This is a genomic window from Paraburkholderia polaris, assembly GCF_012927345.1.
Lineage (GTDB): Bacteria > Pseudomonadota > Gammaproteobacteria > Burkholderiales > Burkholderiaceae > Paraburkholderia > Paraburkholderia polaris.
Genome location: NZ_JABBGJ010000032.1, coordinates 57672 through 115342, shown reverse-complemented (window position 1 = coordinate 115342; position 57671 = coordinate 57672). Strand labels below are relative to the sequence as shown.

Here is a 57671-nt window from a genome sequence, read left to right as displayed (position 1 = left end):
TCACCGCTTCAGCTCCCCTCGCCGTCAGGACGACTTCGGCCCGCATGGCATCACACCGGCGGATATTGCCCTTTGAACAAGAACTTCATTGCCAACGACATATTTCACCGCCTTCAGTAATCGCGCGGGTTATACGCTGGTATGAGATTCCTATCCACAGGCACCGGCGTTCGAATCGTTCGTAGAATGGTTTCATGTGCCTCGCGCCTGTACATTGTTTTCAAGGCCAATGTGCAAGCGCGATACGCCCGACATGGTCAGTTTTGTTCATCACCGGTTCGTTCGAACAATACGCGAACCTGAATCCGGTTTCTTGACGATTGATGTTCACCGTGCGCCTCGCGGCTTGGGCCGCAGACCTGCTGCGCAATCGTTGCCCTGGCTGTCAGCCGGAGGTGGCCGCCGCAATTGCGGCAATCTGAAGAAGGAGCAAACGATGCTGACCATCGTGCTTATTTACATGCTCGGGTTCCTTGTCGTCGTGGCGACTGTGCTTGCCGCGATGATTAAGACCGTAGCGCATCCAAATCGTTGAAACGAATAAATGTCGTATATGTTCGCGGCCGTCATTCGCATCCGCGGGATTTAACCACGTACATTTTCGATGTTGTGGAGGTTGTCATGTTCATCCCATCCGATCAGATAGCACTCCCCTCTTCCCGCGAACTGGACCTGTGCGCATGGGCAAACGCCGTGTACGAAAAAGCCTTCGAAGACGGCTTCATTCGCGCGCTCTGGGAACCGGACGATACGATCGTGCGCCGATTGCAGGCTTACTTCCACACTGGCCTCTCCCCTGCCGAAGCTGTGAGCGCGTGCTTCTGTCTGAACCACTGATACGAAACCGGCCGACTTCATCAGCAGGTGGCCGATCCGCGTGGACTGCGGCGCGCGCACAGCTTCGTTGGCGAACTGACGCGGCACGGCAATCCTGATTCCCTTCGTTGGCAATGCGCTAACGGAACTGTCCGGGCGCATGACGCTCGACGCGCCTCGTTATCCAAAAACAGCCCGGTTGATTACAACGCTGTTATCTAAGCACCCCTACCGCTGATCACCCCTCGCGCCGCTGGGCATCCACAAACGAACTATTGCCGCGGCGGATGGCGAAGTCCCGCACACGGCGATTTCATTTAAAAATGCACGTAAGCATCTGAAATATAAGAAGTTGTGTGCAAAAAATCCACTGTGTGAAAAGCCGCCTGAGCGGCGTTATTGACGCGATACCTTTGTTGCCAGCCGCGAAGCTCCATTGCTAACCGGCCTTACGGCCGGTATTTGCCGGCCATCGCGGGTGCGCACAGCGCACGCCAACACCATACTCAGCAACTCCGAGGAAAGCGAAATTGGATCAGCGTAAGTTAGGACATACAGGTATCAGCGTCGCGCCATTTGCTTTAGGCGGGAATGTTTTTGGATGGACTGCCGACGAAACTACCTCGTTCAGCATTCTGGACGCTTTTTCGTCGTCGGGTTTCAACCTCATCGATACGGCCGACGTCTATGCAAACTGGATTCCAGGGCTAAAGGGCGGCGAGTCCGAGACGATCCTCGGCAAATGGCTAGCCCGCAGCGGCAAGCGGGACAAGATCGTGCTTGCTACCAAGGTGGGCATGGAGATGGGGCCGGGCCAAAAGGGGTTGTCGAAACGATACATCATCGAGGCCGTTGAGGCGTCATTGCGGCGGCTGAACACGGACTACATCGATCTCTACCAGTCGCATGAAGACGATCGCGGGACACCGCTTGAAGAAACCCTCGACACGTACGATCTCCTGATCAAGCAAGGCAAAGTGCGAGCCATCGGTGCTTCCAACTATTCGGCGGCGCGACTCGAAGAGAGTCTCCAGGTCAGCAGCAGCAAAGGCCTGCCTGCATATCAGACGCTCCAACCGCATTACAACCTTTACGATCGGGCCGAATTCGAAAGTGCGGCTCGGGGTGTTTGCGAGAAGTACAACATCGGCGTGCTCTCGTACTTTTCATTGGCCAACGGCTTCCTGACGGGCAAGTACCGCACCTCCGGGGACCTGGCTAGCAGCGCGCGTAGCGATGCCGTCAAGCCCTACATGAACCCGCGAGGCATGCGCATTCTCGCGGCACTCGACGAAGTTGGACAGGGGCTGGGCAAGACACCCGCACAGATCGCGCTGGCCTGGTTGATCGCGCAGCCAACTGTTGCTGCACCGATTGCCAGCGCCACCTCGCTCCGTCAACTGGACGACCTGATGGCCGCCGCACATGTGCGCCTTCCTTCCGAGGCCATTGCGATACTCAGCAAGGCAAGCGACTAGTATGCAAAACCGTTCGAATCGAGCACACGGCGTGGAACTGTCGGGCATCCGTTCGGCACGGTTCGGGGCGGCTGCCCAGGATCGCGCAAAAAAACAATCCGGTCAGCATGGCCACGTTCCCGGTTCCGACCGAGACGGACTACGTGAAAGTCGGCGGCCATTTCGGGCCTCACAACATTCATGAGAATCGGCCAGTATCTTTTGTCAGCTCCGGTGATCTTATCTTCGCGACCTACCAGAGCGCCGGCGTACGAGCCTATGACATTCGTGATGAGCGTCGACCCGTAGAGGTCGATGCGATGGTGCCCTCGGTTTCGCCGCTTTAAAGCCGTCGTGAACACGTGGACATTTCGTATGTCACGTCGTTCCGACGGCCATCGACACTTATGATGATCACTGTATCGCGATGTGTTTTTCGCTAGTGAGCCTGGGTGGCGTGCCAGCGCGCATCAATGAACCAGGCTACGTCGGCAAGACATTTCCCGACCATTTCAAATACTTTACGAAAGTCGCAAAGAAGGCCTGAGCCGCGACCCACTCACCACGAGGTTCGCCGTGGTCGATTCCACACTTCCGCTACGCTCCGCATCACAAGAACCAGTCGGACTGTCAGCTCCGGGTTGTGTAGATGTTGACCCCAATACGCCGCTCGCCCGCACGCAGCATATACGACTTGTTACGGTGCACTCCTCGCTTGCAAATGGTGAGGTGCGCCGAAACCGTGCATCCTTGCCACACCGTATCAAGAGCGATCGGCCACGAACGGCGATCGCCCGGCTGTCTCCACCAAAGTAAACATTGGCATATAACTTGCAGCTCCAAGATCTCCCGAAGTATGCACATCATCGCGATGAGAGTACACGCTCCCTTCCGCGGACAGGAGGTCTTAAAAAAATGCAACGCGGATCACAGACTCGACGTAAGAGTGAGGTCAATGTACATAGCATCGTTCGTGAGGATAAAAGCTCCGTCCAGGTTTTGCTACGTGCCCTTTCGCTGCTTGAAATCCTCGCCGAAGATGATCAGGGTTACAGATTAATTGATCTGTCGGAACGAACCGGCCTGCCGGCATCGACCGTACACCGATTGTTGACCACGCTGGAGCAGAAGCGCTTTGTCTGCTTTCAACGCGACAGGGCGTTATGGTATATCGGTGCGCAGTGTTTCTCGGTCGGAGCTGTGTTCGGAGGGCGCCGCCAATTGACCGAACTGGCTACTCCAGCGATGCGCCGCCTGCGCGACGTCAGCGGTGAAACCGTCCAGCTGGGTTGTGTTGATGAACACGACATGCTGTTACTGTTGCAAATGCAAAGTCGCGAGATGATGCACGCGTCGTCCAGACCCGGAAATCGGACTCCGTTAGCATGCACGGCGATGGGCAAAGCCGTTCTCGCTGCGATGTCAGACACGGAAATTGCATCGTTCGTCCAGCGCGGTGGTCTACAACGGCTCACCCGCCAATCTATTGCCCGCCCGACAGCACTGCATAGCGAATTGCAAGAAGTACGCCGTATGGGTTATGCCGTAGATAATGAAGAGACCTCTTTGGGCGTGCGCTGCGTAGCTGCGCCCATTTTTGATGAATTGTCGATACCGGTAGCTGCCCTTAGCGTAGTGGGTTCGACGCTGCGTGTGACGATGCAGCGCATGGAAGAACTCGGCCACAGTACGATACTTGCGGCGCGAGAAATCACGGCCGCCTTCGGTGGCAGGCAGCCAGCCGACGACGTGTGGTCTTCGTCGGGGCTGCCCGCTATTGCGCGTTAAAACACGTGCTGTAGACCAGCACGCAGTGCGACCTGCCGATTCGTGCTGGAGGCGTTAAAGCCTGTGATCTGCGCCTGCTGGGCGTCGCCGACCGCAAGTTGATACACCGCCAGCGCATACACCGTGGTCCGCGGCGACAGAGCATAGCTCGAAAACAGATTGAACTGATGGTAGCGCGGATGCTGACCCGTGGCGTCCACCTTGCCCGTCACATAGCCATAGTCGGCAGCGACTAGCGTCGCGGGCGTGATCTGCCAGCCAGCGCCGGCTTCGGCCGTACCGAAGCTGACGTCCTGGCCGTCGTTGCCGTCCTTGAACACCACACCCGACACATTGCCAAGTATCTTGAGCTTGCCGATCGTGTAAGCAGCGCCAAGTGCCGCAATCTTTTGGCTCGTCGCCGCAGCAACGTAGTTACCGTAGATCACGTTGGTAAAGGTGGGTGTGTTCTGGTTGCCCTGCACCGCGGTCTCAGGATTGCGAATGTCGAGATAGGCGCCCCCAATATGCAGCGGACCGCCGTCATAGCCCGCAGCCATGCTCCAGACCTGGTTCTCGCCATACTGTCCCGGTACCCCGCCCAGGCTGTACATGCCAGAGAAGCGGAAGCCGCCGTAGTCGGTGCTCGCGAACTTGATGCTACGGTCGACCACGAAGCTATTGTTAATGTTGTCGACGTCCTCCGCGTGCGAAAAATATGCGCCGCCCCAAATCCCGTTGGCGGCCAACGGCTGCACATAGTCGACTACCAGGTCATACTGGCGGCCGAGAGTCAGGGTGCCGAATTTACCGGCCAGACCCATGAATGCTTGCCGTCCAAACTCTCTCCCGCCTTGACCCAGCTCGCCCGTGTTCAGGTCGAAGCCATTTTCCAGCGTAAAGATCGTCTTCAGACCTCCGCCGAGATCTTCCACACCGGTAAGTCCCCAGCGGCTGCCGGTAGGCATACCGCTGACGGCCTGAAGACTGCTTTTTCCGCCCTGATTGTTGGCGTAGGACAGTCCATCGTCCGCCGCCCCGTATAAGGTCACACTGCTTTGCGCGTGCGCAATGCCGGTGCTCAATCCCAGCAATGCGATCATGTGAAACGACGCTTTCGACAACAGATGCTTCATGATTAAGGCTCCAGGAGAGAAGTTTTGACGACTTTGAAGTCGTCCTAAGTTATCTCGCTAAAACTACTCCAATAGAGCAATTCTGCGCCGTGGAACAGCATCGATAAGGCGTTTAAAAACAGAATCATAAGAGAAAAATCCAGCGAAATTTCAGGTATTGGTGACAGGCTTTTCGGGTGTTCCACCTGGTATCCTTCGCGTTCTTACCGATCGTTCGATTCACTAGTAGAACAAAATAAAAAAAGCCGGGGATAACCCCGGCTCGTTCATCTTCACTCGCTGTGCTCTTTCAATCAAAGGCCTTCACTCTTCAAGACCTTTTGTTCGATGGGGCCGAAGATCGAATGCCCTCCACTGTCCAGCATCTCAATACGAATCGTCTCGCCAAACTGCAAGTAACGAGTATGCGGTGTCCCGGCATCTGCGGTTTCGAGCGCGCGCCTCTCGATGATCGTGGCCGAACCCGCATCCCGCTGCGAGTTCGAAAACGTGCCGGAGCCAACGATCGTGCCCGCTCTCAGATTGCGCCGGCGCGCCGCGTGCTCGATCAGCATCGGAAAAGTGAAGTGCATGGCTTCGCCACCCGGATGGCCGAACCACTCGCCGTTGCGCCATACCCGCATGGGCAATTCGATGCGCCCGTCGCGCCACGCGTTACCGAGTTCGTCCGGCGTGACCGCAACCGGCGCGAAACTGGTCACGCCCTTCGCATTGATGAAACCGAACCCGCCCGCACTTTCGCGAGGCGCATACGCACGCAAGCTGATGTCGTTGAGCAGCATCACCAGCTTGATATGCTTGAGCGCGTCCTGCGCGGGAATCCCCATTGGCACATCGTCGAGCACCACGGCGGCCTCGCCCTCGAAGTCGATTTCGTCGCTTTCGGCAGGCAGGTGTACCGGGTCATGCGCGCCAATGAAGTCATCTGATGCACCTTGATACATCAACGGAAATGCCGGCGGTGCGACTGGCGCCGACGCGTTGCCAGCACCGTTGATAACCCGCATGTGATTCGGAAAACCCGAGCCATCCAACCATTGATAGGCGCGGGGCAGCGGCGCAGCGCAAGCGTGTGCGTCGAAGGCAGCGGCATTGTCCAACTGCCCCTCGTTAAGCTGGCGGTACAGCAAATCAAGGACGGGGGCGACGTCACTCCATCGATCCAGAGCGGACTGCAGCGTCGGCGCGGCCGCCCCGGCTACCACCGCGCGTTGCAGATCGCGCGACACCACGAGCAGCGTGCCGTCTCGGCCGCCGGCCTTTAGCGAAGCGAGTTTCATACAGATCCCGGGAAGAGTCGGAGATTATCGAAGCTGACCATCACGCAGCCGGTCATTTATCATTGCCTGAACTGGTTGCAGCGCCTGCGGCTCGGGAGAAGCGACCAAGGACGTCAAAGCCCGCGGTGAACGCCGGCCGCTTCAGGTAACGCCCTGCCCCGGCCCTGGCTCGTAACTCGCCCTGCTTGAAGACAAGTTCGCCGCGGGATATCGTGTGGGTCGGAATGCCCGTTACCGTCCGCCCCTCGAATACATTGAAGTCGCTCTTGCCAAACTGCGTTTTCGCCGAGAGCGTTTTAGTGCCCTTCGGATCCCATACCACCAGGTCCGCGTCGGCGCCCACGGCAATCAGTCCCTTGCGCGGGTAGAGATTGAACATCTGTGCGGCATTGGTCGAAGTGATCTTGACGAACTCGCTCGGGCTCAGGCCGCGTTGGTTCACACCCTCGTCCCACACCGCCAGCATGCGCTCTTCGACACCGCCGCAGCCGTTTGGTATTTTCGTAAAATCGCCAAGACCAGCAGCCTTTTGCGCTGTGCAAAAGGAGCAATGGTCGGTGGCAGTGGTTTGCAATGTCCCGCTTTGCAGTGCTTTCCAAAGCGCCGTCTGGTGCTCCGGTGCACGAAACGGAGGGCTCATCACGTGACCCGCGGCAAATGTGAAGTCGGGATTGCGATAGGCCGCATCGTCCACGCACAAATGACCCGCCAGCGCTTCGCCAAACACTTTCTGCCCGCGAGCTCGGGCCCGCGCGATCGCATCCACACCGTCGCTGCTCGAGACGTGCACGATATACACCGGCACATCGAACACTTTCGCGATGGCAATGGCGCGCTCAGCGGCTTCTCCTTCAAGCACGGGCGGCCGCGATAGAGGATGACCCTCGGGGCCGGTGATGCCGCTTGCCAGCAGCTTTTGCTGCAGCACGAACACCATCTCGCCGAATTCCGCGTGCACGGTAGGCATTGCACCGAGTTCAAGGCAGCGCTGGAAGCTATTAGCAAGGACACCATCGTCAGCCATGATGCTGTCCTTGTAGGCCATGAAATGCTTGAAACTGTTGACGCCCTCGTCGCGTACGAGCGTACCCATATCGTCATGCACGCTCTGATCCCACCAGGTCACCGCCACGTGAAATGTGTAATCGCACGCGGCCTTGGTAGCCCAATCGCGCCAGGTGCGGTAAGCCTCCATCAGGGGTTGCTGCTGACTGGGTATGACGAAATCGATGATAGTGGTGGTGCCTCCCGCCAGGCCCGCTGCTGTGCCTGTGTAGAAGTCGTCCATGGTGACGAACCCCATGAACGGCATCTGCATGTGGGTGTGCGGGTCGATGCCGCCCGGCATCACGTACTGCCCGCCTGCGTCGACGATCTCGGCGCCGGCGGGCGCATCGAGGTCGGGCCCGACGGCGGCGATGATCCCATCGACGCACAGCACGTCGGACTTGAACGCGCGATCATGATTGATAACCGTGCCGCCACGGATGACTGTTGCTTGCATGACGCTCTCCAGTAGTGGTTACTGCCGCCCCGAGCCTGCCAATGGCAAATTCGTCGGGCGGAACTCTCTCGAACCGGCAACGGCAGGGCGTTCAGCGCCGACCGCTCTCCGGCATGTGCCAGAGAGCGAAAATAGCCGCTCATATGTGCAACGCGAAGGAAATTCCGGGCGTCGGAATGGACATAAAAAAACGTTTGTAAACCGTGCATTAGCGCTTCCAACAGGTGGAATCTCAAGCACCCCGCGCGGCCGGTTCGAAAGACGGACGGTGGCGACAGAAATGCAAAAAGGGGCCACGTGGCCCCTTTGACTCCTGTGTTGCATCCGCAGGCTTGCCGCAACACCCGGCTGCGATCACCGCAAACGTTAGTCGACAACCGCTGTGGCCATGATCTCCACGAGCGTCCCTTCTATCGCCAGCCGTGATTCCACGGTCGCCCGCGCCGGCGGACATTGCGGATCGATCCAACTCTCATAGACCTCGTTCATGGCGTCGAAGTCGCGCATGTCGTCGAGCCAGATGTTGATGCGAACCACTTTTGATTTTGACGTACCGGCTTTGGCCAGCAAGTCGTCGATTTGCGCCAGCACGTCGGCGGCCTGCGCCCGGACGTCGCCCGGGGTCACTACATTGGCAGTAAAGCCCGAGAGGAATGCAAATCCGTTGGCGATCACGACCTTGCTCAGGCGTTTGCCGGAATCGATGCGTTCAATCATGTCGTACCTTGAAGTAGCTGGGGGTTGAAAACGACGGCGTTAAGCGACGCGCCGGCGTGGCTGGGCTCCCGGGGTCCACACCAGCAACCTCGACGCCAGCCAGTTGAACAGCGCGTAACTGATCGATGCGTAGACAACGATCACGAGCGCGATCAGGAACATGCGATCCACATAGCCGAACTGGCTCGCATACTCGATTACGTAACCGATGCCGGACTGGGCGCCGAGATACTCGGCTCCAAGCACGGCCGCCCAGGCGGTGCCCAGGCTGAGCAGGATAGAAGAACGCAGTTCGGGCAGGATCGCGGGAATGATCACCGTGCCGTACAGGCGCAAGCGAGAGGCGCCGAGCGTGCGTGCATAGTCGATATACAACTGCGGCACATTGCCCACAGCGTTGACGACCCCCGCAAAGAAGATCACGCCGACTCCATAGGCGACGAAGAGAACTTTGCCGGCGAAGTAAGTACCGAACCACAATTCGAACAGCGGCACCATTGCGAGAAGAGGCAAGGTCCGCAAGAACTGCAAGGGCAAGTTGACCAGCCGGCGCGACCAGTTCGACCACGACACCGCGAGTCCAAGGGCCGCACCGCCCAACGCACCGCACGCGAACCCGGTATAGAGGCGCAGCATGGTGTCCCAGGAATGCAGCAGTACCGCGAGCGCAGCGGCTGTGTAGCTGCGCGGTGCACCTTCGGCCACCGACGGCACACCCAGCCCGCCGGGCCAGTAATCGGACAGCGACTGGAACGTGTGCGTGAATAGCACCTGCCAGCCAGGCACCAACGGCTCACCCGGTGCAGCCTCGGCTGTATAGATGAGTGACAGCACCTGCCAGCCGCCCGCCATGGCAAGCAGGACAAGTACGGAGACAGCCAGTTGCCCGCCACGCGAAAGTTGACGGTTCATGCGTGGCTCCGCTCGAGGCCGAGATGATTCAGCAAGGTATGCCGGGTATGCACGAGATCTGCCCGCAACAGGCTGTCGGTATTGCGCGGACGTGGCGCGGCAACCGCGAGGTCGTCCACCAGTCGGCCGCCACGCAACACCAGGATGCGGTCGGCCAGCAGCAATGCCTCATCGACGTCGTGGGTGACGAAAATCACCGTGCGGCGATGGCCGCTTCCGGTTGTCTCACCCCACAACGTGAGCAGCACCTCCTGCAACTGCCGACGCGTCACGTAGTCGAGTGCGCCGAAAGGTTCGTCGAGCATTAGCACATTCGCGCCGTTGGCGAAGACCGTCGCGATCGCCACCCGCTTGAGCATACCGCCCGACAGCTCACGTGGCCATGCACGGCTGACGTGGCTCAAGCCCACTCGTTCGAGGTAATGTTCGGCGATCTCGCGGCGCTTCCCCTTCGCAACACCAGCGCACTTCAGCCCGTACTCCACGTTGTCGATTACACGTAGCCACGGAAACACGCTGTCTTTCTGGAACACGACACCGCGCTCAGGTGCAGGCTGGGTCACGCGTTTATTGCCTACCTCCAACGTGCCGTCGGTGGCCGCCAGCAAGCCGGACATGACTTGCAGCAAGGTACTTTTGCCGCAGCCCGACGGGCCCACCAGACATACGAACTGGCCCTCCGGGATGGTGAAGCTGACCGAAGCAAGCGCATTCACAAGTTGCCCATCGGCACGCCTGAAGCGCTGCGACACATTGTTGGCCGTGATCGTCGGGCCATCGATAAGCGAAGACATTTCCTTACTCCTTATGCCGGGCTGCAGCAGGGCTCCACGGGGCCAGGCGCTCGATTACCCAGGCGGTCAATACATCACATGCGATCGCCACAATCGCCAACATCACCAACGCGGCAAAGATGCCTTCTATGTCGATCGACTGGGCGAGTACTGAAACAATCTTGCCGATTCCCTGTTGCGCACCAAGCAGTTCGACGATCGCTTCAATGCCCCATGCACCCGCCAGCGCGATGCGGATGCCCCCGAGAATCTGCGGCACCGTGCCTGGAATCAGCACATCGCGGATCACGCGCCGTGGGCTTGCGCCGAGCGTGCGCGCGTAATCCTCGAATACCGGGTCCAGGTTGTCGGCAGCGCGCTGGGCAAACACATAGAGGATCACGGCGCAATACACGAGGACCAGCAGGATCGAGCTACCCCGCCCCACGCCGAACCAGATCAGGAAGAACGGCGCGATTACCAGCGTTGGCACGGTGCCAACGGTCATCATCACCGGCTGCACCAGCGGGCCCAGCCATTTCGAGCGTGCCGCCAGCAAGCCTATCGTGATGCCGATAAGCGAGCCAGCGAAGACGGCCACGAGCACATTGACACCGGTAAACACCAGGCTGTCGAAGAGCCCTGTGTTACCCAGCCCGTAATAGGTCAGCTCCCGCGCGACCCAGAAGTCTGCAGCGATGCGTCTCGCGACGTTCAACGGCGAGGGCAAAATGGACCCCGCCACGAAGCGACTGGCGATATGCCAGGCAACGACCACGAGCACGATCCCGAGAAGTGCCAGTGGGTCGAAGCGTCGCCATAACGCGCGACTCAAGGCTCGCGGACGCGGGAGCTGCGTCCGGTTGCCTGCCCCTGTCACTTGTGATGCCGTACTACGAAACATCGCAATACTCCTTACGCCTTGCTGCTTGCGGCACTTGCGAATCGATAAGCGTCCAGGAAATCGAACCATGTGTAGTACTGATGTGCCTGCTTGAGAAGATTCGCCTTGTCAGCCGGCAGACTCTCGCCATCAAGCGTCTTCAAAAGGGCATCGGTCCTGGTTTGATAATCCTTCATCTGCTGCCAGATAGGCGCGGCCCAGACGATATCTTCCGGCGTGACTGAGCCCTTGTCGATGATCCCACTGGTGGCAATGTCGTCGATGATCGCTGACCACGCGTTCTTGTAGAAGTACACATTCTTTTCGTCGGTGAAATACGTGGCGTTGTAGTCATACGTCGAGAACGGATCGAGCCGGTCCACCGCGTTCTGTACGTCCTTCGCATTCAGCGACGTGCCCGCCACGCTGTTCAGATACGGCGCCTGCAGCGCGAACAGCGACGGATCCTTCTTGACCGCGTCCAGGGTACGCCACACCACCGACATGAAGCGCAGCATGGCGTTCGGGTGGCTATTGACAAAGTTTCCGTTGGCGCCAACTCCGACGACCGTCACCAGATGCTCGACCGGCGAGCCGGCTCCGGCAGGTGCGTACTTGTTCATGTCGCCCACGTCAAGGACATCGGTCCATCCTGCCTGCTCGAGCGAGTAGACGATCGGTGCCCCGTCGGGGTTGACGAAGTCTTCGCGACCGGCACGGGCGAGTACCACCGATTTCGAATCATCGAGCACCTGCAGGTTCCAGTTCACCTTGGACATGCTGGAGGCGAGGATTTCGAACGGCCGGTCGGTCACTTGCGGCGGACCTACCAGCGTCTTGCCCGCGAGGGGAGCCAGTGCCGCGTGGAGCGCGGCATCGAAGCTCATGCCCTGCGCGATATAGTCCTTAAATGATTTGAGGTGCAAGCGCGGATTGGCGAGGATCGCGTTGCCGAGGAAGTTGTCCGTGAAGCCAACGCATTTGAGCGTCCGTGCCGATTTGTAGGTCGGCAACATGTTGGGACAGTTTTCGCTGATCACATCCACCTGCCCGTTGAGCAGCAGCGCAGTGGCATTGGTGTCGTTGACCTTGAGCCCTTCGGGTGCGGGGTCGATCCCGATGCCGACATCCTTGAACCAGCCCTTCTGCATCGCAATGACGTAGAACGTGTTGTCGGCAAATGGACGCATTCCGAACTTCACCTGCTGCTGGGGGATGCTCGTCCCTGCTTCAGGCGGCGCGGGCACGAAGCGATCTGCGGCGAATGCCGCGATGCTCGTCACGAGTCCCAGACTGGCCAGCGCGATCGCCACGCCCGCCCGCTTGAAGGGATGGAAAAGATCTGATTTCGACATCGTCAACTTCCTTATAAGTGATGACATACCGTATGTGTGCGTTACGCGGGGAAAACGCTCGGCCGCCGTTACGTGACGCGTTTGCCGCACCATGACTCGCAATCAAGATATCGCGTCAATAATTGCCGCGAGACGCCGTTCCCGCACACTGGAAAGACAAAAAAATAGCTATATTTTTCATTGCCTTATCGTTTTTACGGGGTGAAATGGGTTCTGCCGCATCAAGCCACTCTGCCAGGGTGCGCGTCCCTGGACGAACGACCTTTCGATGATGCCGATCCATGTCGCGACGTATCGCTGCGCGAGTTCGGCATCCTCACTCGCTGTCTCTTCGGTCGGCGCACAACACCAGGTTGAGGTATCGGGGATGAGCTTCGGAAACCCATCGAATGCCAGCTTCCTGTGCATTGCTGCACCATTGGCGTGCTGTGACGCGAAGGAACACGCAAAGGAGTGCGCGAAGTGGTGCGCGCCGGGCGCTTACCTGGATCGTTCACGTGCCCTGTTCGCTTTGCGTGAAAGGTAAGCGATCCCACTTCCATCAGGGATTCCCAAGGATCGAAGAACAACACCCGTCAGGCATCGCGCAAACTGGCATAGCCGTTGCTTCATAAGCCACTGAGGTTCGCAGTACACGGCGAGCATCAAACAGTACTCCCGTTATCCGAGACAAAGGCGTCTCGGATAACACCGGCCAAAAAGGTCCGACATCAGCGCGTCTGATGCCGGACCTTTTTCGTTTTGCGGTCTCATTATTGTCGGAGTTGAAGCAATGAAAAGACGTACGTTCTCAGCAGACGGTTCGGGCTCTGCTAACAGTGTTGTGCCCCAGCTTGGGCGTGTCCTGCTCGCCACGCTCAGCGCTTTCGGGTTCGCTCACTCCGCTGTCGCGGCGTCGCTGCAACCCATCGAGTTTTCCGAGGCCGTACATAACCTCGGTTACATCGACCTCTACGTTGCAGAGCACGCGAAGCTGTTCGAGAAGCACGGGCTGACGATTCACCTGACCGCGGCCGGTGGGGACACGCAGGCATTCGCCGCGGTGCTCGGCAAGACCGCGCAGTTCGCCGTCGGCGATCCGACCATGGTGGAGATGTCTCGCGAGCGCGGCGGACCGGGCATGGTCGTCGGGACGCTGGTGCAGCGCGCACATTACTTTGGCGTATCGAAGACCGTGGCGCCCATCACCGATCCCAAGGCTTTCAAGGGGCTGACCTTGGTTACGTCGCCTGATCCGAATACCGAGTACAGCGTCACGAAGAAACTGCTGCAGGACAATGGCCTGAAAGTCGGCACGGACGCGAAGATCGTCGAAGTCACCCCAGGCACGGAAATCGGCGCCATGCTCGCGGGTCGCGCCGACATCGCGTTTGCGCAGCAGCCGATGGTGGCGGCTGCGATGGCGCAAGGGGCGAAAGTGGTATTCGACTTCTCGAGCTATATGGGTCCGTTCTGCAATACGGGGATCATGGTGCTGCCCGAATATGCCATGGCGCATCCCGAGGTCGTGCAGTCGCTCGTGGACGCACTGGAAGAAGCCGCGCGTCTTACGTATGCCAAGCCCGACTACGCGAAGGAGGTTGCCCGTGCGGAGTTCCCGGACCTGCCGCCCGACGTGGTGAACAAGGCAATCGACATGGAGTTGCAGTACAAGATCCCGGCGCAGACGCTGCCGGTCGACCGGCAGCAGTGGGACAAGCTGATCTCAATGCAGAAGTACCTGGGCAACGTACAAGGGACGCTGGCCTATAGCGACGTGGTCGACAACACCTTTTCTAACAAGGCCGCCAAGACCGCTGCGGCCGGCGCGGGCGTAACGGTGGCGGTGTCCAAATGAATGTAGCGGGCGCAGTAGTGCCTGCGGCGCAGGCGGGGGGGACCGCCCGCCCGCACGCCCCGCTGGTTGCGCGCGGGGTCGGCAAATCGTATGGCGAAGATGAAGGCGAGTTGAATCAGGTCATCGGTGACATTTCCTTCAGCCTGCGCGCTGGGGAAATTGTCAGCCTGGTGGGCCCATCCGGTTGCGGCAAGACCACGCTGCTGAACCTGATGAGCGGTCTTACGCAGCCGACACGCGGCGCGGTGCTGTGGCACGGTCAGGCGCTGGACGACGTCCCCAAGGGCATCGGCTACATGTTGCAGAAGGACATGCTGATGCCATGGCGCAACGTGTTGGCCAACGTCACGCTTGGTCTCGAACTGACCGGGATGTCGCGCGGGCATCGCGAGAAAAAGGCGCATGCGATGCTCAGCAAGGTCGGACTCGCTCCGTACTACAACTACTACCCGTCGGCTTTATCGGGCGGCATGCGTGCGCGCGTTGCACTTGCGCGCACGTTGGTGACGGACCCCGAAGTGATGCTGCTCGACGAGCCGTTTGCCGCGCTCGATTTCCAGACGAAACTGGTGCTGGAAAGCGACATGGCCCGGCTGGTCAGGGGTCAGGGTCGCTCGGTTCTGCTGATCACACACGACGTCGAGGAGGCGGTCTCACTGTCGGACCGTGTGATCGTCCTCACCCACCGTCCGTCCCGCATCAAGGCGATCCACGAGATCCACCTGGATTGCGACCGCAACGACATGATGGCCGCCCGCGACGCTGCGGGCTTCACCGCCCACGTACGCGAGATCTGGTCTCAGCTCGACGTGCGCATGGGCGAACGTTGAAAAGGAACCCGCGTGCAAGAAACCCGCTCCCCTGCGCCCCCGTATGCCCCGGCATCCCTCAAATGGCGCAGGCTAATTCGCCGCTGGCGCGGCAAGCTCATCGTGGCTGCCTGCCAACTCGCGCTACTCGCCGCACTGCTCGCCCTGTGGCAAGTTGCGACGTCGAGTCAGGCGGTGGCCTTCCTGTTCGGTTCGCCCAGCCAGATCTGGGGTTACCTGGTAAAGATGCAACAGGACGGCAGTCTCGTGCACGACGCCGGCGTGACTGGCATGGAAACGCTGCTCGGATTTCTGTTCGGCAATGTCATCGGCACCGTGCTCGGCTTGTCGCTATGGTATTCACGCTTCGTCTCGAAGGTCATGCAGCCGTTCATCGTTGCGCTGGGCTCGATTCCGATCGTCGCACTCGCGCCTATCGTGATCATCTGGTTCGGTACCGGGCTCGGGTCGAAACTCGCCATGTCGACGCTGTCCGTCGTGGTGGTGGCGCTGGTCACCGCGTACAAGGGAGCGACCAGCGTCGACGACGATCAGATCAATCAGATGCGCACGCTCGGCGCGACCAAGCGGCAGACTTTCCGCAAGCTGGTGATCCCCGCCTCACTGCGCGACATCTTTGCGGGCTTCAAGCTCACGGTCGGCTTTGCGCTGATCGGCGCCATTGTGGGCGAATTCATGTCGTCAGACGATGGGCTAGGCCATGCGATCTTCAAGGCGGGCAGCCTTTACATCATTCCCAAAGTATTCGCCGGCGTGGTGGTGACCATCGCGCTCGCGCTCTTCCTGTCGTTTCTCGTCGGTCGGCTCGAGCGCTTCCTCATGCCCTGGCACAAGTTCGATTGATTTAAGCCATCCGCCGCGACGTTGCCGGCGCGTGGCATTTAGCAACCCCTGAAGGAGTAGGCAGCATCCTATGAGCACGCTATCCACACATCACCAGATCATCCGCAAGGATGACCTGAAGTACGCACTGACGGCTACCGATGGTTTCATCGCCGAAGTGTCGCCGGGCGAGACCTTCGAGGTCGAGACCGAATTGAACATCGGCGGCCACCTGATTACGCAACTCGACGAAAAGCTGGACGAGTCGAAAGTGAAGCTCCCGTTCGTCAATCCGGCCACCGGGCCTGTGCGCCTGCGCGGCGCGAAGCCTGGCGATATGGTCGTGATCGACGTCCTCGAAGTTGGCGTGCACGGCCTCGGTTATACCGCGCTGTGGCCGGGCATCGGCATTTTTCCGGATTGGGTCCGTAAGAAGGAATTCGGCATCCAGAATCGCAACGTCGTCGTCGAAAATGGCATCGTTCACTGGAGCGACTCGCTCAAGCTGGAAGCCAAGCCGATGATCGGTGTGATCGGCGTGGCCCCGGTGGCGGGCGGCACGCTCACCGTCGACAACGGTACCCACGGTGGCAACCTGGACATCCAGGAAGTCACGAACGGCAATCGCATCATGTTTCCGGTGTTCCATGAAGGCGCGTACCTGTATTTCGGCGACGTGCACGCCTTGCAGGGCGACGCGGAGTGTAACGGCATGGGGGCAATCGAAATTCGCGGCCACCTGAAGCTGAAGGTAGATCTCGTCCGCGCGCCGAGCCGCATGACCTGGCCGCGCATCGAGACGCCGACGCACATCTGTACGGTCGGCTGCGCGCGGCCGCTCGACGATGCGCTGCGTATCGCGTTCGAGGAAATGGTCTATTGGCTGGAAGAAGGCTACGGCATCCCCGGTGCCGAAGCCTACATGCTGCTCGGCCAGATCGCGGAAGCGCGCTGTACCCAGATGGTGAATCCGAAATACACTTATATCTGCAAGGTCGACAAAAAATACTTGCCCAAGCGTTGAGGAAACGGCATCGGGCCGCGGATTCTGTGCGCGGCTGACCGGCACCATTACAAGGCATCGAGGCCGGACGTCCCGATCACGATGCCGGCACCGGTTGGTGCGGGCACGGTGAACATTCCGTGGCTGACGATGCTGTCCGTCATCGCGCAAATCATTTATTGATTTCGAAGAAAGAGGAAAGAAAGGCGATGCCGATTTATCCCTATCGTTGTGAAACCTGTGGCTCGTTCTCAGTCATGCGTCCTGTCGCTGAACGCGACGCAAGCTGTGCTTGCCCAACGTGTAGCGCTATCGCACAGCGCATGCTGGCCACGCCAGCGCTTGCATTGATGTCGTCGTCCGGGAGTGCCGAACGCCAGGTCAACGAACGTGCGGTGTACACGCATCAGCATAGCTCGGGGTGCGGCTGCGGGTCGCGCGCACAGTCAAGCACCGAATCGCCGGTGGGCTGAATGGAATCGCCGCGGGCGCTTTCGAGCGCCCGGCCCAAAACACAGCGCTGCCTACCAACCAGTTTTTTCACCATTGCGATAGAACTCGCGATTACTGCATTGCGCGTGTTGATCGTATGTGCATCGTATTGATACATGGAGGTTTGTCTCATGAGTTCAGAACCGGGCAAGATCGCATTGATCACCGGAGCAGGCAGCGGTATCGGACGCGCCACCGCTCGCAAGCTGTTTCAGCACGGCTACCGTGTAGTGCTCGCTGGACGAAACAAAGCACCCCTCGAGGCGCTAGCCGACGAGGCGCAGCAACTCGGACACGAGGCACTTGCTGTTCCCACCGACGTCACCGACGCCGCTAGCGTCGCCGCCCTCTTCGACGCGATACGACAACGCTACAACCGCCTCGATCTTCTCTTCAACAATGCCGGCCGCGGTGCACCGGCCGTCGATATCGACGAACTCAGTCTGGACGATTGGCACGCCGTCGTGAACACGAATCTGACGGGTGCCTTCCTCTGCACGCGCGCTGCCGTCGCGCTGATGAAAACGCAACTGCCGCGCGGCGGCCGTATCATCAATAACGGCTCGATCTCCGCGCACGCACCACGTCCGAATAGTATCGCCTATACGGCCACCAAGCACGCGATCACCGGTCTGACCAAATCGACATCACTCGATGGACGCAAGTACGACATCGCCTGCGGACAGATCGACATCGGCAACGCTCTCACCGACCTGGCTGCACGCATGGCCAAAGGAGTGCCACAGGCCAACGGCGAAATTGCCGTCGAACCGCTGATGGATGTCGAGCACGTCGCAGGCGCGGTTCTTTATATGGCCGATCTGCCACTCGATGCGAACGTGCAGTTCATGACCGTTATGGCTAGCAAGATGCCGTTTGTCGGGCGTGGGTAGCGAAGAGACAACGGCCGCACGCGCGTGGCGCGGCCTGTGTCTGTGTCTGTGTCTGTGTCTGTGTCTGTGGCGTGAGTTTGCGCATGGGAGACGTTTCTTGTGGGCTAAAGCGTCAGCGTTTCGTGCGCCTTGACGATCTCGCTTGCCACCACCTCGATCTGCTCGCGCTTGAGCATTGCCTTCGAGCGTAGCAACTGATACGCGTGTTCTTCCGATACGCCGCGCCTTTCCATCACGAGCTGCGTGGCCTGCTGGATCACTCGAACGCTCGCTTGCTTCTTCTCGAGTCGCTCAATGTATCGATCGCGCATTCGCAATGCCTGACATTGCGTCAACGCCACCGCAATCGCGGTCATCAATCCGAATGAGCGCACCGGCGACGGTATCACCGCCGGCGCGTTCAGGCGCAGCACCGCTTCGACGGTAATCGGATTTTCATAGGCCACCACCGGAATCACAGGCGGCGACATGCTGGTTCCGAGCCACGGGAAATTGACCGAGAGGGTTTCGGGACGCATCGCCATCAGCACGAGCCCGGTTCCGAAGGGCAAACTGTCGAGTGTCGGCCAGTAGACCTCCACGTCGCACCCGATGCGGTCAAGTTGCGCGAGAAGCTCGTCGCCATCCTGATCCTGTGGATGAATCAAAACAACTTTCAGTGAGCGCAAATCGCGCAGGATCGCTAAGGTATCCGCGGTCCATTTCATTGTTCCGCCCCGGTATGTAAGCACTCGCGACGCGTGTCTGCGGGCCGTTCCGGCGCGCTGCGCAAGGAGAAGTCGACCGTACAGCGATAAACGGTCCTGCCAGGCCACGGCACGATCGTGTACTCGTCGTATGACTTGCTTCGGATATGGATCCAGCTATGTAGAACATGTGGCACGGTGATTCCTTGAAGACGCAAAATAGGAAATCGGCCGTGCGGGCATCCGGAAGCGCCGTGTCGTCGGGGGGGCCGAACCGCGAGTTTTCCGCCGGTGTAACAGCGAGCGTGTAGCGATGAGAGAAGATTAAGTCGAGCCCGAGAACGAATCTACTCTACGGTTGGATATGCCAATGCCGCCTTAGGGTACCCCGCTTATACGGACGTATAAGCGCCGCGAGCGGTGAACGCTGACGATTGACCGCCCGTCTCTGTCGATATCAGGACGGCGGTCTCGCAATACGTGATAGAACGCGGACGTAAGCGCCCTCCGCTGCCAGCGTTTGCGCAATGGCGCGGCCGATACCCTTGGTGCCGCCGGTTACAAGTGCCTTCAAACCTTTGAGTTTCAAATCCATGGTGGCGTCTCCTTAGTCAGCCGGTGCGAGATATTTTTTGCTGATCGCCGCGCCGACCGAATACTTGGGGTCGACGAAATTGCCCAGCCGCACCTTGCCGCACTGGCTGAGCATCATGTAGGCATCCCAGCGGTCGAAGCCGTATTCCTTTTCCATCCACAGCACCCGTTCGTGATACGCGATGCGCGTCGAGTCTTCAAGCGGGCGCGCGCTGCCGATCGCCATCAGCAGTTCATCGGTTTCGAGGCGCGGCCATTCGATGTGCCAGCCCTTGATCAGATCGACGTGGATCGTGGTCGTGCTGGCGTATTCAACGGTGGTGCCGAATGGTGTAGTGAAATGTGCCCTGACGGGATTCGCTGAGTTCATGCGTTTCGCGGACCCGGCCGCGTGCGACGCCGCGCGTGTGCATGATCGATTGTTCCAGCCAGTTCATCATGGTGTTCCTGCTCAATTGCGGGTTGTCGAAGTGAATGGGTGCAACGCTGACATCGCACTACACTGAAATTAGCGCTCTGACGTTATTGGCTTCCATCTGGTCTCCGCGCCCCGCCGACACGACCTGGCCGCGTACCAGCACGACATAGTCGTCGGCTACCGCCTGCGCGAAATCGAAAAATTGTTCTACCAGCAGGATCGACAGCGATCCCTTCAGCGAACGGATCACCGCCTCGATCTCCATTACGATCGACGGCTGGATGCCCTCGGTTGGTTCGTCGAGAATCAGCAGCTTTGGATTGGTCAGAAGCGCCCGGCCAATCGCGAGCTGTTGCTGCTGTCCGCCGGACAGATTCCCTGCAATGCGCCGGCGCATCGTCTTCAGCACAGGAAAGGTATGAAAGACATCGTCGAAGGAAAATTGCTTGCCCTTGGCGGTCTGATTGCGCTCGCCCGCGTAGGCGCCGATGCGCAGGTTTTCTTCGACGCTGAGTTGCGGAAAAATCTCGCGTCCTTGCGGTACGTAGCCGAGACCCGCCAGCACGCGCCGGTGCGACGGCGTGCGCGTCAGCGGCTGGCCCGCCAGTTCGATTTCGCCGCCTTTGACCGGCAGCAACCCGACGAGGCACTTCAGCAAGGTCGTCTTGCCCACCCCATTACGGCCGAGTACGACAGTGCAGGCGCCTTCGGCCACGTTCAGCGACACGTCGCGCAACGTGTGGCTGCTACCGTAAAACTGATTGAGTGCGGAGATTTTCAGCATGCTCACCGTCCGAGATAAACCTGAATCACGCGTGGATCATTGCGCACGCTCTCCATCGATCCCTCACCGAGCAGCCGCCCCTCATGCAACACGCTGACGAGGTCCGCGATCTCGCCGACAAAATCCATGTCGTGTTCGATCACCACCACCGCCCGCTCGGGCGACTTGAGCCGCGCGATCAGTTCGGCGGTGCGTGCGGTTTCGTGATCGGTCATGCCGGCAACCGGTTCGTCGAGCAGGATCACTTGCGGATCGGCAACAAGCAGCATGCCGATTTCGAGCCACTGCTTCTGGCCGTGCGACAGCGTGCCGGCCATCCGGAGCCCATGATTCTCGAGACCGATCGTCTCGAGCACTTCGTCAATGCGCCGATTCTGCTGTGCGCCGAGGCGGGAGCGAACCATGTCCGTATAGCCGCGACCGTTGCGAATCGCAAGTTCGAGGTTTTCGCGGACCCGCAGCGCTTCGAACACACTCGGCTTCTGGAATTTTCGGCCGATGCCCAGGCGCGCGATGGACGTTTCGTCGAGCGTCGCGAGGTTCGTGACCTTGTTCAGAAAAACCTCGCCGGCTGCCGGCCGGGTCTTTCCCGTGATGACGTCCATCAAGGTCGTCTTGCCCGCCCCGTTCGGACCGATGATGGCGCGAATTTCGCCGTATCGAAACTCCATCGACAGATTCGTGATCGCCGCAAAGCCGGAAAACGTGACAGACAGGCCGCTGATATAGACGGCGGTAGCCAGTTGTGGCTGGTTCATTGGCCGCCCCCGTTGCTGTCGCCGCCAGCGGCCTTGAGCGTTCCCCACAGGCCATTGCTGAAATACACGACGATCACGAGCGTCACGCCGGCAAGAATGAATGGCCACAGAGCAGGCAGTTGTGCGGTCAGCCAGAACTTGAGGCCGTTGACCACGATAGCGCCGACGATCGCGCCGATCAGGGTGCCGCGCCCACCGATGGCCACCCACACGGCAATCTCGACAGACAGTTGCGGCGACACGATAGTCGGGTTGACGATGCCGACCTGCGGCACGTACAGCATCCCGGCAAACGCCGCGAGGACCGCCGAGAGACACCACGCGAAGAGCTTTAGCGTATGCGTGCGGTAGCCGAGAAAGCGCATCCGCGCTTCGTCGTCGCGCACGGCGATTAGCGCCCTGCCGAAACTGGAGCGTGCGAGAAAGCGCACACCGACATAGGCCACGACCAGCAGCAGGCACGAACACACCGCGAGGCCGATCTGCGTGGAGGTATCGGCAAGCTTATGTCCCGCAAGGCTCGTGAACCCGGTCATGCCGTTGTTGCCGCCGAGGCCCACGTCGTTGATGAACAACAGCAGCATCAGCGCATACGTGAGCGCCTGAGTGATGATCGACAGATACACGCCATTGATGCGCGAACGGAACGTGACGAAGCCGAACGCGCCCGCGACCAGCACGGTGACGACGATCGTGGCGACGATCGTCACATCGAGCCGCGAAAGCATCTTCCATAGCGCGGGAAAGTCGCTCGCCCCCATGTACTGCAGGAAGTCCGGCAATACATGGGTGTCGGCATAGGCGCCGTTCAACAGATAGATGGCCATCATATAGCCGCCTATACCGAAGAAAATGCCGTGCCCGAGGCTCAGGATGCCCGCATAGCCCCATACCAGATCGAGCGCCAGCGCGAGCAGCGCGAAGCACATGATCTGTCCGATCAGGTTGATGCCGAACAGCGACAGATGCAGCGCATTCGACTCGGGAATCACAAAATAGGCAAAGGGCAGATAGAGCGCGAGCAGGATCAGCACCGGGACGATGCCGACCTCCACGGACTGGCCCATCCATTTCGTTGCGAACGTCGACAAGGTGAATCTCCTGCTGGTACGCGGATCGGGAAACGTGTTCATACGCGAGTCTTCAATGCAAAGAGTCCTTGCGGGCGCTTCTGGATAATCAGCACGATGAGCAGAAGCACGGCCACCTTGGCTGCAACTGCTCCGTAGAACGGTTCGATAAACTGGTTGATTTCGCCGAGCGCGAGCGACGATACGACTGTCCCCGCGAGACTGCCCGCACCGCCGAGCACCACCACCATGAACGAGTCGACGACGAAGCCCGTGCCCATCGACGGATTGACGCTGGCAATCTGCGTCAACACCACGCCGGCCAGTCCCGCGAGGCCAGCGCCCAGGCCGAACGCAATGCGATCGACGCGCTCGGCGGGTACCCCTAGGCAGCGCGCCATGTCGCGCAGCTGCGTGGTGGCGCGCATCAGCAAACCCAGCTTCGTGAAGCGAACCACGGCGAAGGTCGCGGCGAAGATCAACACGGCGAGCACGATGGCAAACACGCGGTTGTAGGTCACGAAAAAGCCGGGCGCGACCTGCATGCCGCCGTTGAGAAAACCGGGGGTGATGAACTCGACATTCTGCGAGCCGAACAGCACCTGAATCAGCTTGATCAACGCGATGCTGACCGCCCAGGTAGCGAGCAGCGTCTCGAGCGGCCGGCGATACAGAAACCGGATGACGAAGAATTCGAGCAACATGCCGCACGCTGCGCAGATCACGAACGCCACGGGAATCGCCACGAAAATGTAGGCGTCGAACCAGCCCGGCAGATACGCCTGCATGAAACGTTCGACGAGATACGTCGAGTACGCGCCGATCATGATGAATTCGCCATGCGCGAGATTGATCACACCCATCAGGCCGAACACGATCGACAGGCCGAGCGCCGTCAGCAACAACACGCCGGCATAGCTCAAGCCGCTAAACAGAATCGACAAGCCCTTGCCAAGCGACAGCCACGTGTCCATGTGGCGAATCGCGCCCTGCACTGCAGCCAGCACGGCCGGGTCCGAGCGCACGGAATCCTGCGCCGCAAAGTTCGCCAGCGCGGTCCGCGCGGTTTCGCTCGGCACTTCGGCCACAGCCTTGATCGCCGCCAGGCGGTCCGCCTTCACATTGCTGTTCAGCCCGCGTTTAGCCAGCGCCAGCGTGAGAATGGTCGCGATATCCGGGTCGCGCTGTGCCTTGACCGCGCGGGCGACGACAGCGGGATCGAGCAACGCAAAGAACTTGTCGACTTGCCGCGCAGCTGTCGCGCGGGTGTCCTGCTGCGACGAGAACAGGTCCATTTCCGCCGATGCCACCGCGAGCTTGCGCATCATCACGATACTCGGCACATAGGGCGAATCCGCCGGCGCATTGGCGCGCGGCTGCAGGGTCGTAGCGTCGAGCGCAGGGTTTCCCTGCAGCGTCGCCTGACCGTCTGCGCCGCACACCAGCGCGCCATTACGAATCGCATCGACGATCTGACGCGCCCACGCACGCTCATGCGTATCGTCCGACACGCCGGTTTCGACAAGTTGCTCTAGCGCAGCGGCCTTATCGCCGTTCGTCGCGCAAAACGACGTGAGCATCGCAGCGCGGCCCGGCGCGGCGCTCGCGGTAGTGGCCCAAACAAGCGCCAGACAAGCGATCGCGAAAAAGATCTGCCTGAAATTGATCATGGGTGTTTCCATTCGATCCTGCTACGGGAACCGGCATGCTTGCGCATACCGATCCCACCACGGCCAGACTGCCTGAGTACCTGACTGTCCGGCAGAGACTGTCAAGCCTTGCCGATGAACGGGCTGAACGGCACCGGCTTCTCGATGTCTTTAGACTTCCACAAAATGTCGAAGCCCTGAGTCGCATTGATCGAGCCGATCATGTCGCCACGCCACAAGTACTGCGTGGAAGCATCCATCCTCACCGTGTAACCCGCAGGATCGACCATCGACTGACCCGCGAGCGCCTTGCGCACCGCGTCCGTGCTGGTAGAGTGCGCTTTCGCGGCAGCGTCGGCCCACAGATTGATGCCGAGATAAGTCGACACCATCGGGTCGATCACCATGTCCGGCCGATGCTTCAGGTTATGGGCGCTCACGTAGTTCTTCCAGTCGCTCTTGAACTGGCGGTTCTGCGGCGTATCGACGTTCTGGAAGTAGCACCAGCAGCTCAGGTGGCCGACCAGCGGCTTCGTATCGAGACCTTCGAGATCGCTGTCGACCACGTCCAGGCCAAGGATCGGAATATCGGTTGCTCGCACGCCCTGATTGATCGCTTCCTTGAACATCGCCGGAATCGAATCGCCGACCACGGTCATCACGACGATGGCCTGGCCGCCCGGTTGCGCGGCGAAGTCCTTGATGTCGCGCACGATGGTCTGGAAGTTCGACTGCCCGAATGGCACGTAGTGTTCGCGCCATGCCGAGTCAGGAATGTTCCTGGTCTTCAGATAGCCCTTGAGCATCTTGTTGATCGTGCGCGGCCAGACGTAGTCGCTGCCGATCATATAGAAGCGTTTGGCACCGCCGCCCTGGTCACTCATCAGGTAATCGATCGCCGGGAGCACCGAGCTGCTCGGCGGCGAGTTCAGATAGACAACGTTCTTCGACTGCTCTTCGCCTTCGAAGTGAAGCGGATAAAACAGCAGACTGTCCTGCGACTCGACCACCGGCAACACCGACTTGCGCGACACCGACGTCCAGCAGCCGAACAGCGCCGCGCATTGGTCGCGCAGGATCAGTTGCTTCGAGAGCTGCGCATACATGGGCCAATCGGACGCCGGATCGACGACAACGCCCTGAAGCTTGCGTCCGAGCACGCCGCCCTTGGCGTTGATCTGATCGATCGTCATCAGTGCCGTATCTTTTAGCAGCGACTCGCCGTTGGCCATCGTGCCCGATTGCGAAAACAGCAAACCGAGTTTGATCGGATCGCTGGCTCCCGCGGCAAACGCAGCCTTAGGTAGCGCAGTGCCTGCAGCGCTCACCAATCCGGAGCCGACTGCCGACAGGAAGGTACGTCTTTTCATTTGCTTCACTCCGACATGGATTAGAAATCGCAAACGCAAAAAGCCCGAAACCAGACAAGCTGGTTTCGGGCTTTTTTGGCCGGTGCCGCTCAAGACGCCTTTGTCTCGAACAGCGAAATGGATGCTGTATGTCTCCGTGATGCACGGCGGCTCAGCGCGACCTTATAAGCAATGGCCATGCCAGAGGTTCGGGTTCGGAAGGGGTGCCGGTGGCAAAACCCTTTTGTGAAATGGATGCAAATTGTTTAGTTGCGTCCCAGCCAAAGCGGGAGGCATTATAAAAAAGCACTTTGCGCGGCTGACTGCCTGAGCGCCGCACAAAGGCAGTGCGCGTGCGCACCAGTCACGTGCCACGCGCACAAACAGCGCACTTCCCTCGCGACCATTGGTTTTGACGAATGACTCGTATTGATGCCAGCCGTACCTCGGACCCAATCAGAATTGGCGTCCTGTATTCACGCTCAGGCGTAACCTCGGCCGCGGAGTTCACTCAACTGCAAGCCACCATGCTTGCGGTGGAAGAGATCAACCGCGCAGGCGGCGTGTCAGGACGCGAGATCGAACTCGTCTGTCTGGATCCGCAATGCCAGCCGCGACGTTATGCCGACCTCGCCGAACAATTGATTCTCGAACACCGGGTTCGGGTCATTGTCGGCTGTTATATGTCCAGCACGCGCAAGGCAGTGATTCCGATTGTCGAACGGCACAACGCGCTGCTCTTCTATGCGACACCGTATGAAGGCTTCGAATACAGCCGCAACGTGATCTACACGGGCGCAGCGCCCAATCAGAACACCCTGCCGCTCGCCGGTTTCATGCTCACGCAGTTCGGCTCACGCGTGAGCATGATCGGTTCAGATTATGTCTGCCCATACGAGTCGAATCGCGTGATGAGCGATCTGATCCTCGAACGCGGCGGAGAAAAGGTGGACGAAACCTATCTGTCGCTCGATGCGCCATGGGAAAGTTATCTGGATGCCGCAAAGCGGATCAAGCAACTCGCACCCGACTTCATTTTCTCCACGGTAGTAGGCGAAGGCATTCCGCATCTATACCGTGCGTTTGCACAGGTTGGGCTCGATCCGTACCGCACGCCTATCGCCAGCCACATGACCAGTGAAGCCGAAATCGCGGTAATGGGAAACGATCTCGCACAGGGACACATCACCTCGGCCGCGTACTTCCAGAGTGTGGATACAGCCGCGAACCGCGGCGCCGTCGCCCGCTATCAGGCCCGCTTCGGCGACGATCAGCCGACCAACATGTGCTGGGAAGCCTCCTATTTCCAGATGCATTTGCTCGCGGATGCCATCCGCCGCGTCGGCTCCGACGACCCGACGCTGTTGCTGCGCGTGTTGCCCGGACTCGAATTCGACGCGCCGCAAGGCCGCGTGCGTATCGACGAGCACAATAACCACACCTACCTGCATCCGTTGATCGGCCGGGTCGACGCGCATGGCCGCTTCGATATCATCGGGCGCGCGCCTGAACGCGTGAAGGCGGATCCCTACGTCGTCTCTCACAGCACACCAGCGTGGACCGCGCATGCGCATCCTGAACTCGCACGCGCGGGAGAGAATCGATGAAGCAGACCGCGCAGACGCCGGCGATCCTGCGCGACCTGCGTTCGCTAAAAGTCGTTGTGATTCATCCGCAGGATCAGGATGGCGAAGAGTTGCTCGCACAGCTTCAGCGCATTGGCTGTGACGTACAGGTATGCTGGCCGCGCCTCGACAGCCTGCCTTGCGACACCGGCCTCGTCGTCATGGCGATGCGTCCTGAGACGCTGTCGGTCGATTATCCGTGGCTCGGAACCAGCACATCGCCGCCGGTGATTCCGGTCGTGACCTACGAGAACCCGATCACCATCGAAGCGGTGCTGCGGTTGAATGCGTTCGCGACGATCCCGTCGCCGGTCCGCTCGTTTGGGTTATTGACAGCCATCGCCGTCGCGCTCACGCAATTCAAGGCATCCCGCGCACGTGAGCGATACATCGAACGGCTCGAGCAGAAGCAGGCGAAGGTTCGAGTGATCCAGCAGGCCACGCGGATCGTCATGGACTCGCGCGGCATGTCTGAAGAAGATGCGTATCAGCTGCTGCGCTCACAGGCCATGCTCAAACGCGAACAGATCGAGACGGTGGCCGGCGACATCGTCAAGGCACACGAAACCCTGAGTTTCTGACCTCGGCGCGGTGGCGTCGCGACAGCCATGGAACACCGCGCCACCGGCACACCCCAGTTGCCGTCGACAACCTGTGTCACGCCGAAGTCGACCGCAACGGACATCAACGAGATAGCTTCATCTTCGGCGAGACCCCTGGTCGTCATCAGAACGCGGCGCGTTTTGATGAACGCGTCGCGCATTGCGAGGTCTAGCGTCGGCTTCTCGTAGCCCTTGCTCTGCGCGTGCGTGCCGAATTCAGCAAGATGGTTTGACGCGACGGCCCGCGAACAACCGTAGGCTTCAAAAATGGCAGGAATTTCATCTCGGCGTCAGTCCAAATTTATCTCGCTGCTGTTAAAAAAGAGAACTCGGTCGGACACGGGACGACGCCATGCGCGGCGGGCCCCGACCCATCATTCAGCGGAGAATTCGATTCATGGACGAAAAGTCCCGGAAACCAGGCACAAGCCAAAATGATGCTGAAGCAGTGTTCCAACGCGTGACACGTCGTTCGTTCCTGGGCCGCGTGGGCGCGGCCGGCATCACGATTGGCGCCGGACAACTTTCCTCTGTCGCACATGCAGCTTCCGGCGATGCTGACCAGGGTGACACTGCAGCCACTGACCTAAGCGCAGATAGTGGCAACGTACATGTCCGATTGAACGTCAACGGCACCAACCACGAACTGGATATCGATCCCCGCACAACGCTGCTCGATTGCGTGCGCGACCATTTGCGACTTACCGGCACGAAGAAGGGTTGCGACCACGGCCAGTGCGGCGCCTGCACGATGCATGTCGACGGCAAGCGTGTGAATTCCTGCCTAAGCCTTGCCGCCACCCATGAGGGCGAAGCGATCACGACCATCGAAGGCCTTGGACAGGCGGGCAATCTGCATCCGATGCAGGCCGCCTTCGTCGAACACGACGGCTTTCAGTGCGGGTACTGTACCTCCGGCCAGATCATGTCGGCGGTCGCGCTGCTCAATGAGCCTTACGGTCACAGTGACGAGGACGTCAAGGAAGCCATGAGCGGAAATATCTGCAGGTGCGGCGCCTATTCGAACATCGTCTCCGCGATCCAGCAGGTTCGCCGGAAAGCTTAAGCAGAGCATACGAATGGAACTCTTTCAACTCAAGCGCGCGTCAAGCGTCGCGCAGGCACTCGACATCGCGCAGACTGCCCCCGGCAGCCCGCAAAGTGGCGCGTCGATGCGCTTTCTGGCCGGCGGCACAACACTGCTCGACCTGATGAAGCTCGACGTGGAGCGTCCGACGCAAGTCATCGATATCCATCGCCTGCCGCTTGCTCAGGTCGAAGCAATCGCCGGTGGCGGCGTCACGATCGGCGCGACGGTACGCAATTCCGATCTTGCGAATCATCCGCTGATCAAGACGCACTATCCTGTCCTCTCCCAGGCGCTGCTTTCCGGTGCGTCGGCCCAGTTGCGAAACATGGCGACGACCGGCGGCAACCTGTTGCAGCGTACACGCTGCGTCTACTTTCGCGACACTGCCACGCCATGCAACAAGCGTGAGCCTGGCACGGGTTGCTCCGCGATCGGTGGGTTCAATCGAAACCTCGCCATTCTGGGGACCAGCGATCACTGCATCGCGACGAACCCCTCGGACATGAGCGTCGCGATGACCGCACTCGAGGCCAGGATCCATATCGAAAGCAGCCAGGGCAAGCGCAGCATCGAAATTGACGACTTCTTCCTGCTGCCCGGGGCCACGCCGCAACGTGAAACGGCGCTCAACCCTGGTGAGCTGATCAATCAGGTGACGCTCCCTGCGCCGGCAACCGGCAGTCGCAGCGTCTATCTGAAACTGCGAGATCGCGCTTCGTATGAATTTGCGTTGGCGTCGGCAGCGGTCGTCATGACCGTCTCGTCGGGCAGGATCGCGCACATCAGGATCGCACTGGGCGGTGTCGGCGTTAAGCCCTGGCGCTCGCGCGAAGCCGAAGCCGTCTTGCTCGGCCGCGCGCCTGAGCCCGCGACGTTCCGGGCAGCGGCCGAGGCCGCGCTCCACGCGGCGCGAGCGCAAAGCCAGAACGGTTTCAAGATCGAACTTGCAAAACGCTGTATCCAGCAAGCACTCAAGCTGGCCACACAGAATGCCTGACCCAGGTCGTGACGCGGAGAGAACGTGCAATTAGATAGCAACAAAACGCAGCCGGCCATCGGCGGCGACTTTACCCGAATTGACGGACCGTCCAAGGTCAGCGGTGCGGCGACGTACACGTCGGATTTCAACTTCCCAGGCATGCTTTACGCAGTACCGGTTTGCGCGACGATCGCCTGCGGACGGATCGATCAGCTGGAAACGGCCGCGGCCTCGAAGATGCCAGGGGTCCGGGCTGTCTTCACACGCGAGAACATCGGAAAGTTCTATCGCGTCGGCTTCGGACCAAGAATCGACGAAAGACGCCCTCCGCTCGACGACGACATCATCTCGTATTATGGCCAGTACATTGCACTAGTAGTGGCCGATACGTTCGAGCAGGCAACCGCCGCGTCCAGTGCAGTGAAGGCGCGATATGCGCAACGTCAACCCAATGTGAAGGTCCAGATGTCCGCAGAGGGGACGCCGTCAGTCGACACACAGCGCGGCGACGCAGAGGCCGCATTTGCGGCTGCCTCTGATGCGCTCAAGCTGGACCAGACCTACACGACGCCGATCGAAACGCACAACCCAATCGAACTGCACGCCACGGTAGCCATATGCGATGGCACGAACTACACGCTCTACGAAACGACGCAAGCGGTCGTCTACCAGCGGCAGACGATGGCACAGATGCTCGGCGTACCGGAAGACCAGGTGCGCGTCATCACGAAGTACCTTGGCTCCGGATTTGGCGGCAAGCTGTTTCCGTGGCCACACTCGCTACTCGCCGCTGCGGCGGCCCGCAATCTGCGGCGCCCCGTCAAGCTGGTGCTGACCCGCGAGATGATGTTCCAGAACGTGGGCCACCGTCCGGCCACGGAGCAGCGCATACGCTTGTCGGCAACACGCGATGGCCGTTTGACATCGCTGCAGCAGCAATACGTCTATCAAACAGCCCGCCTGGATACCCGCAAAGAGAATTGCGGCGAAGCGACAGGCTATCTTTACAGCTCGCCGAACCTGCAAGTGACTGCCGCCCATGCGCGCCGGGACATCGCGCCCAGCACATCCATGCGCGGTCCGGGCGCCGTCCCTGGTTTGTTCGCAATCGAATCGGCCGTCGACGAGCTTGCCATCAAGCTCAATATCGATCCGGTCCAGTTACGCCTTGTCAACGAGCCGGCAATTGACGAAAGCCTGAATGTGCCGTTTTCCTCACGGCACCTCAAGGAGTGTCTGACGCGCGGCGCAGAGCAATTCGGCTGGGCAGCGCGCAAGATGCCGGTCGGGTCGATGCGGCGTGACGGTCTGGTGATCGGCTGGGGAGTCGCAGCGGGGTCGTGGCAAGCACAGCGATCCGCAGCGGAAGTCATCGTTGAACTGAACGCCGATGCAACGGCGCGCGTTTTGACAGCGACTCAGGACATTGGCACGGGAACCTACACCGTACTCGCTCAGATGGTAGCCAATGTAACCGGGATCGCGCTCGGCAAAATTTCAGTGGTGATCGGTGACACACGCTTGCCTCCCGGCCCGATGTCCGGCGGATCGAGGGCTACTGCGTCGCTGGTTCCGGCCGTGGCGCAAGCGGCGCAGGCGGCGGTCCAGCAGCTTTTGGTCACCGCAGCCGAGGCAGGTAACTCGCCCTTCAGCGGGCAGAAGGTGGACGCACTTGGTTTTGAGCAAGGCATGGTCTATCGCAAAGGAACCTCGCCGGGAGCCGGGGTGCCCTTCGAGCGGATTCTCGGGCCGGCAGGAATCAACACGGTCGTGGGAAGGGGACGGTCCGGTCCGAACCAGGACGATCCTGATGCGAAGCGCGTGTCGGTGCACTCATACTGCGCGCATTTTGTCGAGGTCACGTGGCAGTCCGAAACAGCGCGGTTGCGAATCAGTCGCGTGGTGAGCGTGATCGATGGGGGCAAGATTATCAATGCCCGTACGGCGCGCAACCAGATCGAAGGAGCCGTGGTGATGGGTGTTGGCATGGCGCTATTCGAAGAGACGAACTACGACAGCCGTTCCGGCGCACCGATCAACCGCAGCCTCGCCGACTATGTCATGACCACGCATGCCGACGCACCGAAGATCGACGTCACGTTCCTCGACTATCCGGATCTCGCATTGAATCCACTCGGCGCGCGCGGTGTCGGAGAGATCGGAATCGCGGGTATTGCGCCAGCGATTGCGAACGCTGTCTATCATGCGACGGGCGTGCGCGTGCGTAATCTTCCGGTTCGGATCGAAGATCTGTTGGCGGCTCAAGTGTCCTTGTAGACTCGCTCCCCGGCATCAATGCGACGTCTCGGCGATTGTCGAGCAGATCATGCGCGGGATCGCTTTCCTGACGCTGCGGGGCTGCCGCCCAGACGGAGCGTCCGGTAATCGCGAGCGCGCAGATCGTCCAGCACCGCTGCGGTCTCTTCGATCGGCACCAGCGGATCGGGCCAGTGGACCTGATACAGATCGATGTAATCTGTCCGCAAGCGCCGAAGCGTATCCTCTACTTCTTGACGAATGCGCCCTGACAAATGGCGAAGCGCCCATCGGACGGGCAGGCGAGCCGATTATTTCAGCGGCATCCGGCGATCACAAGAAGGCACCTGACGGTTTCATACTTTCCCCATGGAAACAAATTGCTACGACGACGCTTACGCGCTCGACAATCCGCAGAAAAAAACCGATGACCTGGCGCGGAACATCATCGAGCAGATCGCGGACAAGTGGACCATCCTCGTCATCGACGCGCTCGGCACGCATGGCGAGATGCGTTTTTCGCGGCTGCGCGAAGTGGTGGAGGGCGTGAGCCAGAAAATGCTCACCAAGACATTGCGGCAACTCGAGCGTGACGGCCTCGTTACGCGCTACGTGCATCCGGTGATCCCGCCGCGGGTCGACTATCAACTGACGCCGCTGGGGCGCAGCCTGCTCGACAAGATCTGCGGGATATGGGACTGGGTCGAAGTCCACATGAGCGAAATGGAATTAGCGCGACGCGAGTTCGATCACGGCGAAAAACGGATCGATCGCCTACGTCCGCGTGATGTCGCCGAAGCGATCGGTGACTGAACTCGAAGCCCTTGCAGCTCGAGCGCAGCAGCCGCCTGACGAAGCGTCGGCAGCAGCCACCTGAAAACCAGTGGACGGATTCCGGGCGCTTCGGTCAATTCGTACCGTGCGGCGAAGCGGTCCACGGCGCGCGCGTTCGCGCGCCGGTTGATGGTTATCTGCCGCGCTGGACGAGCCCGCCAGCCCGCCAGCACGTCACGCTCAGGCGCTTTCCAGCGCCGGAAGCAGCGCTGGCGCGCTCGTGAGGAAGGCGCGCACATGCATCGCAATCACCGCGTCGCTGGGCGTGGTGTTGTCGTTCGAATAAATACGGCGGCGAATCGCAAGGTGGGATACCGCGCCGTGCAGTAGCCAACCCACCTCGGTCAGATGAGCCGGATCGGCCGGTACGCCGCGTCCCAATTCGTGTGCCGTCTCAGTGACAATGATCTCAAGCGCATGCGTCACGACGGCATTCGTGTACGTCGGCGCCATCTGCAAATCTTCAAGCGACGAATAGAGAAACAGGCGAAGCCACTGCCGCGTCAGCAGGGTGTCGTAGTACTCGCGATAAAAAGTATTGAGCCTGCTTTCAAGGGGCACACTGCGGTCTTTCAGTTGAACAAACCACAGCGCCTTGAAGGTTCCTACAATTTCGCGCTTGTAAACTTCGTCGATCAGCGCAGCCTTGCTAGGAAACAGGCTATACAGCAACCGTTGCGACACGCCACACGCCTCCGCAATCGCGCGAGTCTGCGCGTTCAGGCCATGCTCGGCGAAATATTCGGCGGCCTTCTCCAGCACGCGCGCCTGACGCTCGGCACGTGGCAGACGCTGCGGTGCTTTCTTCATCGGCCGCTTGACCGGCGCGCGACCCGCTACGGTCTTGCTGCCCGGCTCTGCAACATCCCTGGATTTGGCCTTCATAACGCTCCTGTGTGCATCGCTTTTAAAAAATAAGTCTTCACATGACGACTTATGGTTTGATAGAGTATATCGTCCGGGTGCGCGGAAGAGTCTCGCCAGGCACCCGGACGCAGCCACGCATTATCTCAGGCTGCCGCAAAGCGAGCCCCGTCTTTGACTGACACCGACCGCAAACGCCTCAATCCGAAGCGTTTGAGGGCCTGTCGCACAACCCGAATTCCATTCTCCGCCATGTCTTTGTCAAGCCGCCAGCCAGTCATCATCGCGCTGATCGTCGCCAGTGCTTATTTCATGGAGAATCTGGATGCGACGGTGATCGCGACCGCCCTGCCCCACATGGCCGCCACGTTCGGCGTCACGTCCGTGAGCCTGAGCATCGGCATGACTGCCTATCTGCTGGCGCTCGCGGTCTTCATTCCAATCAGCGGATGGGTAGCCGACCGCTTTGGGCAACGTTCGGTGTTCGGTGGTGCGATCATCGTGTTCACCGCCGCCTCCATCCTTTGCGGGCTAAGTAACGGCCTCGTCGAATTCACCATGTCGCGGATCCTGCAGGGAATCGGCGGCGCAATGATGGTGCCTGTGGGTCGCCTCGCCGTGCTGCGCAGCACCGAGAAGCGTCACCTGATGCGCTCGATCGCCTATATCACGTGGCCCGGCCTCGCCGCACCGGTGTTGGGTCCAGCACTGGGCGGATTTATTTCGACCTATTTCAACTGGCGCTGGATCTTTCTGCTCAACGTACCAATCGGTTTGCTGGGTCTGGCGCTCACCGCCCTATTCATTCCGAACTACCGCGAACCCAGCCGCCGTCCCTTCGATGTGCCGGGGTTCGTGCTGAGCGGTATCGCGCTGACGTGCCTGATGTACGGCATGGTCCTGATCGGGCAACTGCATAGCGACTGGCGCATCACGGCTGCCGCGCTGATCTGCGGCCTGGTGGCTGCAGTCCTGGCTATACGGCATTTCGGCCGCGCCGAACATCCCCTGATCGATCTTGCGCCCTGGCGAATTCCGACGTTCCGCGTGACCCTCGACGGCGGTTCGTTATATGTCGTATCGGTTAGCGTCTCACCCTTCCTGTTACCACTGCTGTTCCAACTGGGCTTCGGGTTGAATGCATTCGCTGCGGGTTTGCTGGTGCTCGCCTACGCGGCCGGCAATCTGGGCATGAAGACCGTCACCACGCCGATCCTCAAACGCTTTGGCTTTCGCAAGGTCATGATCGTCAACGGGCTGCTCACCGCGGCCACAATCGCTTTGTGCAGCCTGCTTTCGCCAGACACGCCGCGCGCGCTGATCATGCTGGTACTGCTGGTCGGCGGCCTGTGCCGGTCGATGCAGTTCACAAGCATCAACACACTCGCGTTTGCGGACGTCCCGCCGGCGCGAATGAGTTCAGCGAGCACGTTCTTCAGTATGGTCCAGCAGATGACCATCGGTCTGGGCATCGCATTTGGTGCGATCGCGCTGCACGTTGCGGTTCTGGTTCATGGAAATCACGCACAACTCTCACTGGCCGATTTCCGGATCGCCTTCCTGCTAGTGTCTGTGCTGGTGCTGTTCTCGGTCCTCTACTTTATCGGCATAGAACCGGATGCAGGCCGGGAGGTGAGTGGCCATACGCGGACCGCACCGCGATAGCGCGGAATTAAACCGAGTGAATGCGGATGTCCTGATGGGCATAACCGTGGAAGTTGAACAGAGAGATAGCCCGTGCAGGAAAAGAGCGTTACCCCGTCCGCAGGACGACCGGTCGCCTCGGCTGGTGTCATGTCAATAGTAGACGTAGCAGCTCCCCGTAGCGCCTCGCAACAGATGCTGATCCTCGTGGGCATTTGCATCGCAGTGCTCGTGCTGCCGCTGAATTTCGGCGGTGCGGCCGTGTCCGCGCCGGCCATCGGCACCACCTTGGGAGGCAGCCCAGTGGCGGCCAACTGGATTCTCAACGCTTTTATGCTGAGCTTCGGCAGCAGTCTGATGGCCTCGGGAGCGCTTGCCGATCTGTTCGGACGAAAGCGTGTATTCGCCATAGGCGTGGTGCTGTTCGCGTTGACATCACTCGGGATCGCCGCAGCGCCCACTCTACTGTGGGTCGATTTTCAGCGCGCGCTACAGGGTATTGCCGCCGCATTGGTGCTGGCCGGCGCGTCGGCAGCGCTCGCACAGGAGTTCGACGGACATGAGCGCGCCCGCGCGTTCAGCATGCTCGGCACCACCTTCGGCATCGGCCTGGCGCTTGGCCCACTACTCGCCGGGTTTCTGACGGAGACGTTCGGTTGGCGTTCGTTCTTCCTGGTGGATGCCGCAATCGGCTTGAGCGGATTTGCACTCGGCGTTCCGAAGCTAAGAGAATCGTACGACCCCAATGCCACGGGTCTCGATTGGCCTGGCGCCGCCAGCTTCACCGCCGCGCTGACACTCTTCACATTCGGGCTGTTGCAAGGGCCGGAAAGCGGCTGGAGCAGCCCTCTCATCATTGGACTGTTCTCAGGCGCCGTGGCGATGTTCATCGCGTTCGTCTGGATCGAGAAACATGCTTTCCGGCCCATGCTCGACCTGTCGCTGTTTCGCTATCCGCGCTTCGTGGGTGTGCAGGCGCTCCCGCTAGCGACGGCATTCTGTTACGTCACCCTGCTTCTGGTCTTGCCCACGCGATTTATCGGCATTGAAGGACATTCTGCGATCGACGCCGGCTTGATGATGCTCTCGCTATCGGCGCCGATGCTCTTTGTGCCTATCACGGCGGCATTTCTCACGCGATGGATGTCGGCCGGTGTCATTTCAGCGGCCGGCCTCGTCATAGCGGCCGTCGGTATGCTTTGGTTCAGTGGCATCGCGCCTGACGCGCCATCCGATGCCCTGACGCTTCCGCTATTCATCATCGGAGTCGGAGCCGGCCTGCCGTGGGGCCTGATGGATGGCTTGTCAGTCAGCGTCGTTCCAAAGGAACGCGCGGGCATGGCAACCGGCATCTTCAGCACGACGCGTGTCGCGGGAGAGGGCATGACGCTCGCAATCGCCGGTGCGATACTGGCGGTCCTCACACGTCTAAGGCTATCCGACGCACTCGCGGCGTTCCCGCCCGTTTCGCGCGATGCCGCCGCGCAAGCCGCCCAACGCGTGGCAACCGGCGATCTGCCCCATGCCGTCGCTCTTCTGCCCGCGCTGGGGCAGCCCATTCTCGCGCAGGCATACGATGGCGCATTCCGCATCCTGCTCCATATTCTCGTGGCAATCACACTGGCCTCCGCGCTCGTCGTGCTTGGATTTCTCGGTCGCACGCCATCCACTGCCAGTCCGACCGATACCGGTCCCGCGCTTCTGGGCGGCGAAGGGGCGGTTGACTGAGAACACGTTGGGGTGAGGTGGTGATCCGTAATGCGCCCACCTCGCGCCCACCTCGCGCCCACCTCGATCTGTGACGTTTTCTCACAGAGTCAATATTTTTCGTGCATTGTCGTACCCTCGGTCAGGGCGCCTAATCATCCTCGAGAGCATTCCGTAACGCGTAAATCTGGAGGAAGCCATGGATCTCGGGCCGCGCAAACCTGCGATTTCCGATCGGTTGATGAAACGGATCGCCTGGCGGCTCGCGCCGCTGATGATTGTGATGTACATCGCGAACCAGCTTGACCGCGCGAACATCGGCTATGCGGCGCTGACCATGAACGCCGAGCTCCACATGACAACGGCGCAATACGGCTTCGCCGCAAGCCTGTTTTTTCTCGGCTATATTCTGTTCGAAGTGCCGAGCAATCTGTGCATGCATCGGTTTGGCGCTCGGCTGTGGATGACCCGCATTCTGCTGAGCTGGGGTCTGCTCTCCTCGCTGACGAGCTTCGTCCCCGACTCCCGCTGGCTCTATATCGCCCGCTTCTTTCTTGGCGCGTTCGAAGCCGGCCTGTTTCCCGGCATGGTGTATTACCTCACGCTGTGGATGCCGGCGCGCAATCGCGTATGGATGATGTCTCTGTTCGTGACGGCAATCCCGCTGACCGGCGTGCTCGGGGCACCGGTGTCCACCTGGCTGATGACGCATGCGAGCGTGTTCGGTATCACCGGCTGGCGCGCAATGATTCTGCTGGAGGGAGCCCCCGCAATCATCCTCGCCGGGATTGCCTATTTCTGGCTCACGGACGACCCATCCCGCTGCCGCTGGCTTTCCGCTGCGGAAAAGAGTGAAATCGCTGCGGCGCTGGCTACCGAACAGGCCGAGGCAGCGGCCGCCACCTCGCCGTCCAGCGCCTGGAAGGCGCTCGGCAATCCGAAAGTCTGGGCGCTCGGTGTCGTCTACTTCGGCACCAACGCCGGCATCATCGGCTTGCTCTATTTCCTGCCGCAAGTCGTTAAAACGTTTGAAAGCACTTTCGGAGTGAAGTACAGCCTCGTGGATATCGGACTGATCACCGCGATTCCATTCGGCGTGGCCGTTGTCGCGACGCTCATCTGGGGCCGTGTGGTTAGCCGCCACCAAGTTGGCGCCTGGCATGTGGCAGGCCCCTTGCTGGTGTGCGCGGCCGCGCTCTCAGTGGCCCTGCTGCTGAAATCTCCCTACCAATCGATCATCGCCCTCTCGATCGGCTCCGCGGCCTGCTTCTGCAGCATCACAACCTTCTGGCAACTGCCGAGTCGTATCCTCACTGATCGCGCTGCAGCGGCCGGCATCGCGCTGATCACAAGCATCGGGGTATCGTCAGGATTTTTGCTGCCCTATTTTATCGGTTGGGTGAAAGATACGACCGGCACGTTTGTCCTCGCATTTGTCGGCATTGCCGCGACGATGGTGCTCGCTTCGATCACGGTCACGCTGCTCGAAACCCGTTGGCGCAAAGTTGGCCAGCCGCAGCTTGCCAGTGAATAAGCGTGACCAGCGCGTCGCCGTCCTTAGGATTATCATCGATGGATCCATTGCCCATTTCTTTTCGCCAGCAAGGATTCTCGATGCGCCGCGGTGTTCCTAGTCTCAGTGCGCTGCAAGCTTTTGAAGCCGCCGCGCGACATGAAAGTTTTTCGAAAGCTGCGGTCGAGCTGTCGCAAACGCATGGTGCTGTCTGCAAAAAGGTCAACGAGCTCGAGGCTCATCTGGGCATCCCCCTGTTCGAGCGGGTGCGTCAGCGCCTCGTATTGTCCGCGGCGGGCGCAGAGTACGCGCGGCGAATTCGCGTTCATCTCGACCAGATTCGCCGCGATACGCTGGAGCTGATGCGCCAGCAAAGCGAAGTGAAGATCCAGTTGGCCGTCGGCGTCACGTTCGCGTCTCAATGGCTGATTCCGCGCCTGCATGACTTCTACGCGCTCAACCCGGACCTGCAACTTCACATCATGGGGCGCGACCAGCCGACGTTCTTCGACAATTCAAGCTTCGATGCGGCGATCTATTTCGGACAGAGCCTGTGGCCCGCTATGCCCGGGCAACCGCTCGTGAGCGACGATAAGATTCTGGCTGTCTGTGCGCCCGGGTTGGCCGGTGGACGCGATAGCCTGAGCCGCGAAAAGATCGGCACGTTGCCCTGGATTCACACCCGCGATCTTCCGCGCGCGTGGCTTGCATGGTCCGAAAGCGCCTCCACGCAGGTCACCGAACATAGTGCGGCGAACCAGCACTACGACATGTTCATCATGGCAATCAACGCCGCGATTTCTGGGCTAGGCGTGGCTTTGCTTCCGCGTATCCTGATCGAACGCGAGCTGCGCAGCGGTGCACTCGTCCAGGTGCATCCTCATTCGATCCCGAATCCGGAGACCGTCTACTACTCGTTTCCCGAGCAGAAACGCGACTGGGAGCCGCTTAAACGCTTCGATCGATGGCTAGGCGCGGCCGTGCGCGACTATCGCGAAGGCTGCCAACGCGACCGCACGGCAGCCTTCGAAGCGACGCTTGCGCCAAACTGAGGACGTCCGTATGGCGACGTCCGTGTTCAAGCGAGTTCGCGCAGATCAGGGCTATCGCGCAGGAGTTGCTGGTAGAGCCCCTGGAAGTTGAGCCACGCGACGTAGTCGGACCCCAGTTGCGCGTGCGTAGTCCGCGCGTCCTCGTCCGATAGCGGCTCGATGGGACCTGCCGCCTCGGCCAGCAACTGCACCTGGCAGCAACGCTCCATTGCAATGAAGCGGTACGCCGCGGCGTCGACCGATGAACCGACGGTCAGCAGGCCATGATTGAGCAAAACGGCGGCGCGCTTTGTGCCCATCGTCTCCGCGATTCGGCGACCCTCTTCGGTGGCGAGCACGACTACGTCGCCGCGAAATAGCACGTGATCGTCATAGAAGAGACAGGCTTCCTGATTGAGCGGAGCAAGGAGCCGTGCGCGCGCCGAAAACGCGCGGCCGGAAGTCGTATGTGTATGGGCTGCTGCAACGACATTGGGATTCGCGCCGTGGATACCGCAGTGAATCGCCGCCGCAGCGGCGTTGACGGGTCCGGTCCCGTGATAAACGTTGGCCTCCTCGTCGATGCAAACGAGATCGTCGGGATGGATCGACGAAAAATGCTGCGCGTACGGGTTGACCCAAAACCGGTCGTGAAACTCCGGATCGCGGACCGTGATATGCCCGGCTATGCCCTCGGCCAGCCCGAATCGCGCAAAGATGCGAAATGCCGCAGCGAGTTTGAGCTTGCGATGTTGCCGTTCATCGTCGAGGCTGGCGAATACCGGCGGCTCTGGCAAGCGTCCGCCGATTGGTTTCGGAATCTGCAACTCGCGGACTTCCGCATGGCCCATGACATACTCCTTCGTGCTGATCGGAGCCTTGATTTTCGTCTGCACAGAGGACACCGTCCATCGACGATTTGTCACAAGATCGCTTCTTGCGCTCACAACGCGCGGCCTCGTGATTCGATCGTGGTGTCCAGACACGCAAGGACGCGTCCGAGGCCGAAGCTCGAAACAGGCGCACATAAAAATTCAATCGCAAGTGTTTCGATAGTCATGCGATACTCGTTATTTGACAAACCGCACCCGTGTCGGATGCTGTCCGATTAACTGAGGCCTGCTGATTAACCAGGCAGACCAACGAACATGTCAGCCCCATCAGGCATCCACAAAACACCTTGCGTCCCCATACTTTCCCCATGGAAACAAATTTCGACTATGTGCTTTGCGCCGATGAAAACGCGCAAAAGAAAACCGATGATCTTGCGCGCGACATCATTGAGCAGATCGCCGATAAGTGGACCATTCTGGTGATCGATGCACTCGGGACTGAAGGCGAAATGCGTTTTTCGCGCCTACGCGAACACATCGGTGGCGTCAGTCAGAAGATGCTCACGAAGACGTTGCGCCAACTTGAGCGCGATGGTCTGGTGTCGCGCCACGTGCATCCGGTGATACCGCCGCGTGTGGACTATCGGCTGACGCCGCTCGGAAGCAGCCTTCTGGACAAAATCTGCGGAATTTGGGATTGGGCCGAAAGTCACATGACCGAAATGGAAGCGGCGCGGCTGCAGTTCGACCGTGGAGAAAAGCGGGCCCTCACCTCGCGGTCACCCTACGGTGTGACTCTTTAGACGGAAAAGTTTGAGCGTGTGAGTTGCGAATGCATGCGGCAGTTCGGTGCCTGCAAGGGTGGCCGATGCTTCATACGACCAGATCAATCACGCTTCGTTGGCGATGAACCGCGTATCCGGAAAGCGCCGACCGCGCTGCGCAACGCAAACGCCTGCTCTTCCAGTGATCGCGTCGCTGCCGATGCCTGTTCCACCAGCGCGGCATTTTGTTGCGTCGCTTCGTCCATTTGCACGATGGTCTGCCCAACCTGTTCGATGCCGATGCTCTGCTCTTCCGACGCCGCGGCGATCTCGGCCATGATCTCGTTGACCTGCCGTACGGATTGCAAAATCTCGGCCATCGTCGCCCCGGCGTCGCGCACCCTGAACGACCCCGCCTGGACACGCTGAACCGATTCACCGATTAGCGCCTTGATTTCCTTTGCAGCGTTCGCTGAGCGCTGCGCGAGCGAGCGGACCTCGCTTGCGACAACCGCGAAACCGCGCCCCTCCTCCCCCGCGCGAGCAGCTTCCACAGCGGCATTGAGCGCGAGAATGTTAGTCTGGAACGCTATGCCCTCGATGACCGAGATGATCTCCGCCATCCGCTCGGACGATGCCGAAATTCCGTCCATCGTTTCAACAACGCTTTGCACAGTTTGACTGCCGCGCGTGGCTATCTCCTCTGCCGCCGTGGCTACTGCACTAGCTTGCCTGGCACTATCCGAATTCTGTTTGACGGTGCCGGTGAGTTGTTCCATCGACGCTGAAGTCTGCTGCAGCGACGCCGCTTGCGATTCCGTGCGCGTCGACAAATTTGCATTACCCTGGCTGATCTGAATACTTGTCGTCGAGACGCCGTCGGCATGCTGCCGCACGCTTTCGACAACCTCATGCAGTGCGTTGCGCATCCGCTCCATGGTCGCAAGTATGCTGTCGCTGTCACCAGGCCGCACCCGCACCGCCTGAAACAGGTCGCCGCTGCGGATGGCGTCAGCGAGATGCTTGACCTGACTCGGTTCGCCGCCAAGCGCCCGCGTGATGTCATGCGTGATCCAATAGGCAATCACACCGCCTATCGAGATTGCCAGCGCGGTCAGCACGAGCATGAGCACCTGGAATGTGCGTCCAACTTCCCGCGCCGCGCTTCCCTGCACGCTGTTCAACTGCTCTTCGAGATCAATGAAGCGATCTATGGCGTTCAGCCAGTCGACGAATGCCGGCCGGGTCTGATCAAGCAGCACGCGCTGCGCACCGACTGTGTCCCCCGCCCGCTGCCGTGCAATCACGTCGGCCATCAAGGGCAATGTGCGAGCCTCGTCGGCCTTGATGGCTGTCAGTGCCGGCTGCTCGTCGTTATACGCGGCGCTGCGCGCAGCAACCATTTTGTCGAGTGGACCGGCTGCTTCCTGGTACGCTTCGTTCAATTCAATGATACGCGCCAGCACCGATGGAAGTTCGCCCGGCGGCACGAGCACCACGTCGCGCAGCGCTATTGCGCGATTGTGGACACTTCCGCGAAATGCAATCGCATAGGTTTCCTTGACACTGTTCACGTCATTGATTGTCGTGAGGCTCGCATTGATCTTGTTGACTCGCGTGATCCCTACAATCGTTAGCGCGATGAGCGCAAACAGAATTAACCCAAAACCCGCAGCAACCCGCGTGCCGGTGCGAACATTCTGAAGTTTCAACATCGCTCCCTATGCGATCACTCTGACCAACTTGTGTGCCTGCCTGCTAACGACCAACGTACCCGAGCTTTGCGAACAGCCGACTCACGACCTTAGCGCGCGCCAAAGAAGTCGCGCACGACGGTGAGCGCAGCCTCGACGGCGTCCGCGCAGACGTCGAGGTGCGTAACCCAACGCTGCTGCGTCGTGCCATACACAGACGCGACGCCAATACCGCGCGCAGCCAGGTGATTATTCGTCGCCGCGTGCGCAATGGGACATGAGTGCGATAAGATTTGCCTGCGTGCCCGACGACGCAAACAGGGCAGATTCCTTGCCGAGGATTTCGCAGACTGTTGCTTCCAGTCGATTGACGGTCGGATCGTCTCCAAGAACGTCGTCGCCCACTTCAGCCGTCGCCATCGCGGCACGTATTTGAGGGCCGGGTCGGGTAACGGTGTCGCTGCGGAAGTCGTAGCGGATTGCAGGGCTCATCGCATTTCCTTCAAAGAGCAGCGATCTTGGCATTCCGATCCTGTTGAGCCAATACACAGCAAAGCTGAATCTGTTAGATGACAGATGCGCAGCGTTGAATTGAACAGCATGCAGGCAACTGAATCCGTTCTGCCACGATATAAACGACTCGCTCAGCAATTGTGGGAGGGAATCGTCAATGCAGGACTGTGCGAAGGCAGTCGCATACCGTCCGTGCGCACGCTGGCAGTGCAACACGACGTGAGCCTCACTACCGCCGTGCAGGCCCTGCGCTGGCTGGAAACGCAGGGTCATATCGAGGCCCGCCCCCGATCCGGTTATTTTGTCGCGAGGCGCCTCGAGCACTCCCGCACCGCGCGAGCAACCGGGTGGCCCAACCCGCCTCCAGAACTCGATGCCCAGGCCCGTGATCACCTTGCGATGGTAGGTGCGCCGTGTGCGGTTCGTTTGGACCTCGCTGTCGGCGAGCCGTCGCTGTATCCGGTCGACAAGCTGAGCGTCCTCTTACGCCGTCGCGCGTACCAGGAACCGGACCTGGTCGGTGCGCATGCGCGGGGGGCGGGACACCCTGACCTGCGGCGAGAGATCGCTCGCCAGGCGATGCAATATCGCTGCGAACTCGCCCCGGACGAACTGGTTGTTACCAATGGCTGCATCGAAGCGCTGAATCTTGCACTCAGGGCCGTGACGCGACCCGGCGATGTCGTGGCAGTCGAGTCGCCGACTTATTTCGTGTTGCTGCAAATGTTGGGCGCCCTCGAACTGAGGGTCCTGCCAATCCCGTGCCGAACCGGCACCGGGATGGATCTCGACGCGCTGAAAAGTGCGCTCAATGAAACGCGTATCAATGCGGTCGTCACCATCGCAAACGCCAACAACCCGGTTGGCAGCATCGCGTCAGACGCGGACAAGGCGGCGCTAGTGAGGCTGCTGCAAGCGCGCAACATTCCTTTAATCGAGGACGACATCTTTGGAGACATCTGCTATGACGAGCTGCGGCCGCGTCCGGCACGGGCCTTCGATACGTCCGGCAATGTGCTTCTATGCGGCGGCTTCTCGAAGAGTCTTTGTCCCGGCTTGCGCCTTGGCTGGATTGCGGCGGGAAAGTTTAGCGATAAAGTTCGGGCGCTGAAATACACCACTAGCATGGCCACGGCCGAATTGCAGCAGACCGCAGTCGCTGGGATGCTCTCCAGTGGTGGTTTCGCTTTGCACCTGCGACGGCTCAAAGGTGCGCTACAGGACCAGCAGAGTGCACTACGCGATGCTGTCCTCCGTCACTTTCCCGAAGGCACAGAAATGAGCCACCCACGCGGCGGATTCGTTCTCTGGCTAAAGTTGCCCCCTACCGGCCGCCTTCGCGTCAGCACGCGCCCTATGTTTGAGCAGGCACGCTCCGAGGGTATCGGTTTTGCCCCAGGACATCTGTTCGGCCAAGGCGGCGCCTACGACGATTGCCTGCGATTGAACGCCGGTTATCGGTGGACGAACAACCTGGAACAAGCGGTCGAGCGTCTCGGCGCGCTAGCACGGATCGCCGTCGCCGCGTCGGAATAGCGGCGCGCGCCAGAGAACACTGGCAACCGGCTCCAGATCGGCGCGCATGGGCCTCGCGTGGCAAGACGAACGACTGCAGCGTCGTGAGCAATACGTGACAAAAATGATTCAGGCGGTGCGCTTGCGTCGTGCCGGCGGGAGCGTCCATTCACCGCCCTCCTCAACGTGTTCCGTCAGCTTGTTGACGCAGTGAAAAAGCACTCGCTTTTCCTCCGCTGACAGAACGGACATGAGCTGCTCGTCGAAGACCTTGCCGATCCGATCACACTTGCGGACAATTGCCTTGCCTTTCCTGGTCAAGTTCAGGTTGATGACACGTGCATCCGTCGTGCCGGTAGAGCGCGTCAGCAAGCCGCGATTAGCTAGCGTAGTGACCAGCTTCGAAACCAGCGTCTTTTCAAGGTATGTCAACTCAATCAGCGGGCCGAGGGAGATGCCAGGCTGCATATCGACGAAACGCAGCACGCGCAGGTCCCGCAGGGTTACGTCGCATTCGGCTTCGTAAAGACCAGACGCCACTCCCTTGGCCAACTCGCTCAGTACATCGAGGTGGAAGTTCAAATGCTCCAGTCTTGGATACGGCGCCTTCGACATGCTGTTCTCCCATTCACGTATTCTGATTCGGTTGCACACTACAACATTTGAATTTTACGCGTTCCCCGCACGAAACATACCATCGTATGGTAACTCCCCATACGTGCAGTCAAGTCGGGCGCTCGCCACACGGCACGAGCATGCCGAAATGCGCACGAATGGGGCAGGCACGCACGACGGCGGTGCGGCAAGCAGATAGACGCTGATTAACTCGTCGCCCCCTCGTCAATCGCCTTGAGCACCAAACTGAAAAATTCGTCAGCATGCGCCGGATTGAGCCAGCGCACCACCACCGCCAGCCGGCGTTCAGGTTCGATCCAGGTGAACGAACCGCCCGCGCCGATGGCGAAGTAGCTCGAGGCCGGCACGCTCGGAAAGACACTGCGCTCGTGGTTAAGCCAGACCAGGTAGCCATAGAACGGAGCAATCGCACACGGTGTCAGCATGCGCTGCAGCCACTCGCTGGAGACGATCCGCTGCCCGTTGACGCTGCCCTGCCCCAGGAACAGCTGGGCCACCTTGATCTGATCCTGGGCGCTGATCGACAGGCCGCCACCCCAATGCGTGCCGCCCGGAACCGACTGCACGCGCTGCCCGCCGACCTCCACCCAGGCATTGTCGTAACCGACCCATTGCCAGTTCTCGCTCGCGTCGAGTGGCCGCATGATCGCTTCGCGAAACACCTCCGGCAACGGGCGGCGGAACAGGTGCAGCAACGCCAGCGAAAACTGGTTGATGCGCACGTCGTTGTATTCCCAGTAGGTGCCAGGCGCCTGTAACGGCCGCCGGTCCCCTTTCTTGCCGTCGGGCTCCTTGCCGAATTTCACGTATCGGTAGTGGTCGGCCTCGTCGGGCAAGCCGAAACACACGCCTTGCCATTCGCTCGTCTGCTGCAGCAGATGCGCCCAGGTCACGCTCGCGTTGTGTTCGTCATCAAAGCCGATACCCGGCACTCGCACGTGCACCGGCTCGTCGACATCGGGCATCAGGCCGCGATCGTGCGCAACGCCGGCCAGCAGCGCGAGATAAGTCTTGGCGATGCTAAAAGTCAGGTCGGCGCGATCAGGTTCGCCCCACGAAGTTAGCGGCCGGCCGTCCCGAGTGATGACGCCGGACACCGGTCCACGTCCATGCACCGGTCCGAGCAGCCGGTTCCAGGGTGGCGGGTCGTCCGGATGTACGCCCCATACACCATCGACCTCGCGGTCCCACGGCGTTTCATGGTCGATCGAGAATTGCACAGCATGCTGGAGATTGGCAGGTTGCATGAGGGTCCTTTACCGGGCACAGAACAGCTTGACGAGGTTCACCCAATAACTCGCACCGATCGCAAGCGCGGCATCGTTGAAATCGTAGTGCGGATTATGGAGCGGTGCTGCCGGAGTCGACTCGTCAACGCCCATCCAGATGTACGCGCCGGGTTTTGCGTGCAGCATGAACGCAAAATCTTCCGAGGCCATCGAAGGCACACAACCTCGCCGCACACTGGAAGCACCGACGGTCGCCTCGGCGGCCGCAGCTGCAAGATCGGCTTGAGCGGCAGTATTGATGGTGGCCGGGTACGCGTAGCGATAGTCAAGCGTCGCGTTTGCGCCCAGGGCACGCGCAATACCCGAGGAGATGTCGCCGATCGACGCGCGGATTCGTTCCTGCACGTCGCTCGAAAAACAGCGCACGGTGCCGCGAATGACCGCACGGTCAGGAAGTACGTTCCACGCTTCGCCACCATGAATTTGCGTGACGCTGACGACACCTGATTCCTTCGGGGAAATTCGTCGGCTTATGATTGTCTGCAACGCGGTGACGATCTGGCTAGCACACACCAGCACGTCACTCCCTTCCTCCGGCATCGCCGCATGCGAGCCTTTGCCGTCGACAACAATCTCGAAGGTGTCGAACGATGCCATCATCGGACCGTCGTTGATCGCAAAATGTCCGCGCGGGATGCCCGGCCAGTTGTGCAAACCAAACACGGCGTCGCACGCAAAGCGCTCGAAGAGCCCCTCTTCGACCATCATCTTGCCGCCGCCCGCCGGCCCCTCTTCTGCTGGCTGAAAAATCACATGTACCGTGCCGCGCCAACTGGAGTCGCGGCTCAACGCGACAGCGGCGCCGAGCAGCATTGCAGTGTGGCCGTCATGGCCACACGCATGCATCTTGCCTTCATGTTGCGATCGATGCGCAAAGCTATTGGCTTCAGCGATCGGCAGCGCGTCCATGTCGGCACGTAAGCCGATGGCGGGTCCCGCGCTTCGGGTCATGGTGCCGACCACACCGGTTCGTCCGATGCCGCCATGTACCTCGAAGCCATATTGTCGCAACACGCCGGCGACGAGGTCTGCGGTTGCGACCTCCTCGAACGCAGTTTCCGGACAGGCGTGCAGTGCGTGCCGCCACTTCATCATCAGGTCGATCAGGTCGCTATCCATCGGAATTTAATCCCTTTCAGTGAAAATTACGGAGACAAGAAAAACAGAGAATCGACGCAGTGGTCAAGCATCAGCGCAGATTCGAGTGGGCGAGCTTCCAGGCAAGCTGGTAATCGCCGTTTGCATCAGGAGGGCCTGGATGCGCGGGCAAACCACGCGCGGCGCATCGGCCTGAGTGCGGCGATCGCGAGTACAGCGGTACAACTATCCAATGCGATAGCCGTGCCGAACACCGCGTCCCAACCGCCCGTATGCTGGTGGAGTAGCGCGGCCACCGGCCCGCCCAGGATCGAACCGATACCTTGCGCATAAGACAGGCACGCGTAGTTGACGATCGCATGCTTGCTGCCAAAGGTGTCCGTGAGCGTCGAAGGGAAAAGCGAAAAAATCTCGCCCCAGCCGAGAAAGACAACGCCCGACAGCAGCACGAACAACAATGGGTCGTGCCGCAACGTGAGCCACAAGGTCATCGCTATCGCTTCCATCCCGAATGCGATCAGCATCGTGTGCTCGCGCCCGATCAGATCGGAGATCCATCCGAACATAGGCCGCGTCACGCCGTTCGCCACGCGATCAATCGTCAACGCAAGCGGCAACGCCGCGAGGCCGAACACGGTGACCCCCGCCATGCCGAAATCTCGCGTGAAGACTGCCATTTGTGAGGTCACCATCAGGCCGGATGTCGCCATCATCGACATCATCACAAACATCAGCCAGAACAACGGCGTGCGCAGCATATTGCTGGGCCGCGTGTCGGGTACGGCGGCGGCGGCTCTCTGCGGCCGCCAGTCCGCCATATAGCCAGGAGGCGGCAGCCTCATGCCGAGGGCGGCAAGTATGCCGATACCGCCGAGGATTACGCCATAGACGGCCAGCGTATGCTGATAGCCGTACTTGGCGATGCTATTGGTGATCGGAAACGTCGTGAGCATCGCGCCCATGCCAAAGCCCGCCATCACGATGCCTATCGCAAAACCGCGACGGTCTGGGAACCAGCGTGCCATCAGCCCGATCGTGCCGACCACGACTATCCCTACGCCGACTCCCCCGAGAACGCCATAGCAGAGGTAGATGGACAGTAGAGACTCCGCGCGACTCGTCAGTACCCAGCTAAGCCCCGTGATCGCGCCACCCGTGGCCAGCAACCAGCGCGGTCCAAAGCGCTCGATCAAATAGCCCTCGAGCGGCGACAGAAAAGTCTGGCAGACAATGAGAATGGAGAAGGTGACCTGCAAACTCGGCAGCGACACGCCGAGCTGCGCTGTCAGCGGGCGCGTCAGCAAAGTCCAGATGTATTGGGGATTGGAGGCGACCATCGCACATACGAGGCCGCACAATAATTGCCACCAGCGGCTGTGTAGCGAAAGTGCAAGCGGCACGCGGGTGCCGGCGCCGAAATCCTGGGTGCTCATGCTTCAACTCCGTACGAATAGGTGACACGAAATGACTCAGGCAGCGCGCTTGCCTTGCGGCCTCACGCCACGCTCATGAACAACGCACTCAGTACGTCGAAGGGTAAGCAAGAGAAACACGAGACGCAGCCGCGGCATATCCAGTACGTCAGTCCTCAAGATGCCGGGTTATAGCAGCGGAAATAAACGCGGCATCGTCCAGATTGGCTGTCGGCAGCCCGGCGCGATGGCCCCATATCGACCGAATGGGAAGGAGCCTGGCGTTTCGCATTTGCTCGACCTCGAGGCGGTTGTCTTCCACCTGGAAATACAGGTCGGTTTCGCTTGGCATGATCAACGCCTTCGCGGTAATCGCGTTCAGCGCCGCGTGAAAATCGCCCTTATATCTGGAATTGGCCGCGATGTTGGCGTGTTGCCATGTCCATAGTTGAGCCATCAGGTTGTTGCCATCGCGCTTCAGGAAATTCTGTTCCCACGACATCACCAGATAATCTTCGAGCGAGGAAAAACCGGCCTGCCTCCATACCTCGTTACGATAAAACGTCTGCGACATCGCCATGGCGGCGTAATTACGGCCCATGGCCCGCAAACCGCGTTCGGGACGTTCGACGAACGTTCCGTTCTGAAAGCCGGGATCCGTCGTCAGGGTCGCGCGCACGCCCTCGATGAATACCTGATTGTGCGGCGAGGTCTTTGCCGCGCCGCAGAGCACGACTAGCCGCCTGACCATCTGCGGATACATTGACGCCCATTGATACGCCTGCAGCCCGCCCATCGACCACCCGCACGCCAATTGCAAAACGTCGATGCCGAGTTCTTGCGTCAGGAGCTGGTGTTGAATCGCGACGTTATCGGCGATCGTCAGATTCGGCCAGCGGCTTCCGCTAAAGGGCTCAGTTGCGTTGCTCGGCGAGGACGACAGTCCATTGCCGAACAGATTCGGAATAACAACGAAGTACTTGTCGGTGTCCAACGCCTTGCCCGGACCGAGCATCCACTCGATGTCATAGTGGTGCGCGGAAAACGGCGTCATATACAGAATGACATTCGATTTTTCTGCGTTCAACGTTCCGTAGGTTTGATAGGCGAGCTTGGCATCTCTGAACGTGATACCCGATTGCAACACCACGTTTCCGGCATTGAATACAAAATAGTCTTCCATGGGTAGGGGTCCCTATTGAAATGTGACGAGTGGGTCACAGAAAAGTCAAATAGAAGGTGTCGATGCGCTGCGGCGGCATGAAGTTCGGCCACACGCGCATCGCATACACAAGAGCGCTTGCCCGCAGTTCAGCCGCGAACGTGCCCGGCAACAGATAATCGATAACATGAGTGCCGCCGGCGCCCGTCATACGGCAGGCCGCACCGCGCTGGCGTCCGCTTCGGCGGTCATCCCCGTCAACGGCGGGTCGGTGACGATAGACTTGAGCGCGGCGACCGGCTGCAACAGTTTCGTCAGATCGGGCCGCGGCCGCCGCAGCGCGTCATCGTGCCGCCAGGCCGTCTCGAATGCCTGGGCGATGTCGAGCAGGCGACGATCGCCGCGAAACGGCCCAACCAGTTGCAGGCCAAACGGCATGCCGGCGTGGTCGACGCCACACGGCAGCGACAAAGCCGGATTGGTCGCCAGCGTGATCACATAGGTAAGCGCCAGCCAGCGGTAATAGTTCGCGAGCGGCCGCCCGTTGATCTCGGCCAGATAAGTTTGCGCCCATGGAAAGGGCGAAATTGGTGAGGTCGGCGAGATGATCAGATCGTAATCCTGGAACTTTTCCTGGAAACGGCGAAACAGGCGGGTCTGTTCGGCATGCGCCCAGACCACGTCTGCGAGGGACATTGTTTGCCCCATTTCGTAGTTGCTTCGCGTGTTCGGCCCGAGCGAAGCGGGATCGCGCTGATAGGCATCCTGAAAACCGGCGACGAAGTTCTGCGCGCGGATCACATCGAAGCAGCGGTCGATTTCACCCACATCGATCTCGAGCGGCTCGCAGACCTTCACGTAGCGGGACAGCTCGGCAATCTTGGCTCGGAAGGTTGAGCGCAGCGCCTCGTCGACCTCGCAGACGCCGAAGTCCTCCGTATAGGCGACGCGCAGCGTGCTGAGGTCGACCTGTGCACGCTGTGCGAAGGCGGAAGGATCAGCATCCTCGCCCAACGGGTCGCTAGCGTCGAGACCGACACTCGCCGTCAGCAGCAGGCGAATGTCGGCGATATCGCGCCCCATCGGGCCGATCACCGAGATCGGCGTCCAGCCAAGCGGTTTGCTGTCGTTCGGCACCAGTCCAGGCGAAGGCCGGAAGCCAACCACGCCGCACAGCGCCGCGGGGATGCGCAACGAACCGCCCATGTCGGTGCCGGTACAAAGCGGCAGCATATCGGTGGCGAGCGCGGCGGCCGAACCGCCCGAGGAACCGCCAGCGTTCAACATCGGATTGAAGGGATTGCCGGTCGCGCCCCACACGACATTACGGGTGTTGGCGCCCGCGCCCATTTCCGGCACATTGGTCTTCGCCGCGACGATCGCGCCCGCAGCGCGCAAGCGGGCCACCATCACGCTATCGCGCTGCGGCACGTTCGAGCGAAACAGCGGCGAGCCATACGTGGTGAGCAGGCCTGCCGTCTCCTCGAGATCTTTCACGCCAAGCGGCAGGCCATGCAGCAAGCCTAGGGGCTCACCGCGCAATACGGCCACCTCCGCGCGCTTCGCCTCGGTGCGCGCACGCTCGAAGCAGGTCGCAGCGATCGCATTGACAGCGGGGTTCAGCGCTTCGATCCGCGCGATGCATGCCTCCAGCAATTCGACAGGCGACACCTGCCGGCTACCTATCAGACGCCGCGCCGCGTCCGCGGAGAGCGAAACCAGAGAGTTGTCCATACTTGCCCTATTCCTTTACTCGTTGTCGCGATCGGCTCCTTCCGGATGCCTATCGCCGTTGCTTCGTCACCGCATTGCTTCGTGCCGGGATAACCTCGTCGGGCGCTCCTGTGAATGCGCAAATCAGCCACCCGCCGAGGCCGTCAACCCGGCTCGAAAGCTTGCCCCTTGGCGCCAAGTCGCATCCCCACAGGAAGCTTGCTCCACGGCAGTTGCTCAAGCCGCATGGGCATTGAACCGGGCGCGGCGCAGACGATAATCTCGGCTGCGATCGGTGCGAAGTCGGCGCGGAAATGCACCGCGCTCTTGACGACCAGGATCGCCTGCGTGGCGGGCTCGATGCCGACGAGGCGAAACAGCGCCTGGTCGGCCATCTGCACCTTGAACGAAGCCACTACGATTCGCACGCCGCCGTGTCTCAGGCAGGCGGCCGGCCCGACATCCAGGTGAAAGCCGGCGTAGTACGGGCCGGTCGCGTCGATCTTGCCGTCCGAGATCGCTTCAATCAGGAACTCGTCTTCGTAAGGCGCGTCGCCGGGGATGCCGGAATGACCACCGAGCGACAGCCGGATCGTCTCGCCGACCTGCCGCTCGTGAATCGCTTCGGCGGCCGCCGGATCAACGATGAGGCCGATCGCAGCCTGCTGAGCGTCCTGTCTGATCAGGGCGCGGAGCACGCCGGTGGTGTCCGAATTCGCGCCGGCACCCGGATTGTCCTGTCCGTCTGCGACGACGATCGGGCGCCTGCCGGCGCGGCTCTGTTCGATCGCGTAACGGACCGCATCGTCGGGTGAATACAGGGTGCCGGCGAATTCAGCTTCAGCGTCGTTCGCCGCCCGCGCCAACTCGTCGACCGCCGCTTCGGCAACGGCGGAATCGTTCGCATAAGCCCAGATCACCGGCGAGCATTCGGAAAAGTCGGCCGCCGGAAAGCCGGTCGCGAACGACAGGTCGGCACTATCCGCCGCTTCGATCTCCTCGAGTAGCGCATAGAGGCGCGCGGCCGGCTGCATGTCCGTGCACTGCCAGCAGATCGGCACGAGGAACGGCAACCGGCGGATCGCGAGCGCAGCACGCGATCCGCTTGACCAGCGCTTTTCAAGGAGCGCGAATGCGCGCTTCCCGGTGCGCGCCATGTCGACGTGCGGATAGGTACGGTATGCGACCAGTGCGTCTGCTCTGTCGAGCATCTGCGCGGTCACGTTGGCGTGCAGATCGAGGCTGCCGACCACCGGCACAGCATCACCAACGAGCGCGCGTACGCGTCGCAGCAGTTCGCCCTCGCCATCGTCGAAGTGAGTCGTGACCATCGCGCCATGCAGGTCCAGGTAGACCGCGTCGACGGGTAGCGCTGCCTCGACCCCAGCCAGAATCTCGCCGGCTATATGTTCGTAGGCTGCTTCGGTGACGTGCGCAGACGGGCTGGCCGCGCACCACACGGTTGGCAGCAGCGTATGGCCGGCGCTTCGTGCTGCATCGATAAAACCAGCGGCGGGGATATTTCTACCTGCAATCGCTTCGAATACCGCATCGCCGCTTACGAGTCCTGGCCAGCCGCCTCCGTGCTCGAAGGCGAGCAGGTCCGCTTGAGTCGGTGCGAAGGTATTCGTCTCGTGCTGGAAGCCACAGAAGACGATTCGCTTAGGAGTGTGCATCGCTGTCTCTTTGAAAATATCGACGGTATCGGCTCATCGCCATGACTGAACGGAAACTTGGGAATTCACCATGAATAGAGGGACCGTATCAAGCGGCGCCGAACGCAAAGCCTCGCCCTGGCGCCGCCGCCAGCAAGGCCTGCGTATATTCGTGGCGCGGCGCGAGGAACACGTCCTGGATCGCCCCTTCCTCGACAATTTCGCCTCGCCGCATCACGATGACCCGATCGCAGATCTGGCTGGCCACCCGCAGATCGTGTGTGATGAACAGAATGCCGATCCGCAGCCGCTGCTGAATCTCATCCAGTAGTTCGAGAATTTGCGCCTGGACCGAGACGTCGAGAGCGGACACCGCCTCGTCGGCAATCAATACTTTGGGCTCGCATGCCAGCGCCCGTGCGATCGAAATGCGTTGCCGCTGGCCGCCGGAGAATTCGCTAGGGTAGCGAGTCAGCGCATCAGGCCTGAGCCGTACCAGCGTCATCAGTTCTTCGGCGCGTTGCCACGCTTGAGCGTATGGCACGCCGAAATTCAACGGCCCTTCGACGATCGAGGCGCCCACTGTCTGGCGCGGATCCAGCGACCGGTAAGGATCCTGGAATACAACCTGTACGCCGCGCCGGAACGGATATAGCGCGCGGCCGCGCGCTTTGGCCACCGATCGGCCGTCGGCGAAAATATCGCCGGCGCTCGGCTCGATCAGCCGCGCAATGCAGCGCGCGACAGTCGATTTTCCCGAACCGGACTCGCCGACGATTCCGACCGTTTCGCCCGGATGCACCATCAGCGAGACATCACTGGCCGCCTGCACCTTGCGCTTGCGGCCCGGCCAGGAACCCGTCACATAGGTCTTCCCGATCCCGCGCGCGTCGAGCAGCGGATAGGCTTTCTCCACCGGGGCGCGCGTGCGCGGCACCAGCGCGGGGACGGCTGCCAGCAACATTCGGGTATACGGCTCGCGCGGCTGCTGCAACACCTGCAACTTGTCGCCCTGCTCGACCATGTCGCCCAGGCGCAACACCACGACACGATCCGCAATCTCGGCGACAACGCCGAAATCGTGGGTGATGAACAGCACGGCGGTTCCGCTCTCAGTCTGCAATTCACGAATCAGCTTGAGAATCTCGGCCTGGGTCGTGACGTCGAGCGCCGTGGTGGGCTCGTCGCAGATCAGCAGCGACGGCTTCAGAATCAGCGCCATGGCAATCACGATGCGCTGTCGCTGCCCGCCCGACAACTGATGCGGATAAGACGCGTAAATACGCTCCGGTTCCGGTAGCCTGACGTGGGCGAAGATCTCGAGAATGCGCCGGCGCCTCTCGCCGACGCCGGCACGGCTATGCTGTGCCAGCATCTCGTCGACCTGCGCGCCGCACGTCATGATCGGATTGAGGGCCGTCATCGGCTCCTGGAAAACCATCGCCATTTTTTCGCCGCGCAATTGGCGGATGCGCTCCGGACTTGCTGTCAGCACGTCTTCGCCAAGCAGTTCGATGCCGCCATCCACCGCCTTGAGCGACGCCGGCAGCAAGCCCATTACTGCCTGCGCGATCACCGATTTGCCCGAGCCCGACTCGCCCAGCAGGCAGACAATCTCCCCCTGCCGCACGTCGAGCGAGACATGCCGGATCGCATGGGGACGGTCGGCACCGGCCGGCAGAGAAATGGTCAGGTTATTCACGGCGAGGACGGTTGTGGCCGGCCCGGCACCGCCGGGTGTTGCCGCTTTGAAGTCGAAGTCGCGCATCGCGTCAGCCCCCCCGTTTGTTGAATTTCGGATCGAGCGTGTCGCGCAATCCGTCGCCCAGAATGTTGACCGCCAGCACCGTCAGCGCCAGGAAAACGCCCGGGAACAGCACGGTCTGAGGAAACTGGTTGAACTGCATGCGGCCGTCGGCCATGACGTTGCCCCAGGTCGGAATATCCGGCGGCAAGCCGACCCCGAGAAACGACAGGATCGCTTCCACCAGGATGGCAGATGCACACACGTAAGTTCCCTGCACGATCAGCGGTGCGATTGCATTCGGCAGAATATGACGCCACAGAATCTTGACGGTCGGCGTGGCCAAGGAAATGGCGGCCTCGACGTAGGGTTCCTCGCGAATGGTCAGCACGATCGAGCGCACCAACCGCGCGACACGCGGAATTTCAGGAATCGTGATCGCGACGATCACCGTGACCAGCGTCGGCCGCCAGAGCGCCATCAGCGTAATCGCGAACAGGATGCTGGGAATCGCCATCAAGCTGTCCATGGCGCGCATGATGACGTCGTCGAGGCGGCGAAAATACCCCGCCGCCACGCCGACCAGCGCGCCGAAGGTGAGCGCCAGCAGTGCCACCGTGATGCCGACCGACAAGGACACGCGCGCACCATAGACGACCCGGCTCCAGGTATCCCGGCCAAGACTGTCGGTGCCCATCAGGAAGAAGTGCTGGAACGTCGCGCCTGACAGATCACTGAATTCGGCCGTCACGCCCGGCAAGAGGTTGGCGCTCGCGGGATCCATTGCGGTCGGGTCGATTGTGCCAAGCCACGGTGCGGCGACGGCTACGAAGATCAGAAGCAGCAGTGCGCCGCATCCCAGGCGCACCGACCAGTTCCGCAGCACGCGGCGCCACAGCGGTGTGCGCGAGCGGATGGCCGGCGCCGCCTCCAGGTTGGCAAGAATGACGCCCGGCGCGGCAAGGGTCATCGGATCGTGATCGTCGCTCATGTCCAATCGTCCTTTCACTCAATAGCGGATACGCGGGTCGAGCAGCAGATAGCTCATGTCGACCAGCAGGTTGATAAGCACGTAAACAAAGGAAAAGAACAGCGTGATGCCTTGTACCAGCGGGAAGTCGCGCGCCAGTACCGCATCGACCGTCAGCTGCCCGAGCCCGGGGATCGCGTAGACGGTTTCGGTGACCACCACGCCGCCGATCAGCAAGCCGACGCCGATGCCGATCACCGTGACGATCGGTACCGCGGCGTTGGCCAGCGCATGGCGAATCAGCACGCGTGCTTCGGAGATACCTTTGGCGCGGGCGGTGCGGATGTAGTCTTCGGTCAGCGCCTCGGCAACCGCAGCGCGCGTCACGCGGGCAATCAGCGCAAGGTAGACGATGGACAGCGTGATGGCGGGCAGGATCAGGTGCGTCAGCCACGGACCTATACCCGCGCTCAGTGGTGCGTATCCCTGCACTGGGAGCAGCTTCGCATGCAAGGCAAACGCCCATATGAAGATATAGCCGATCACGAACGACGGCACCGAGAATCCCATCACCGAAACGCCCATCAGCATCCGGTCCAGCCACCCTCCGTGCCGTGAGGCCGCGATCACGCCGAGCGGCACCGCGAGCAGGAGCGTCATCACCAGTGTCAGAGCGGACAACGACACGGTCGGTGCGATGCGTTGCGCGATCAACCGGGTTACCGGCTGTTTCATGTAGTACG

50 protein-coding genes and 5 pseudogenes (1 of these 55 only partly in view) are annotated in these 57671 nt (G+C 60.6%); 22 read left to right on the top strand and 33 right to left on the bottom strand.

All coding sequences use genetic code 11. The features are described from left to right. Positions 1-621: 621 nt before the first annotated feature. The 4 genes and pseudogenes from HHL24_RS27740 (at position 622) to HHL24_RS27720 (ending at position 4061) form a co-directional block, all read left to right on the top strand. Positions 622-837 (top strand): hypothetical protein, encoded by a 216-nt coding sequence (locus tag HHL24_RS27740; protein ID WP_169488544.1) that lies wholly within the window; start codon positions 622-624, stop codon positions 835-837. Positions 838-1346: 509 nt separating this feature from the next. After that, the gene (locus HHL24_RS27735; RefSeq protein WP_169488543.1) at positions 1347-2294 is read left to right on the top strand and encodes an aldo/keto reductase; all 948 of its coding nucleotides are present in this window, start codon (positions 1347-1349) and stop codon (positions 2292-2294) included. A 361-nt stretch (positions 2295-2655) separates the two neighbouring features. Next, positions 2656-2820, top strand: a pseudogene (locus HHL24_RS27725) (3-phosphoshikimate 1-carboxyvinyltransferase); the annotation flags it as partial. A gap of 368 nt (positions 2821-3188) precedes the next feature. Then, positions 3189-4061 (top strand): IclR family transcriptional regulator, encoded by an 873-nt coding sequence (locus tag HHL24_RS27720; RefSeq protein ID WP_169488542.1) that lies wholly within the window; start codon positions 3189-3191, stop codon positions 4059-4061. Here the strand turns inward: HHL24_RS27720 and HHL24_RS27715 are convergent. From HHL24_RS27715 to HHL24_RS27680, 8 genes are all read right to left on the bottom strand, one after another. Then, positions 4058-5176: a porin gene (locus tag HHL24_RS27715; protein WP_169488541.1), complete on the bottom strand. Its 1119-nt coding sequence runs from the start codon at positions 5174-5176 to the stop codon at positions 4058-4060. The two genes, HHL24_RS27720 and HHL24_RS27715, sit on opposite strands and share 4 nt — an antisense overlap. A gap of 293 nt (positions 5177-5469) precedes the next feature. Beyond that, the gene (locus HHL24_RS27710; protein ID WP_169488540.1) at positions 5470-6456 is read right to left on the bottom strand and encodes a fumarylacetoacetate hydrolase family protein; all 987 of its coding nucleotides are present in this window, start codon (positions 6454-6456) and stop codon (positions 5470-5472) included. 52 nt (positions 6457-6508) lie between these two features. Next, entirely contained in the window at positions 6509-7960 is a 1452-nt protein-coding gene (gene hydA / locus HHL24_RS27705; RefSeq protein WP_169488539.1) for a dihydropyrimidinase, read from the bottom strand. Positions 7961-8326: 366 nt separating this feature from the next. After that, positions 8327-8677, bottom strand: coding sequence for a RidA family protein (locus HHL24_RS27700; RefSeq protein WP_169488538.1), 351 nt, complete (start codon positions 8675-8677; stop codon positions 8327-8329). Positions 8678-8716: 39 nt separating this feature from the next. Further along, a complete protein-coding gene (locus tag HHL24_RS27695) occupies positions 8717-9589 on the bottom strand; it encodes an ABC transporter permease (protein WP_169488537.1) in 873 nt (290 codons plus the stop codon). Continuing rightward, positions 9586-10383, bottom strand: a complete 798-nt coding sequence (locus HHL24_RS27690; protein ID WP_169488536.1) for an ABC transporter ATP-binding protein — start codon at positions 10381-10383, stop codon at positions 9586-9588. The genes HHL24_RS27695 and HHL24_RS27690 overlap by 4 nt, the downstream gene beginning before the upstream one ends. Before the next feature lie 4 nt (positions 10384-10387). Further along, complete coding sequence (locus HHL24_RS27685) at positions 10388-11266, bottom strand: ABC transporter permease (RefSeq protein ID WP_169488535.1); 879 nt, start codon at positions 11264-11266, stop codon at positions 10388-10390. A gap of 11 nt (positions 11267-11277) precedes the next feature. Continuing rightward, the gene (locus tag HHL24_RS27680; protein ID WP_169488534.1) at positions 11278-12600 is read right to left on the bottom strand and encodes a substrate-binding domain-containing protein; all 1323 of its coding nucleotides are present in this window, start codon (positions 12598-12600) and stop codon (positions 11278-11280) included. 772 nt (positions 12601-13372) lie between these two features. Here HHL24_RS27680 and HHL24_RS27675 point away from each other — a divergent pair. From HHL24_RS27675 to HHL24_RS27650, 6 genes are all read left to right on the top strand, one after another. Then, positions 13373-14437, top strand: a complete 1065-nt coding sequence (locus HHL24_RS27675) for an ABC transporter substrate-binding protein (RefSeq protein WP_169488533.1) — start codon at positions 13373-13375, stop codon at positions 14435-14437. Continuing rightward, positions 14434-15267, top strand: coding sequence for an ABC transporter ATP-binding protein (locus tag HHL24_RS27670; protein ID WP_169488532.1), 834 nt, complete (start codon positions 14434-14436; stop codon positions 15265-15267). Before HHL24_RS27675 ends, HHL24_RS27670 begins: the two co-directional genes overlap by 4 nt. 12 nt (positions 15268-15279) lie before the next feature. Continuing rightward, entirely contained in the window at positions 15280-16110 is an 831-nt protein-coding gene (locus HHL24_RS27665; protein WP_169488531.1) for an ABC transporter permease, read from the top strand. A gap of 70 nt (positions 16111-16180) precedes the next feature. Then, on the top strand, positions 16181-17113 hold the full coding sequence (locus HHL24_RS27660) for an acetamidase/formamidase family protein (RefSeq protein ID WP_169488530.1): 933 nt from the start codon (positions 16181-16183) through the stop codon (positions 17111-17113). Between the two features lie 188 nt (positions 17114-17301). Continuing rightward, positions 17302-17565: an FmdB family zinc ribbon protein gene (locus HHL24_RS45135; RefSeq protein ID WP_169488529.1), complete on the top strand. Its 264-nt coding sequence runs from the start codon at positions 17302-17304 to the stop codon at positions 17563-17565. A gap of 150 nt (positions 17566-17715) precedes the next feature. After that, the gene (locus HHL24_RS27650) at positions 17716-18477 is read left to right on the top strand and encodes an SDR family oxidoreductase (RefSeq protein WP_169488528.1); all 762 of its coding nucleotides are present in this window, start codon (positions 17716-17718) and stop codon (positions 18475-18477) included. A 104-nt stretch (positions 18478-18581) separates the two neighbouring features. On the opposite strand, the gene HHL24_RS27645 is transcribed toward HHL24_RS27650, so the two are convergent. The 8 genes and pseudogenes from HHL24_RS27645 to HHL24_RS27610 form a co-directional block, all read right to left on the bottom strand. Continuing rightward, positions 18582-19184: an ANTAR domain-containing response regulator gene (locus HHL24_RS27645; protein WP_169488527.1), complete on the bottom strand. Its 603-nt coding sequence runs from the start codon at positions 19182-19184 to the stop codon at positions 18582-18584. A 457-nt stretch (positions 19185-19641) separates the two neighbouring features. Beyond that, positions 19642-19758: pseudogene (locus HHL24_RS27640) on the bottom strand (SDR family NAD(P)-dependent oxidoreductase); the annotation flags it as partial. Between the two features lie 12 nt (positions 19759-19770). Beyond that, a pseudogene (locus HHL24_RS27635) lies at positions 19771-20082 on the bottom strand (acetamidase/formamidase family protein); the annotation flags it as partial. 172 nt (positions 20083-20254) lie between these two features. Continuing rightward, positions 20255-20959 carry an urea ABC transporter ATP-binding subunit UrtE gene (gene urtE, locus HHL24_RS27630; RefSeq protein ID WP_169488526.1) on the bottom strand — a complete coding sequence of 235 codons (705 nt, stop codon included), beginning with the start codon at positions 20957-20959 and terminating at the stop codon, positions 20255-20257. A 2-nt stretch (positions 20960-20961) separates the two neighbouring features. Continuing rightward, complete coding sequence (urtD, locus tag HHL24_RS27625) at positions 20962-21717, bottom strand: urea ABC transporter ATP-binding protein UrtD (protein WP_169488525.1); 756 nt, start codon at positions 21715-21717, stop codon at positions 20962-20964. After that, on the bottom strand, positions 21714-22808 hold the full coding sequence (gene urtC / locus HHL24_RS27620) for an urea ABC transporter permease subunit UrtC (protein WP_230417591.1): 1095 nt from the start codon (positions 22806-22808) through the stop codon (positions 21714-21716). Before urtC ends, urtD begins: the two co-directional genes overlap by 4 nt. Before the next feature lie 38 nt (positions 22809-22846). Next, entirely contained in the window at positions 22847-24457 is a 1611-nt protein-coding gene (gene urtB, locus HHL24_RS27615) for an urea ABC transporter permease subunit UrtB (protein WP_169488523.1), read from the bottom strand. Between the two features lie 101 nt (positions 24458-24558). Further along, positions 24559-25806 (bottom strand): urea ABC transporter substrate-binding protein, encoded by a 1248-nt coding sequence (locus HHL24_RS27610; protein ID WP_230417590.1) that lies wholly within the window; start codon positions 25804-25806, stop codon positions 24559-24561. Between the two features lie 398 nt (positions 25807-26204). Between HHL24_RS27610 and HHL24_RS27605 the strand changes: the two genes are divergently transcribed. Then, positions 26205-27392 (top strand): transporter substrate-binding domain-containing protein, encoded by a 1188-nt coding sequence (locus tag HHL24_RS27605; RefSeq protein WP_169488522.1) that lies wholly within the window; start codon positions 26205-26207, stop codon positions 27390-27392. Then, positions 27389-27991 carry an ANTAR domain-containing response regulator gene (locus tag HHL24_RS27600; protein WP_169488521.1) on the top strand — a complete coding sequence of 201 codons (603 nt, stop codon included), beginning with the start codon at positions 27389-27391 and terminating at the stop codon, positions 27989-27991. Before HHL24_RS27605 ends, HHL24_RS27600 begins: the two co-directional genes overlap by 4 nt. Before the next feature lie 47 nt (positions 27992-28038). Here the strand turns inward: HHL24_RS27600 and HHL24_RS45130 are convergent. Next, positions 28039-28242 (bottom strand): annotated as a pseudogene (locus HHL24_RS45130) (hypothetical protein); the annotation flags it as partial. Positions 28243-28409: 167 nt separating this feature from the next. Here HHL24_RS45130 and HHL24_RS27590 point away from each other — a divergent pair. From HHL24_RS27590 to HHL24_RS27580, 3 genes are read left to right on the top strand one after another with little or no spacing between them, the layout of a single operon-like run. Then, the gene (locus HHL24_RS27590; protein WP_169488520.1) at positions 28410-29078 is read left to right on the top strand and encodes a (2Fe-2S)-binding protein; all 669 of its coding nucleotides are present in this window, start codon (positions 28410-28412) and stop codon (positions 29076-29078) included. A gap of 13 nt (positions 29079-29091) precedes the next feature. Further along, positions 29092-30099: an FAD binding domain-containing protein gene (locus tag HHL24_RS27585; protein WP_169488519.1), complete on the top strand. Its 1008-nt coding sequence runs from the start codon at positions 29092-29094 to the stop codon at positions 30097-30099. A 24-nt stretch (positions 30100-30123) separates the two neighbouring features. Further along, positions 30124-32358, top strand: a complete 2235-nt coding sequence (locus tag HHL24_RS27580; RefSeq protein ID WP_169488518.1) for a xanthine dehydrogenase family protein molybdopterin-binding subunit — start codon at positions 30124-30126, stop codon at positions 32356-32358. 47 nt (positions 32359-32405) lie between these two features. On the opposite strand, the gene HHL24_RS27575 is transcribed toward HHL24_RS27580, so the two are convergent. Further along, positions 32406-32612, bottom strand: coding sequence for an aldo/keto reductase (locus tag HHL24_RS27575; RefSeq protein ID WP_407947530.1), 207 nt, complete (start codon positions 32610-32612; stop codon positions 32406-32408). Positions 32613-32706: 94 nt separating this feature from the next. Here HHL24_RS27575 and HHL24_RS27570 point away from each other — a divergent pair, with 94 nt between their 5' ends. Next, the gene (locus HHL24_RS27570; RefSeq protein WP_169488517.1) at positions 32707-33150 is read left to right on the top strand and encodes a winged helix-turn-helix transcriptional regulator; all 444 of its coding nucleotides are present in this window, start codon (positions 32707-32709) and stop codon (positions 33148-33150) included. A gap of 201 nt (positions 33151-33351) precedes the next feature. Here HHL24_RS27570 and HHL24_RS27565 read toward each other — a convergent pair whose 3' ends face one another. After that, positions 33352-34056: a TetR/AcrR family transcriptional regulator gene (locus HHL24_RS27565; protein WP_169488516.1), complete on the bottom strand. Its 705-nt coding sequence runs from the start codon at positions 34054-34056 to the stop codon at positions 33352-33354. Between the two features lie 231 nt (positions 34057-34287). Between HHL24_RS27565 and HHL24_RS27560 the strand changes: the two genes are divergently transcribed. The 4 genes from HHL24_RS27560 (at position 34288) to HHL24_RS27545 (ending at position 39951) form a co-directional block, all read left to right on the top strand. Continuing rightward, the gene (locus HHL24_RS27560; RefSeq protein WP_169488515.1) at positions 34288-35700 is read left to right on the top strand and encodes an MFS transporter; all 1413 of its coding nucleotides are present in this window, start codon (positions 34288-34290) and stop codon (positions 35698-35700) included. 129 nt (positions 35701-35829) lie between these two features. Continuing rightward, positions 35830-37407 (top strand): MFS transporter, encoded by a 1578-nt coding sequence (locus HHL24_RS27555; RefSeq protein WP_169488514.1) that lies wholly within the window; start codon positions 35830-35832, stop codon positions 37405-37407. Between the two features lie 178 nt (positions 37408-37585). Then, positions 37586-38920, top strand: a complete 1335-nt coding sequence (locus HHL24_RS27550; protein ID WP_169488513.1) for an MFS transporter — start codon at positions 37586-37588, stop codon at positions 38918-38920. Between the two features lie 80 nt (positions 38921-39000). Next, complete coding sequence (locus HHL24_RS27545; protein ID WP_230417589.1) at positions 39001-39951, top strand: LysR substrate-binding domain-containing protein; 951 nt, start codon at positions 39001-39003, stop codon at positions 39949-39951. A 26-nt stretch (positions 39952-39977) separates the two neighbouring features. Here HHL24_RS27545 and HHL24_RS27540 read toward each other — a convergent pair whose 3' ends face one another. Beyond that, a complete protein-coding gene (locus HHL24_RS27540) occupies positions 39978-40781 on the bottom strand; it encodes a class II aldolase/adducin family protein (RefSeq protein ID WP_169488511.1) in 804 nt (267 codons plus the stop codon). A gap of 350 nt (positions 40782-41131) precedes the next feature. On the opposite strand from HHL24_RS27540, the gene HHL24_RS27535 reads away from it, so the two are divergent. After that, on the top strand, positions 41132-41566 hold the full coding sequence (locus HHL24_RS27535) for a winged helix-turn-helix transcriptional regulator (RefSeq protein WP_169488510.1): 435 nt from the start codon (positions 41132-41134) through the stop codon (positions 41564-41566). 83 nt (positions 41567-41649) lie between these two features. On the opposite strand, the gene HHL24_RS27530 is transcribed toward HHL24_RS27535, so the two are convergent. After that, positions 41650-43242, bottom strand: a complete 1593-nt coding sequence (locus HHL24_RS27530) for a methyl-accepting chemotaxis protein (RefSeq protein ID WP_169488509.1) — start codon at positions 43240-43242, stop codon at positions 41650-41652. Positions 43243-43473: 231 nt separating this feature from the next. Next, positions 43474-43713, bottom strand: a pseudogene (locus HHL24_RS27525) (beta-eliminating lyase-related protein); the annotation flags it as partial. A gap of 84 nt (positions 43714-43797) precedes the next feature. On the opposite strand from HHL24_RS27525, the gene HHL24_RS27520 reads away from it, so the two are divergent. Continuing rightward, on the top strand, positions 43798-45270 hold the full coding sequence (locus HHL24_RS27520; RefSeq protein ID WP_169488507.1) for an aminotransferase-like domain-containing protein: 1473 nt from the start codon (positions 43798-43800) through the stop codon (positions 45268-45270). A gap of 108 nt (positions 45271-45378) precedes the next feature. Here the strand turns inward: HHL24_RS27520 and HHL24_RS27515 are convergent, their stop codons facing one another. The 11 genes from HHL24_RS27515 to HHL24_RS27465 all read right to left on the bottom strand — a co-directional run. Continuing rightward, on the bottom strand, positions 45379-45864 hold the full coding sequence (locus HHL24_RS27515; protein WP_169488506.1) for a MarR family winged helix-turn-helix transcriptional regulator: 486 nt from the start codon (positions 45862-45864) through the stop codon (positions 45379-45381). A gap of 206 nt (positions 45865-46070) precedes the next feature. After that, positions 46071-47132, bottom strand: coding sequence for a serine hydrolase domain-containing protein (locus tag HHL24_RS27510; protein WP_169488505.1), 1062 nt, complete (start codon positions 47130-47132; stop codon positions 46071-46073). Positions 47133-47141: 9 nt separating this feature from the next. Continuing rightward, positions 47142-48293, bottom strand: a complete 1152-nt coding sequence (locus HHL24_RS27505; protein WP_169488504.1) for a M20 aminoacylase family protein — start codon at positions 48291-48293, stop codon at positions 47142-47144. Positions 48294-48418: 125 nt separating this feature from the next. Further along, a complete protein-coding gene (gene oxlT / locus HHL24_RS27500; RefSeq protein WP_169488503.1) occupies positions 48419-49705 on the bottom strand; it encodes an oxalate/formate MFS antiporter in 1287 nt (428 codons plus the stop codon). A 148-nt stretch (positions 49706-49853) separates the two neighbouring features. Then, positions 49854-50867: an alpha/beta fold hydrolase gene (locus HHL24_RS27495; RefSeq protein WP_169488502.1), complete on the bottom strand. Its 1014-nt coding sequence runs from the start codon at positions 50865-50867 to the stop codon at positions 49854-49856. Positions 50868-50901: 34 nt separating this feature from the next. Beyond that, a complete protein-coding gene (locus tag HHL24_RS27490) occupies positions 50902-51057 on the bottom strand; it encodes a hypothetical protein (protein ID WP_169488501.1) in 156 nt (51 codons plus the stop codon). Further along, a complete protein-coding gene (locus HHL24_RS27485; RefSeq protein ID WP_169488500.1) occupies positions 51054-52580 on the bottom strand; it encodes an amidase in 1527 nt (508 codons plus the stop codon). Before HHL24_RS27485 ends, HHL24_RS27490 begins: the two co-directional genes overlap by 4 nt. Before the next feature lie 143 nt (positions 52581-52723). Continuing rightward, the gene (locus HHL24_RS27480) at positions 52724-54235 is read right to left on the bottom strand and encodes a M81 family metallopeptidase (RefSeq protein ID WP_169488499.1); all 1512 of its coding nucleotides are present in this window, start codon (positions 54233-54235) and stop codon (positions 52724-52726) included. Positions 54236-54323: 88 nt separating this feature from the next. Next, a complete protein-coding gene (locus tag HHL24_RS27475) occupies positions 54324-55982 on the bottom strand; it encodes a dipeptide ABC transporter ATP-binding protein (protein ID WP_169488498.1) in 1659 nt (552 codons plus the stop codon). Positions 55983-55986: 4 nt separating this feature from the next. Further along, on the bottom strand, positions 55987-56949 hold the full coding sequence (locus tag HHL24_RS27470; RefSeq protein WP_169488497.1) for an ABC transporter permease: 963 nt from the start codon (positions 56947-56949) through the stop codon (positions 55987-55989). 18 nt (positions 56950-56967) lie between these two features. Beyond that, on the bottom strand, positions 56968-57671 hold the 3' portion of the coding sequence (locus tag HHL24_RS27465) for an ABC transporter permease (protein WP_169488496.1). 238 nt of this gene lie beyond the right edge of the window; the window shows 704 of its 942 coding nt (coding positions 239-942); its start codon lies off the right edge, out of view; its stop codon occupies positions 56968-56970.

Bases quoted from the DNA above. Each gene is read 5' to 3' on its own strand.
- HHL24_RS27740 (WP_169488544.1), top strand. From the start codon at position 622: ATGTTCATCCCATCCGATCAGATAGCACTCCCCTCTTCCCGCGAACTG.
- HHL24_RS27720 (WP_169488542.1), top strand. From the start codon at position 3,189: ATGCAACGCGGATCACAGACTCGACGTAAGAGTGAGGTCAATGTACAT.
- HHL24_RS27715 (WP_169488541.1), bottom strand. From the start codon at position 5,176: ATGAAGCATCTGTTGTCGAAAGCGTCGTTTCACATGATCGCATTGCTG.
- HHL24_RS27710 (WP_169488540.1), bottom strand. From the start codon at position 6,456: ATGAAACTCGCTTCGCTAAAGGCCGGCGGCCGAGACGGCACGCTGCTC.
- hydA (WP_169488539.1), bottom strand. From the start codon at position 7,960: ATGCAAGCAACAGTCATCCGTGGCGGCACGGTTATCAATCATGATCGC.
- HHL24_RS27700 (WP_169488538.1), bottom strand. From the start codon at position 8,677: ATGATTGAACGCATCGATTCCGGCAAACGCCTGAGCAAGGTCGTGATC.
- HHL24_RS27695 (WP_169488537.1), bottom strand. From the start codon at position 9,589: ATGAACCGTCAACTTTCGCGTGGCGGGCAACTGGCTGTCTCCGTACTT.
- HHL24_RS27690 (WP_169488536.1), bottom strand. From the start codon at position 10,383: ATGTCTTCGCTTATCGATGGCCCGACGATCACGGCCAACAATGTGTCG.
- HHL24_RS27685 (WP_169488535.1), bottom strand. From the start codon at position 11,266: ATGTTTCGTAGTACGGCATCACAAGTGACAGGGGCAGGCAACCGGACG.
- HHL24_RS27680 (WP_169488534.1), bottom strand. From the start codon at position 12,600: ATGTCGAAATCAGATCTTTTCCATCCCTTCAAGCGGGCGGGCGTGGCG.
- HHL24_RS27675 (WP_169488533.1), top strand. From the start codon at position 13,373: ATGAAAAGACGTACGTTCTCAGCAGACGGTTCGGGCTCTGCTAACAGT.
- HHL24_RS27670 (WP_169488532.1), top strand. From the start codon at position 14,434: ATGAATGTAGCGGGCGCAGTAGTGCCTGCGGCGCAGGCGGGGGGGACC.
- HHL24_RS27660 (WP_169488530.1), top strand. From the start codon at position 16,181: ATGAGCACGCTATCCACACATCACCAGATCATCCGCAAGGATGACCTG.
- HHL24_RS45135 (WP_169488529.1), top strand. From the start codon at position 17,302: ATGCCGATTTATCCCTATCGTTGTGAAACCTGTGGCTCGTTCTCAGTC.
- HHL24_RS27650 (WP_169488528.1), top strand. From the start codon at position 17,716: ATGAGTTCAGAACCGGGCAAGATCGCATTGATCACCGGAGCAGGCAGC.
- HHL24_RS27645 (WP_169488527.1), bottom strand. From the start codon at position 19,184: ATGAAATGGACCGCGGATACCTTAGCGATCCTGCGCGATTTGCGCTCA.
- urtE (WP_169488526.1), bottom strand. From the start codon at position 20,959: ATGCTGAAAATCTCCGCACTCAATCAGTTTTACGGTAGCAGCCACACG.
- urtD (WP_169488525.1), bottom strand. From the start codon at position 21,717: ATGAACCAGCCACAACTGGCTACCGCCGTCTATATCAGCGGCCTGTCT.
- urtB (WP_169488523.1), bottom strand. From the start codon at position 24,457: ATGATCAATTTCAGGCAGATCTTTTTCGCGATCGCTTGTCTGGCGCTT.
- HHL24_RS27610 (WP_230417590.1), bottom strand. From the start codon at position 25,806: ATGAAAAGACGTACCTTCCTGTCGGCAGTCGGCTCCGGATTGGTGAGC.
- HHL24_RS27605 (WP_169488522.1), top strand. From the start codon at position 26,205: ATGACTCGTATTGATGCCAGCCGTACCTCGGACCCAATCAGAATTGGC.
- HHL24_RS27600 (WP_169488521.1), top strand. From the start codon at position 27,389: ATGAAGCAGACCGCGCAGACGCCGGCGATCCTGCGCGACCTGCGTTCG.
- HHL24_RS27590 (WP_169488520.1), top strand. From the start codon at position 28,410: ATGGACGAAAAGTCCCGGAAACCAGGCACAAGCCAAAATGATGCTGAA.
- HHL24_RS27585 (WP_169488519.1), top strand. From the start codon at position 29,092: ATGGAACTCTTTCAACTCAAGCGCGCGTCAAGCGTCGCGCAGGCACTC.
- HHL24_RS27570 (WP_169488517.1), top strand. From the start codon at position 32,707: ATGGAAACAAATTGCTACGACGACGCTTACGCGCTCGACAATCCGCAG.
- HHL24_RS27565 (WP_169488516.1), bottom strand. From the start codon at position 34,056: ATGAAGGCCAAATCCAGGGATGTTGCAGAGCCGGGCAGCAAGACCGTA.
- HHL24_RS27560 (WP_169488515.1), top strand. From the start codon at position 34,288: ATGTCTTTGTCAAGCCGCCAGCCAGTCATCATCGCGCTGATCGTCGCC.
- HHL24_RS27555 (WP_169488514.1), top strand. From the start codon at position 35,830: ATGTCAATAGTAGACGTAGCAGCTCCCCGTAGCGCCTCGCAACAGATG.
- HHL24_RS27550 (WP_169488513.1), top strand. From the start codon at position 37,586: ATGGATCTCGGGCCGCGCAAACCTGCGATTTCCGATCGGTTGATGAAA.
- HHL24_RS27545 (WP_230417589.1), top strand. From the start codon at position 39,001: ATGCGCCGCGGTGTTCCTAGTCTCAGTGCGCTGCAAGCTTTTGAAGCC.
- HHL24_RS27540 (WP_169488511.1), bottom strand. From the start codon at position 40,781: ATGGGCCATGCGGAAGTCCGCGAGTTGCAGATTCCGAAACCAATCGGC.
- HHL24_RS27535 (WP_169488510.1), top strand. From the start codon at position 41,132: ATGGAAACAAATTTCGACTATGTGCTTTGCGCCGATGAAAACGCGCAA.
- HHL24_RS27530 (WP_169488509.1), bottom strand. From the start codon at position 43,242: ATGTTGAAACTTCAGAATGTTCGCACCGGCACGCGGGTTGCTGCGGGT.
- HHL24_RS27520 (WP_169488507.1), top strand. From the start codon at position 43,798: ATGCGCAGCGTTGAATTGAACAGCATGCAGGCAACTGAATCCGTTCTG.
- HHL24_RS27515 (WP_169488506.1), bottom strand. From the start codon at position 45,864: ATGTCGAAGGCGCCGTATCCAAGACTGGAGCATTTGAACTTCCACCTC.
- HHL24_RS27510 (WP_169488505.1), bottom strand. From the start codon at position 47,132: ATGCAACCTGCCAATCTCCAGCATGCTGTGCAATTCTCGATCGACCAT.
- HHL24_RS27505 (WP_169488504.1), bottom strand. From the start codon at position 48,293: ATGGATAGCGACCTGATCGACCTGATGATGAAGTGGCGGCACGCACTG.
- oxlT (WP_169488503.1), bottom strand. From the start codon at position 49,705: ATGAGCACCCAGGATTTCGGCGCCGGCACCCGCGTGCCGCTTGCACTT.
- HHL24_RS27495 (WP_169488502.1), bottom strand. From the start codon at position 50,867: ATGGAAGACTATTTTGTATTCAATGCCGGAAACGTGGTGTTGCAATCG.
- HHL24_RS27490 (WP_169488501.1), bottom strand. From the start codon at position 51,057: ATGACGGGCGCCGGCGGCACTCATGTTATCGATTATCTGTTGCCGGGC.
- HHL24_RS27485 (WP_169488500.1), bottom strand. From the start codon at position 52,580: ATGGACAACTCTCTGGTTTCGCTCTCCGCGGACGCGGCGCGGCGTCTG.
- HHL24_RS27480 (WP_169488499.1), bottom strand. From the start codon at position 54,235: ATGCACACTCCTAAGCGAATCGTCTTCTGTGGCTTCCAGCACGAGACG.
- HHL24_RS27475 (WP_169488498.1), bottom strand. From the start codon at position 55,982: ATGCGCGACTTCGACTTCAAAGCGGCAACACCCGGCGGTGCCGGGCCG.
- HHL24_RS27470 (WP_169488497.1), bottom strand. From the start codon at position 56,949: ATGAGCGACGATCACGATCCGATGACCCTTGCCGCGCCGGGCGTCATT.